This window comes from Propionicimonas sp. (assembly GCF_034927565.1).
GTDB lineage: Bacteria > Actinomycetota > Actinomycetes > Propionibacteriales > Propionibacteriaceae > Propionicimonas.
In genome coordinates, this window is sequence record NZ_JAYFPT010000042.1 from 1 (window position 1) to 57671 (window position 57671).

The 57671-nt window shown below is 69.1% G+C and carries 56 protein-coding genes, 1 tRNA gene and 1 pseudogene (1 of these 58 running past the window's edge); 28 read left to right on the plus strand and 30 right to left on the minus strand.

All coding sequences use genetic code 11. The annotated features are described in order from the left end of the window. The 4 genes from VB080_RS08310 to VB080_RS08325 form a co-directional block, all read right to left on the minus strand. A partial coding sequence (locus VB080_RS08310) for a transporter substrate-binding domain-containing protein (RefSeq protein WP_323417975.1) occupies positions 1-860 on the minus strand: 860 nt, incomplete at its 3' end. A gap of 435 nt (positions 861-1295) precedes the next feature. Then, the gene (locus tag VB080_RS08315; protein ID WP_323417976.1) at positions 1296-2036 is read right to left on the minus strand and encodes a YdcF family protein; all 741 of its coding nucleotides are present in this window, start codon (positions 2034-2036) and stop codon (positions 1296-1298) included. A 63-nt stretch (positions 2037-2099) separates the two neighbouring features. Further along, complete coding sequence (locus VB080_RS08320; RefSeq protein WP_323417977.1) at positions 2100-2828, minus strand: SDR family NAD(P)-dependent oxidoreductase; 729 nt, start codon at positions 2826-2828, stop codon at positions 2100-2102. Continuing rightward, positions 2738-3463 (minus strand): TetR/AcrR family transcriptional regulator, encoded by a 726-nt coding sequence (locus VB080_RS08325; RefSeq protein ID WP_323417978.1) that lies wholly within the window; start codon positions 3461-3463, stop codon positions 2738-2740. The genes VB080_RS08320 and VB080_RS08325 overlap by 91 nt, the downstream gene beginning before the upstream one ends. A gap of 137 nt (positions 3464-3600) precedes the next feature. Between VB080_RS08325 and VB080_RS08330 the strand changes: the two genes are divergently transcribed. Next, positions 3601-4638 (plus strand): LLM class flavin-dependent oxidoreductase, encoded by a 1038-nt coding sequence (locus VB080_RS08330; protein ID WP_323417979.1) that lies wholly within the window; start codon positions 3601-3603, stop codon positions 4636-4638. Between the two features lie 91 nt (positions 4639-4729). Then, a complete protein-coding gene (locus VB080_RS08335; RefSeq protein ID WP_323417980.1) occupies positions 4730-5152 on the plus strand; it encodes a hypothetical protein in 423 nt (140 codons plus the stop codon). Positions 5153-5262: 110 nt separating this feature from the next. Here VB080_RS08335 and VB080_RS08340 read toward each other — a convergent pair whose 3' ends face one another. From VB080_RS08340 to dnaA, 11 genes and pseudogenes are all read right to left on the minus strand, one after another. Beyond that, positions 5263-5646, minus strand: coding sequence for a holo-ACP synthase (locus tag VB080_RS08340; protein ID WP_323417981.1), 384 nt, complete (start codon positions 5644-5646; stop codon positions 5263-5265). Between the two features lie 155 nt (positions 5647-5801). Then, entirely contained in the window at positions 5802-7184 is a 1383-nt protein-coding gene (locus VB080_RS08345) for an MATE family efflux transporter (RefSeq protein WP_323417982.1), read from the minus strand. A gap of 170 nt (positions 7185-7354) precedes the next feature. Continuing rightward, positions 7355-7428, minus strand: a tRNA-Ile gene (locus tag VB080_RS08350). Positions 7429-7629: 201 nt separating this feature from the next. Next, positions 7630-8319 (minus strand): DUF3566 domain-containing protein, encoded by a 690-nt coding sequence (locus VB080_RS08355; RefSeq protein WP_323417983.1) that lies wholly within the window; start codon positions 8317-8319, stop codon positions 7630-7632. 156 nt (positions 8320-8475) lie between these two features. Further along, positions 8476-11014: pseudogene (gene gyrA / locus VB080_RS08360) on the minus strand (DNA gyrase subunit A); the annotation flags it as partial. Between the two features lie 68 nt (positions 11015-11082). Further along, positions 11083-13095, minus strand: coding sequence for a DNA topoisomerase (ATP-hydrolyzing) subunit B (gyrB, locus tag VB080_RS08365; RefSeq protein WP_323417984.1), 2013 nt, complete (start codon positions 13093-13095; stop codon positions 11083-11085). A gap of 267 nt (positions 13096-13362) precedes the next feature. Next, positions 13363-13899 carry a gluconokinase gene (locus VB080_RS08370; RefSeq protein WP_323417985.1) on the minus strand — a complete coding sequence of 179 codons (537 nt, stop codon included), beginning with the start codon at positions 13897-13899 and terminating at the stop codon, positions 13363-13365. Between the two features lie 6 nt (positions 13900-13905). Next, complete coding sequence (locus tag VB080_RS08375; protein WP_323417986.1) at positions 13906-14373, minus strand: DUF721 domain-containing protein; 468 nt, start codon at positions 14371-14373, stop codon at positions 13906-13908. Beyond that, positions 14370-15560, minus strand: coding sequence for a DNA replication/repair protein RecF (recF, locus tag VB080_RS08380; protein WP_323417987.1), 1191 nt, complete (start codon positions 15558-15560; stop codon positions 14370-14372). The genes VB080_RS08375 and recF overlap by 4 nt, the downstream gene beginning before the upstream one ends. 87 nt (positions 15561-15647) lie before the next feature. Next, positions 15648-16808 carry a DNA polymerase III subunit beta gene (dnaN, locus tag VB080_RS08385; RefSeq protein WP_323417988.1) on the minus strand — a complete coding sequence of 387 codons (1161 nt, stop codon included), beginning with the start codon at positions 16806-16808 and terminating at the stop codon, positions 15648-15650. A 549-nt stretch (positions 16809-17357) separates the two neighbouring features. Continuing rightward, a complete protein-coding gene (gene dnaA, locus VB080_RS08390; RefSeq protein WP_323417989.1) occupies positions 17358-18767 on the minus strand; it encodes a chromosomal replication initiator protein DnaA in 1410 nt (469 codons plus the stop codon). 315 nt (positions 18768-19082) lie between these two features. Here dnaA and rpmH point away from each other — a divergent pair, with 315 nt between their 5' ends. From rpmH to VB080_RS08430, 8 genes are all read left to right on the plus strand, one after another. Then, complete coding sequence (gene rpmH / locus VB080_RS08395) at positions 19083-19220, plus strand: 50S ribosomal protein L34 (RefSeq protein WP_323417990.1); 138 nt, start codon at positions 19083-19085, stop codon at positions 19218-19220. Between the two features lie 7 nt (positions 19221-19227). Continuing rightward, complete coding sequence (gene rnpA / locus VB080_RS08400) at positions 19228-19563, plus strand: ribonuclease P protein component (protein ID WP_323417991.1); 336 nt, start codon at positions 19228-19230, stop codon at positions 19561-19563. Further along, positions 19560-19847, plus strand: coding sequence for a membrane protein insertion efficiency factor YidD (gene yidD / locus VB080_RS08405; protein WP_323417992.1), 288 nt, complete (start codon positions 19560-19562; stop codon positions 19845-19847). The genes rnpA and yidD overlap by 4 nt, the downstream gene beginning before the upstream one ends. A gap of 24 nt (positions 19848-19871) precedes the next feature. Beyond that, positions 19872-21017, plus strand: a complete 1146-nt coding sequence (gene yidC / locus VB080_RS08410; RefSeq protein ID WP_323418033.1) for a membrane protein insertase YidC — start codon at positions 19872-19874, stop codon at positions 21015-21017. A 168-nt stretch (positions 21018-21185) separates the two neighbouring features. Then, on the plus strand, positions 21186-21632 hold the full coding sequence (locus VB080_RS08415; protein WP_323418034.1) for a protein jag: 447 nt from the start codon (positions 21186-21188) through the stop codon (positions 21630-21632). A 2-nt stretch (positions 21633-21634) separates the two neighbouring features. Continuing rightward, complete coding sequence (gene rsmG, locus VB080_RS08420; protein ID WP_323417993.1) at positions 21635-22294, plus strand: 16S rRNA (guanine(527)-N(7))-methyltransferase RsmG; 660 nt, start codon at positions 21635-21637, stop codon at positions 22292-22294. A gap of 1009 nt (positions 22295-23303) precedes the next feature. Beyond that, positions 23304-24239, plus strand: coding sequence for an AAA family ATPase (locus VB080_RS08425; RefSeq protein ID WP_323417994.1), 936 nt, complete (start codon positions 23304-23306; stop codon positions 24237-24239). Beyond that, complete coding sequence (locus VB080_RS08430; protein ID WP_323417995.1) at positions 24236-25141, plus strand: ParB/RepB/Spo0J family partition protein; 906 nt, start codon at positions 24236-24238, stop codon at positions 25139-25141. Before VB080_RS08425 ends, VB080_RS08430 begins: the two co-directional genes overlap by 4 nt. Before the next feature lie 94 nt (positions 25142-25235). On the opposite strand, the gene dacB is transcribed toward VB080_RS08430, so the two are convergent. The 5 genes from dacB to VB080_RS08455 all read right to left on the minus strand — a co-directional run bounded on the left by dacB (position 25236) and on the right by VB080_RS08455 (position 30011). Further along, entirely contained in the window at positions 25236-26423 is a 1188-nt protein-coding gene (gene dacB, locus VB080_RS08435; protein WP_323417996.1) for a D-alanyl-D-alanine carboxypeptidase/D-alanyl-D-alanine-endopeptidase, read from the minus strand. 155 nt (positions 26424-26578) lie between these two features. Then, on the minus strand, positions 26579-26986 hold the full coding sequence (locus tag VB080_RS08440) for a DUF3817 domain-containing protein (protein WP_416339621.1): 408 nt from the start codon (positions 26984-26986) through the stop codon (positions 26579-26581). Continuing rightward, complete coding sequence (locus VB080_RS08445) at positions 26983-27684, minus strand: SURF1 family protein (protein WP_323417997.1); 702 nt, start codon at positions 27682-27684, stop codon at positions 26983-26985. The genes VB080_RS08440 and VB080_RS08445 overlap by 4 nt, the downstream gene beginning before the upstream one ends. A gap of 2 nt (positions 27685-27686) precedes the next feature. Further along, the gene (locus VB080_RS08450; protein WP_323417998.1) at positions 27687-28652 is read right to left on the minus strand and encodes a D-alanine--D-alanine ligase; all 966 of its coding nucleotides are present in this window, start codon (positions 28650-28652) and stop codon (positions 27687-27689) included. A gap of 24 nt (positions 28653-28676) precedes the next feature. Continuing rightward, the gene (locus tag VB080_RS08455) at positions 28677-30011 is read right to left on the minus strand and encodes a PLP-dependent aminotransferase family protein (protein WP_416339622.1); all 1335 of its coding nucleotides are present in this window, start codon (positions 30009-30011) and stop codon (positions 28677-28679) included. 128 nt (positions 30012-30139) lie between these two features. On the opposite strand from VB080_RS08455, the gene VB080_RS08460 reads away from it, so the two are divergent. Beyond that, complete coding sequence (locus VB080_RS08460) at positions 30140-30748, plus strand: hypothetical protein (RefSeq protein WP_323418000.1); 609 nt, start codon at positions 30140-30142, stop codon at positions 30746-30748. 42 nt (positions 30749-30790) lie between these two features. Here the strand turns inward: VB080_RS08460 and trxA are convergent, their stop codons facing one another. After that, positions 30791-31111, minus strand: a complete 321-nt coding sequence (gene trxA, locus VB080_RS08465) for a thioredoxin (protein ID WP_323418001.1) — start codon at positions 31109-31111, stop codon at positions 30791-30793. A gap of 333 nt (positions 31112-31444) precedes the next feature. Next, positions 31445-32407, minus strand: coding sequence for a thioredoxin-disulfide reductase (trxB, locus tag VB080_RS08470; protein ID WP_323418002.1), 963 nt, complete (start codon positions 32405-32407; stop codon positions 31445-31447). A 305-nt stretch (positions 32408-32712) separates the two neighbouring features. Here trxB and yaaA point away from each other — a divergent pair, with 305 nt between their 5' ends. Then, on the plus strand, positions 32713-33501 hold the full coding sequence (gene yaaA, locus VB080_RS08475) for a peroxide stress protein YaaA (RefSeq protein WP_323418003.1): 789 nt from the start codon (positions 32713-32715) through the stop codon (positions 33499-33501). A gap of 328 nt (positions 33502-33829) precedes the next feature. Here the strand turns inward: yaaA and VB080_RS08480 are convergent, their stop codons facing one another. From VB080_RS08480 to VB080_RS08495, 4 genes are all read right to left on the minus strand, one after another. Beyond that, positions 33830-35056: an anaerobic glycerol-3-phosphate dehydrogenase subunit C gene (locus VB080_RS08480; protein WP_416339623.1), complete on the minus strand. Its 1227-nt coding sequence runs from the start codon at positions 35054-35056 to the stop codon at positions 33830-33832. After that, positions 35053-36351, minus strand: a complete 1299-nt coding sequence (gene glpB / locus VB080_RS08485) for a glycerol-3-phosphate dehydrogenase subunit GlpB (protein WP_323418005.1) — start codon at positions 36349-36351, stop codon at positions 35053-35055. Before glpB ends, VB080_RS08480 begins: the two co-directional genes overlap by 4 nt. Next, a complete protein-coding gene (glpA, locus tag VB080_RS08490; protein WP_323418006.1) occupies positions 36348-37925 on the minus strand; it encodes an anaerobic glycerol-3-phosphate dehydrogenase subunit GlpA in 1578 nt (525 codons plus the stop codon). Before glpA ends, glpB begins: the two co-directional genes overlap by 4 nt. 442 nt (positions 37926-38367) lie before the next feature. Further along, positions 38368-39324: a sugar-binding transcriptional regulator gene (locus VB080_RS08495; RefSeq protein ID WP_323418007.1), complete on the minus strand. Its 957-nt coding sequence runs from the start codon at positions 39322-39324 to the stop codon at positions 38368-38370. 500 nt (positions 39325-39824) lie between these two features. On the opposite strand from VB080_RS08495, the gene VB080_RS08500 reads away from it, so the two are divergent. Continuing rightward, positions 39825-40604 (plus strand): MIP/aquaporin family protein, encoded by a 780-nt coding sequence (locus tag VB080_RS08500; RefSeq protein WP_416339626.1) that lies wholly within the window; start codon positions 39825-39827, stop codon positions 40602-40604. A gap of 205 nt (positions 40605-40809) precedes the next feature. After that, entirely contained in the window at positions 40810-42327 is a 1518-nt protein-coding gene (glpK, locus tag VB080_RS08505; RefSeq protein WP_323418009.1) for a glycerol kinase GlpK, read from the plus strand. A 100-nt stretch (positions 42328-42427) separates the two neighbouring features. Here the strand turns inward: glpK and VB080_RS08510 are convergent, their stop codons facing one another. From VB080_RS08510 to VB080_RS08520, 3 genes are all read right to left on the minus strand, one after another. Next, positions 42428-42856 carry a DUF1801 domain-containing protein gene (locus VB080_RS08510; RefSeq protein WP_323418010.1) on the minus strand — a complete coding sequence of 143 codons (429 nt, stop codon included), beginning with the start codon at positions 42854-42856 and terminating at the stop codon, positions 42428-42430. Positions 42857-43061: 205 nt separating this feature from the next. Further along, a complete protein-coding gene (locus tag VB080_RS08515) occupies positions 43062-43235 on the minus strand; it encodes a hypothetical protein (RefSeq protein WP_323418011.1) in 174 nt (57 codons plus the stop codon). Continuing rightward, complete coding sequence (locus tag VB080_RS08520; RefSeq protein WP_323418012.1) at positions 43235-43972, minus strand: class E sortase; 738 nt, start codon at positions 43970-43972, stop codon at positions 43235-43237. The genes VB080_RS08515 and VB080_RS08520 overlap by 1 nt, the downstream gene beginning before the upstream one ends. A 445-nt stretch (positions 43973-44417) precedes the next feature. Here VB080_RS08520 and VB080_RS08525 point away from each other — a divergent pair, with 445 nt between their 5' ends. From VB080_RS08525 to VB080_RS08590, 14 genes are all read left to right on the plus strand, one after another. Continuing rightward, a complete protein-coding gene (locus tag VB080_RS08525) occupies positions 44418-45044 on the plus strand; it encodes an SAF domain-containing protein (protein WP_323418013.1) in 627 nt (208 codons plus the stop codon). Continuing rightward, positions 45041-45808: a hypothetical protein gene (locus VB080_RS08530; protein WP_323418014.1), complete on the plus strand. Its 768-nt coding sequence runs from the start codon at positions 45041-45043 to the stop codon at positions 45806-45808. The genes VB080_RS08525 and VB080_RS08530 overlap by 4 nt, the downstream gene beginning before the upstream one ends. Then, positions 45805-47217, plus strand: a complete 1413-nt coding sequence (locus tag VB080_RS08535) for a CpaF/VirB11 family protein (protein ID WP_323418015.1) — start codon at positions 45805-45807, stop codon at positions 47215-47217. The genes VB080_RS08530 and VB080_RS08535 overlap by 4 nt, the downstream gene beginning before the upstream one ends. Further along, on the plus strand, positions 47217-48065 hold the full coding sequence (locus tag VB080_RS08540; protein ID WP_416339624.1) for a type II secretion system F family protein: 849 nt from the start codon (positions 47217-47219) through the stop codon (positions 48063-48065). Before VB080_RS08535 ends, VB080_RS08540 begins: the two co-directional genes overlap by 1 nt. Beyond that, positions 48062-48934, plus strand: a complete 873-nt coding sequence (locus VB080_RS08545; protein ID WP_323418016.1) for a hypothetical protein — start codon at positions 48062-48064, stop codon at positions 48932-48934. The genes VB080_RS08540 and VB080_RS08545 overlap by 4 nt, the downstream gene beginning before the upstream one ends. Before the next feature lie 74 nt (positions 48935-49008). Further along, a complete protein-coding gene (locus tag VB080_RS08550) occupies positions 49009-49188 on the plus strand; it encodes a hypothetical protein (RefSeq protein WP_323418017.1) in 180 nt (59 codons plus the stop codon). Next, positions 49185-49547, plus strand: coding sequence for a TadE/TadG family type IV pilus assembly protein (locus tag VB080_RS08555; RefSeq protein WP_323418018.1), 363 nt, complete (start codon positions 49185-49187; stop codon positions 49545-49547). Before VB080_RS08550 ends, VB080_RS08555 begins: the two co-directional genes overlap by 4 nt. A gap of 38 nt (positions 49548-49585) precedes the next feature. Then, entirely contained in the window at positions 49586-49978 is a 393-nt protein-coding gene (locus VB080_RS08560; protein WP_323418019.1) for a TadE/TadG family type IV pilus assembly protein, read from the plus strand. Continuing rightward, positions 49978-52983 carry a LysM peptidoglycan-binding domain-containing protein gene (locus tag VB080_RS08565; RefSeq protein WP_323418020.1) on the plus strand — a complete coding sequence of 1002 codons (3006 nt, stop codon included), beginning with the start codon at positions 49978-49980 and terminating at the stop codon, positions 52981-52983. The genes VB080_RS08560 and VB080_RS08565 overlap by 1 nt, the downstream gene beginning before the upstream one ends. 134 nt (positions 52984-53117) lie before the next feature. Further along, on the plus strand, positions 53118-53408 hold the full coding sequence (locus tag VB080_RS08570; RefSeq protein ID WP_323418021.1) for a hypothetical protein: 291 nt from the start codon (positions 53118-53120) through the stop codon (positions 53406-53408). 66 nt (positions 53409-53474) lie between these two features. Further along, entirely contained in the window at positions 53475-54929 is a 1455-nt protein-coding gene (locus tag VB080_RS08575) for a CCA tRNA nucleotidyltransferase (RefSeq protein WP_416339625.1), read from the plus strand. Then, positions 54926-55645, plus strand: a complete 720-nt coding sequence (locus VB080_RS08580; RefSeq protein ID WP_323418022.1) for an HAD family phosphatase — start codon at positions 54926-54928, stop codon at positions 55643-55645. The genes VB080_RS08575 and VB080_RS08580 overlap by 4 nt, the downstream gene beginning before the upstream one ends. A gap of 123 nt (positions 55646-55768) precedes the next feature. Beyond that, positions 55769-56191: a MarR family transcriptional regulator gene (locus VB080_RS08585; RefSeq protein ID WP_323418023.1), complete on the plus strand. Its 423-nt coding sequence runs from the start codon at positions 55769-55771 to the stop codon at positions 56189-56191. Further along, positions 56188-57477: an MFS transporter gene (locus tag VB080_RS08590; RefSeq protein ID WP_323418024.1), complete on the plus strand. Its 1290-nt coding sequence runs from the start codon at positions 56188-56190 to the stop codon at positions 57475-57477. The genes VB080_RS08585 and VB080_RS08590 overlap by 4 nt, the downstream gene beginning before the upstream one ends. Positions 57478-57534: 57 nt before the next feature. On the opposite strand, the gene VB080_RS08595 is transcribed toward VB080_RS08590, so the two are convergent. Next, positions 57535-57671, minus strand: partial view of a long-chain-fatty-acid--CoA ligase gene (locus VB080_RS08595; protein WP_323418025.1) — the final stretch only. It continues 1573 nt past the right edge of the window; the window shows 137 of its 1710 coding nt (coding positions 1574-1710); its start codon lies off the right edge, out of view; it ends in the stop codon at positions 57535-57537.

Consider the following 57671-nt stretch of genomic DNA (forward strand, 5'->3'; position numbering starts at 1 on the left):
AGCCAGGCGTCGATGAACGCCTTGGCGTCGCTGTCGGCGTTCACGCCGATGCCGTAGGCGTCGACCGGGCCGAACGGCTCGCCGACGATCTTGACGTCATCATTGGACACCAGCGCGTTCAGCAGCAGCGCCTGGTCGATCACGTAGGCGTCGGCCCGTCCCTGCTGGACGGCGGTGAGCGCCTGGGTGTGGTCGGGCAGGGCGATGATCTCGGCCTGCGGCGCCTCCTTCTCCAGCAATTTGACGCCGGTCGAACTCGCCTGGGTAGCCACCTTCTTGCCGGCCAGGTCGGCCACCGAGTTGATCGTCGTGTTGTCCTTCTTCACCAGGATCGCCGCCTGCGACTGGTAGTAGGGGCCGGCGAAGTTGATCCGCTTCAGGCGATCCTCGGTAATCGAGTAAGTGGCGAAGACCACGTCCACCTGTTTGTTGACCAGCAGGTCCTCACGAGTGTCGACGGTCACCTGGGTGAGTTCGGTCTTCGCGTCACCGAGGATGTAGCGCGCCAGCAACTGGGACAGCCCGGCGTCGAAGCCGACCGCCACCCCCGAGGTGGGGTTGAGCAGCGAGAACAGGTCGGAGGTCTCGGTGCCGCCGACCTTGAGCACACCGGCGGCCTTGACCGCCTTGGCCCATTCGTTGCCCTGGACGGTGGCGTCGTCGGCCACCGGGCCGGCGTTGATGATGGCGTCGTAGTCGGCGTTGCCGGAGTTGAAGGTGCCGGTAGCCGGAGCCGTGCCGCCGGAGGTGGTGCCGTCCGGGGCGCTGGACGAGGGGGTCTGCGTCCCCGCGCAGCCGGCCAGCACCAGGGCGAGCGCGGACGCGGCGGCGACAAGTCGCCAGGGACTACGGATTCTCATGATTCTCCTTGTGAGGACGGGTGCCGAATGGCACGAACGCCACGATCAGCCATGACGCAATTGGGGGTGAGGACAGCCGGACGGGGCCGACGTGGGTGGTTCAGCTCAGCGAACGCAACAACAACACCGGCGATCGCCGGCCATCGGGGAGTCGCAGGACGAGGCTGTGGACCGGCGGGCCCCAACAGTCGTCAGCACGGCGAACTCCTCGACATTCAAGCGCCGGACCAAGGCGTGGCCCGTGCGCGGCTTTCTTCGAAACTAGCACAGCTGGTCACCGCGGTTCCGCGGTCTGGGACGCGAACGGCCAGTCGACACACGGGCAGCGTCCCACCGAACCGACCTGCTCGATCACGCCCGGCCCGCGTCCGACACCGTCCGGTCGACCAGCCTCCGGGTGTCGGGGTCGGTGATCTCTACCAGTCGATTGGCGGGTCAGTCGCGGGTCAGCACGAACTGGACGACAGCCACGGACTCGCGCAGATAACTGGGCGGCTGGGCATACCACAGGGTGTCGGCATGCAGGTGGGTGGCGTTCAGCCCGGCCTGCCAGGCCAGTTGCTGCGCTCGCCAGACATGGAACTCGTTGGTGACGAAGGCAACCTTCAACTCCGGCCGCCAGTACGGGGCCAGCACCGCCTGGCCGAACCGGAAGTTCTCCTCGGTTGAGGTCGAGCGGTCCTCGACCAGGATGCGGTCGTCCGCCACCCCGCGGGCCAGCAGGTAGTCCCGGCCGGCCACCGCCTCGGGCACGTCCTCCTGCGGGCCCTGGCCGCCGGTGACGACGATGAACGCCTCCGGGTTGCGGGCGTGGAAGTCGACGGCCACGTCGAGCCGCCGGCCCAGCGCCGGGGACACCTCACGTCCGTGGACGGCGGCACCCAGCACGATCAGCGCGTCCTCCTGACCGGTGGCGGTGTCATGCAGGCCGGTGTTGGCCAGCCACGAGACCATGCCGGCGATCGTCCCGACCAGGACCAGGCCGATCAGGTTCACCGACCAGAGTTTCGACAGCTTGCCGACAACGGCATAGACCAGGCAGGCGACCGCTACCGCTCCTGCCAAGACGATGCCGAGGTTGAGGTTCGTGGTCAACGCCATCCAGACGGTGTCGGCCGCCAGGAACAGGCCGGCGAACAACGCCAGGAGCCGTACGGCACCACGTGCCACTGTCACGATCGAACGATAGCCCTGACCCACCGCCGCCGCAGGGAAAACCGGACGCTTGCCCGCCCGTCGCTACCTGACGAACGGATTGGCCTCGGGCACGACCTCCTCATTCGGGCCGGACGCGGCCCGCATGGACCACAGCCGATCGGCGAGTTCACCGGCGGGCGTCACGGCGGACGGCGGGATCGCGACGCCGGCGGCTCGGGCCGCCTGCATCCGCTGGTCGATCGCGCTGCCGCCGATGATCGACGAGATGTAGAGCCGGCCGACGAAGACCCCCTGCCCGCCGACTTCGGCGGCCAGTGACTGCAGGTAGTTGCGCTGCGCCGCGGCGGCCGGGCCGGGGCCGCTCATCCCGGGGAGCCCAGCCAACGCACTGGCGCCCTGTGCGGTGAGGATCGCACCGCCGCCGGCAGCGAGCATGTGCGGCAGGAACTCCTGCACCACCGCCACCAGCGAGAAGTAGAGCAGGTTCGTGATCTGCTGCGCGGTCTCAGCACTCTGCTGGGCGGCCGGGACGAACGCGACCTCGGACGATACCGGCGCGTAGTAGATGACGTCCGGCTCGCCGGCAGCGGCACGCACCCGAGCGGCGAGTTCACCGACGCCGGCGGGATCGGACAGGTCCCCGGTGACGGCGTGGGCGGTGACGCCCTGGCCGGTCAGTTCTGCGGCGAGCGCCTGGAGCGGTTCCGGGCGCCGTCCGATCAGGACGATGTCGTAGCCCTCACGGGCGTACCGGCGGGCGACGGCGCTGCCGAGTCCCGGTCCGGCTCCGAAGACGGCGATGACGGGCATGGTTGGGTTCCTTTCGATGAAGTGCTGGGTCGAGCGCAGGTGTCGCGGCGTCCGCTCGGGCAGGCCGTCTGGTTCGGGTCCATGCCGAGGACGGCGAAGATCCCGCTGAGATCGGCCTGCCCGAGCGGACGCCCGGACGCGGCCTCGGTCAGGCTCAGCCCGAGCAGCAGGGACAGCACGCTGCGTGCCGGATCGGGTGCGGGCGTCCAGGCGAGGAAGAAGGAGTTGAGCGCGTCCAACAGCCGGGTGGCGCTGGGCCGCAATTGCGGCCGCCGGATCGCGGCGACGAGAAGTTCGTAGCTGCCGACGACCTCGTCCCGGGTGCGATCGTCCTCGCCGCGGACAACCTCGGCCCACGCCTGGGCGAGGGTCGTGCGGCCGGCCAGGGCGGACTGGCGGAGCCGGTCCAGCCTGGCTACGGAGTCGTCGATGATCCGGTCGAAGGCGGCGTCGAACAGGTCCTCCAGGCTGGCGAAGTGGTAGGTGACGGCAGCAAGGGAAACACCCGCACGGGTCGCCACCTTGCGCTGGGTGGTTCCGGCCAGGCCCTGCTGGGCGATCAACGACACCGCCGCGGCCGTGATGGCCGAACGCGTGCGATCGCCGTCGACTCGGCGTGCGCGCGTCCGTGCCATGCATCCCGCTGCTTGGTCGTGGGCCATGGAGGCTTCCTTTTTGCCAGTGTCTGTACGATCGTACAGAGTCTAGTTCGCGACGACAACCAGGAGAATCAGATGTCACAGATCAGCGGTACTCACGCCGAGGCAGTGCGATGAATGACGCGGGCCAACTGCAGCTGGGTCTGAGCACCTTCGGCGACATCACCCGGCGACCCGACGGCACCGACTTCACCCACGCCGAGATCATCCGGCAGGTGGTTGACCAGGCCGCGCTGGCCGACCAGGTGGGCGTCTCGGCGTTCACCCTCGGCGAGCACCACCGGCCTGACTTCGCGGTCTCCAGCCCCGACATGGTGCTGGCCGCGATCGCTTCGCGTACCTCGCAGATCAGCCTGGGCACGAGCGTGACGGTGCTCTCCTCCGACGATCCGGTGCGGGTCTACGAGAGTTTCGCCACCCTCGACGCAATCTCTGGCGGACGGGCCGAGATCACGCTGGGACGCGGCTCCTTCACCGAGTCGTTTCCACTGTTCGGCTATGACCTGCGCGACTACGAGGTGCTCTTCGAGGAGAAACTCGACCTGTTCTCCAAGCTGCTCGCCGAGAAGCCGGTCAGGTGGAGCGGCACTACCCGTCCGCCGCTGGTCGACGTCGACGTGTTCCCCAAGACTCCCCGACCGATCCCCGCCTGGGTCGGCGTCGGCGGAACCCCGGCCTCGGTCGTGCGCACCGCCAAGCACGGGTTGAACCTGATGCTCGCGATCATCGGCGGCTCCCCCAGCCGCTTCCACCCCCTGGTGGCGGAGTACCACCGCCAACTCGTGCTCAACGGCCACAGTGCCGGCTCAGTGGGCGCCTACTCCTCCGGTCACATCGCCGACACCGACGAGCAAGCGCTCGAGGAGGCCTACCAAGGGTTCGCGAAGTCAGCCCGCCGGATCGGCGGCGAGCGCGGCTGGCGGGAGTTCACCCGCGAGCAGTTCCTGCACGCGATCGGGCCGGACGGCTCCACCTACGTCGGCTCGCCCCAGACCGTCGCCCGCAAGATCGCGGCCACGGTACGGACGCTGCGGCTGTCCCGCTTCGACCTGAACTACGCGACCGGTCCGTCCTCCCCCGACCAACTGCTGCACTCGATCGAGCTTTTCGGGACGAAGGTCATCCCGCTGGTGCGTGAGTTGGTCGCCTGACCTGGACCGAACGCCCGCGCCGCCCGTTGGTCGCTCTCCGTGGGCTGCCGTATTGCCTTTTGATCTCACCCGGGACGTCAAGGCTGTCCCGTTGACTGTGGATACCCCGTCCACCGACGAGTTTCAGCCACTGGCGCGCATCTCCGGCCTCAAGGGAATCGAACGCGTTTCGTGCTTTCAGGCACTGAACCAGAAGGCGATGGCGAGGTTCTATGCCCGCAGCATCGGCCGCGACTACCGTGACCTGAACCTCGTGGTCGCCATGCTGGGCGGAGGCATCAGCGTTGTTGCGCACGAGAAGGGCCTCATGATCGATGGACCTGACGCGCTCGAAGGCGAAGGACCGTTCTCGAACAACCGAAGCGGGACCCTCCCCCCGGGCCCCCTGATCAAGTTGTGCTTCGAAGGCTCCCGCGACCTGCCGGCGATGATGCGACAGATCAACGGTGAGGGCGGCCTGGTTTCCTACCTGGGGACCACCGACATTCGCGGCATTGAGGCGCGCATCAGCTAGGGTGACGACTGTGCCGCGGAGATCCTCGAAGCCATGTGCTATCAGACCGCAAAGGACATTGGCGCCTATGCATCGCACCTTCCCGCCGACTATGTGATCACTCGGCCTGGCTAGGTATCGGTCGCAATCACGAAGGCAAGAGCACGATCCTGCTCACGGCTGACCGTGAGGTGGAGACTGCCAACGGCTGCCAAGGCGAGTTGCTCCTGCAGGCTCTGGGAGACATTGACATAGGGCGTTCCGTCCTGCCGAAGGAGGGTCTCGACAATCCGCAGATCAAAGTGCTTGTCCGGCGTGAGATGTGCCACTGCCTTGTACACGGCCTCTTTGACGGCGAACCGCACGGCGAAATGATCCTCGGGCCGTGCGGTGTCCTTGCCCGCACGAACCTCAGCCTCCGTGAAGGTGTAGTTCGTGAAGGTGTCCCCAAGCTCGCGCAGCAGACGTCCGGTCTCGGAGATGCTCACGCAGTCCACACCGATCCCGCGGATCATCCTCGCCCCTCTCTCAGGTGGCCCCATGATGGCATGGGCCACAGCCGCGTCGTGAAGAGTGGGCCAACGTCAACCTCGAACTGGTCATCGGACTGGTGCTCGGCGACCTGGTCAGCTCCGGCGCCCGGTGCCGCGGAGTCGCGGCCACGGATCGGTCAGGCAGCCGCGAGGGCGGGCAACTCCTGCTCGATCCGGTCATCGGTCAGGCGGCCGTCGACCAGTTCGCGGCGCTTGCGGAACCAGGCGATCGCCACCGGCGCCAACCCGCCGAGCCAGGCCAGTGGCCCGGCCAGGCAGACCCCGACAAACCCGAAGTGAGCAACCAGCACCAGGCCGGCGACGGCCCGGAGCACGAGTTCCATCGCGCCGGCGATCGTCGGGACCGATGTCGAGCCCAGACCCTGGATGGTGTTCCGCAGCACGAACAGGCTGGCGAGGATCACATAGAGCGAGCCGCTGATCATCAGGTACTGGTGGGCCAGAGCAACCACGTGGTCGTCGCCGTCCCCGATGAACAACCGGACCAGCGGCGTCCCGCCAAGGATGACGCCCACACCGAGCAGCAGCGCCACTCCCCAGGTGACCAGGCTGATCCGGAACACACCGGTGCGGATCCGCAGCCACTGTCCGGCGCCCCGGTTCTGCGCCACGAAGGTGGCCATCGCCAGGCCGAAGGAGGCCAGCGGCTGGGTCGCGAACTGATCGACCCGCATCGCTGCCGTGGCGGCGGCGACCCCCTCGGTGCCGAGCCCGTTGATCGCGTACTGCAGTACCAGCGCGCCGACCGCGATCACCGACATCTGGAAGCCCATGGTGAGGCCCATCCGGGCCACCTCGGCGAACTCTCCGTCGCGCAGCTGGAAGTCAGCCCGGCGCAGCCGCAGGGCGGGCATCCTCTTCACGATCAGCACCAGGCAGGCGATCACCGAGACGGCCTGGGCGACAACCGTCGCCAGCGCGGCGCCACCAACCCCGAGGTGGAAGGCCCCGATGAACAGCACCACCAGCCCGGCGTTCAGCACACAGGCGATGATCAGGAAGATCAGCGGGGTGCGACTGTCGCCCAGGGCGCGGATCGTGGCGGCCAGGAAGTTGTAGGCCATCGTCACCGCCGCGCCACTGAAGGTGATCGCGAGGAAGGCGGTCGAGTTCCCGATCAGGGTGTGGGGAGTGTCCAGCAGTTGCAGCAGCGGACGGGCGAAAAACACCCCGATCATGGTGACCATGACGGCGATGCCGCCGGCGATCATCACCCCCGCGGCGACATAGCGGCGCATGCCGGACAGGTCCCCCGCGCCGAAGGCCCGGGCCACCGGGATGGCCATACCGCCGGAGGCGCCGAAGGTGAAGCCGAGCAGCAGGAACTGCAGGCTGCCGGCAGCCCCGACAGAGGCGAGGGCGTCGACGCCGAGCATGCGTCCGACGACCGCAGCGTCGGTGAAGGCATAGAGCTGCTGAAAGACGTTGCCGATCAGCAGGGGCAACGCGAACAGGACGATGAGACGAGTGGGTGGGCCGACCGTGAGGTTTTTGATCATTGAGTTTTTCTCGGGCGCGCAAAAGCGGGGAAGTAGTGGCTGGTCAGGGAGCGCGGGTCGTCACACTGCGGTCGAATGACCGGCTGCAGGGGCGGCTCGCTGAAAGGTTACCGCCGCAACGCGACGGTATCGAGCTGATCTCAGGCACGCAGACCTGGGAAGATTCTCGGTGGGCCTAAGTGGACTTGAACCACTGACCTCCGCCTTATCAGGGCGGCGCTCTAACCGACTGAGCTATAGGCCCGCTGGTGCACAGCACCGAGCGAGTACGTTACCCTGCGCGGTGCCGCTGGCTCAAATCCGAGGACGAGGGACGACGAGAGCGTCAGCTCTTGATCGGACTGAGGACGAGGACCGTCGAGCAAAGCTCGACAGCAATCCGAAACAACGGCGGTTCGACGCATCCGTCCCGTCGAACCACGAGCTGAGTCGGTGACGGAGCGGGTCAGTCCTCGGACAGGGTGACCTCAAGGCCGCCGAGCACATTGGCGGAGAGGTTGTAGAGGAAGGCGAAGATCGTGCCGAGGGCGGTGATGATCACCACATTGGCCACCGCCAGAATCGCACTGATCCCGAGCACCCGGTTGCGGCTCACGACGTCCTCGATCCGCCACGGATTGGTGTCGTTCGGGTTCGCGATCAGGTTGACCACGAACTCGTTGATCGCACCGAACAACCCCGAGGTCTCGATGACCGACCACAGCAGGTAGATCGCGACGAAGAACATGATCCCGAAGGCGATCGAGAACAGGAAGGTGGTCTTCATCACCGACCACGGGTCCAGCCGGGAGATCCGCAGCCGCGCCTTGCGGTTGCGGCGCAGCTTCCGCTTCGTCCTCGGCTCGGGCACCGGGGCCACCGTGATCGCCGGCTGCGGTGGGGCCGGTTGCGGTCCCACCACCGGCGGTGCCGGCAACGCGGTGGTCGCCTCGTAGTCCGGGCCGACCGCCGGGGGCAGAGCTGGCGGCTTGGGCAGCGTCGGTGCACTGGACCCGTTCGCCGGGATCGGGTCGATCCGCACGACGGTGTCGTCGAGGCCGCGTTCGTCCTCGCTGCTGCCGCCGCCCTCAACCCGCCACTGGCGGGTCTCGTCGACCTCCAGCGGCATGCCTGTCAGGGTTGGCTTGTCAGTCACCGGCTTCCTCCTCCACCGAGACTGACGTCACCGCCCCGGCTTCCGTGGGCTCCACGGTACCTGCTGCTGACGCCTGCGGGCCATTGTCAGCAGGATTTGCCGTCTCCGGCGGCTCGTCCGGGGACGCGGGCGATTCCGCGCTGGCCACCTCGTCGCCGTTGGACTCCGGGTTGAGTGCGATCACCACCACCGCGTCGTCATCGGCCACCCCGACGAACTTCACGCCCATGGTGTCGCGCCCCTTGGCGGGCACGTCGGCCACTGCCGAACGGATGATCTGGCCGCTGACCTTGATCGCGATCACCTCGTCCGACTCCTGCACCACCAGACCGCCAACCAGCGAACCACGGTCCTCGTTCAGCTTCATCGCCTTGATGCCCAGGCCGCCCCGGCCCTGCTGGCGGTACTCGCTGACCGCGGTCCGCTTGGCGAAGCCGCCGTCGGTGACGGTGAACACGTACCGATCGTCCTCGGGCATGTCCGCGTCGATCACCGACATCGACAACAAGGCGTCGCCGTAACGGAACTTCATGCCGGTCACCCCGGAGGTCGCCCGCCCCATCGGACGCAGTTGCTCGTCGTCCGCGGCGAACCGGATCGCCTGGCCCTTGCGCGAGACCAGCAGGACGTCATCGGCGGCCGAGCACAACGCGGCTCCGATCAGCTCGTCGCCTTCCTCACGGAAGTTGATCGCGATCACGCCCGCCTGCCGCGGTGAGTCGTAGGAGCGCAGCTCGGTCTTCTTCACCAGGCCGTTCTTCGTCGCCAGCAACAGGTAGGGCGCGTCGTCGTAGGAGCGCAGCGTCATCACCTGGGCGATCCGCTCGTCCGGCAGGAAGCTGAGCAGGCCGGCGACGTGGCCGCCCTTGGCATCCCGGCCGGCCTCCGGCAACTGCCACACCTTGGCCCGGTAGACCCGGCCGAGGTTGGTGAAGAACAGGATCCAGTGGTGGTTGGTGGTGGCGAACAAGTGCTCCACCTCGTCGTCGGCCCGCAGTGAGGCTCCCCGCACCCCCTTCCCGCCGCGCTTCTGCGTCCGGTAGAGCGCGGACGAGGTGCGCTTGGCGTAGCCGCCGTGGGTGATCGTGACGATCATGTCGTCATCGGGGATCAGGTCCTCGTCCGACAGGTCGCCGTCGGCCGCGACGATCCGGGTGCGGCGCTCGTCGCCGTACTTCTCCACGATCTCGGCCAGCTCGTCGGAGACGATCTGCCGCTGCCGCTGTGGCCTGGCCAGGATGTCCTTCAGGTCGGCGATCAGCGCCTCGATCTCGGCCAACCGGTCGACGATGGTCTGGATCTCCATCGCGGCCAGCCGCCGCAGCTGGGTGTCCAGGATGTAGCGCGCCTGGTCGTCGTCGATGTCGAGCAGGTCCTTCAACCCCAGCAGGGCGGCCTCGGCCGTCCGGGAGGCGCGGATCAGTGCCAGCACCTCGTCCAGCCGGTCCAACGCCTTCACCAGGCCGCGGTCCAGGTGGGCGCGCTTCTCGGCCTGCTCCAGCCGGTAGGCGGTCCGGCGCTGGATGACCTGCACCTGGTGACGCACCCAGTGGCTGATGAACTGGTCGAGCCGCAACGTCCGCGGGACGTCGTCCACCAGGGCCAGCATGTTGCAGCCGAAGGTGTCCTGCAGCTGGGTGTGCTTGTAGAGGTTGTTCATCACCACCCGCGGCTGGGCGTCGCGCTTCAGCACGATCACCAGCCGCTGGCCGGTGCGGCCCGACGAGTCGTCGCGAATGTCGGCGATCCCGGTGAGCTTGCCCGACTTCACCAGCTCGGCGATCTTCATCGCCAGGTTGTCCGGGTTGCACATGTACGGCAACTCGGTGACCACCAGGTTGGTGCGGCCGGCCTTGTCCTCCTCGATGCTGATCACCGCGCGCATGATCACCGAGCCGCGGCCAGTGCGGTAGGCGTCCTCAATGCCCTTGTGGCCCACGATCAGGGCGCCGCCGGGGAAGTCCGGGCCCTTGATCCGCTCGAGCGCGGCTTCGAGCAGTTCCTCCCTGGTGGCCTCGGGATGCTCCAGGTACCACTGGACGGCGTCGGCCACCTCGCGCAGGTTGTGGGTGGGGATGTTGGTCGCCATGCCGACCGCGATGCCGGTGGAGCCGTTGACCAGCAGGTTCGGGAACCGCGCCGGCAGGACGGTGGGCTCCAACTCCTTGTTGTCGTAGTTCGGCTTGAAGTCGACGGTGTCCTCGTTGATGTCGCGGACCATCTCCATCGCCAGCGGCGCCATCCGGCACTCGGTGTACCGCATCGCCGCGGCCGGGTCGTTGCCCGGGGAGCCGAAGTTGCCCTGGCCGGCGACCAGCGGTGCCCGCATCACCCAGGGCTGCGCCAGCCGGACCAGGGTGTCGTAGATCGCCGAGTCGCCGTGCGGGTGGTAGAGGCCCATCACGTCCCCGACGATCCGGGAGCACTTGTTCCAGCCCCGGTCGGGACGGTAGCCGCGGTCGTACATCGCGTAGATCACCCGGCGATGGACGGGCTTGAGGCCGTCGCGGACGTCGGGCAGCGCCCGTCCGACGATCACGCTCATCGCATAGTCGAGGTAGGAGCGCTGGATCTCGACCTGCAGGTCGATCTCCTCGGTCCGGCCCACGGTGGGCGCGAGCTCGGTGTTGTCCTCGACCACCTCGACGTCGCCGTCGCCCGGGCCGTCGATCGGTTCGTCGGGGCCGTCAGTCATGCTGGATTCTCCTCAGTTCGGAAGTTCCGTGGGTGAGCTGGTCCAGGAGCGCTCGACCAGCAGAAGGGTCAAACATCGAGGAAGCGGACGTCCTTGGCGTTGCGCTGGATGAATGTCCGGCGCTGCTCGACGTCCTCGCCCATCAGCACCGAGAACATCTCGTCGGCGGCCGCGGCGTCCTCGATGGTGACCTGCAGCAGGGTGCGCTTGTCCGGGTCCATGGTGGTGTCCCACAGGTCCTCGGCGTTCATCTCCCCCAGGCCCTTGTAGCGCTGGATCGGGTTCTCCTTGGGCAGCTTCTTGCCGGCGGCGAAGCCCTGGTCACGCAACTGGTCACGCTCGGCATCGGTGTAGGCCAGTTCGTGCGGGGCGTTCGTCCAACGCAGCCGGAACAGCGGCGGCTGGGCCAGATAGACGTAGCCGCCGTGGATCAGCGGCTTCATGAACCGGAACAGCAGGGTGAGCAGCAGGGTGCGGATATGCGCCCCGTCCACGTCGGCATCGGCCATCAGCACGATCTTGTGGTAGCGCAGTTTGTCGATGTCGAAGTCGTCGGTGACGCCGGTGCCCATCACGTTGAAGATCGCCGAGACCTCGCGGTTCTGCAGGATCTTGTCCAGCCGGGCCTTCTCGACGTTCAGGATCTTGCCGCGGATCGGCAGGATCGCCTGGGTGCGCGGGTCGCGTCCGCCCTTGGCCGAACCGCCGGCGGAGTCACCCTCGACGATGAAGACCTCACACTCCTTGGGCTCGGTGGAGGAGCAGTCGGCCAGCTTGCCGTACTCCCCCGCCCCGTTCAGCAGGCCCTTGCGGGAGCGGGCCAGGTCGCGGGCCTTGCGGGCGGCGATCCGGGCCTGGGCGGCGGCCTGGGACTTGCGGACGATGTCCTTGCCCTCGGCCGGGTTCTTCTCCAGCCAGTCGCTGAGCAGTTCGTTGACCACCCGCTGCACGAAGGAGCGCGCCTCGGTGTTGCCCAGCTTGGTCTTGGTCTGGCCCTCGAACTGCGGCTCGGAGAGCTTCACCGAGATGATCGCGGTCAGGCCCTCGCGGATGTCGTCGCCGGAGACCCGGTCCTCGCGCTTCTTGATCATCCCCCAGGCTTCGCCCCACTTGTTCACCGTGTTGGTGAGCGCGGCGCGGAAGCCCTCCTCGTGGGTGCCGCCCTCGTGGGTGTTGATGGTGTTGGCGAAGGTGTGGACGCTCTCGTTGTAGGAGGTGTTCCACTGCATCGCCACCTCAAGGCTCATCTCGTCGTCCACCGCGTCGATCGCGATCACGGACGGATGGATGACCTCACGGCTGCCGGTGAGGTATTTGACGTAGTCGATCAGGCCGTCGGAGTACTGGAAGGTCTGCTCCCGGACGGTCTCGATCTCGTCGGTGTCGGGATTGTCGGCATGCTCGGGACGCCGATCGACCAGGGTGATCGACAGGCCCTTGTTCAGGAAGGCCATCTCGCGGAACCGGGTGGCCAGGGTGTCCCAGGAGTACACCGTGGTCTCGAAGATGTCTGCGCTGGCGTAGAAGGTGATCACCGTGCCGGTGCCGTCGGCGGGTTCGAGCCGCTCCAGCGGAGCGTCCGGGACGCCGAGGCTGAAGGTCTGTCGCCAGTGGTAGCCGTCCCGCCAGACGTCGGCGGTCAGGCTGGTGCTGAGTGCGTTCACCACCGAGACGCCCACGCCGTGCAGTCCGCCGGACACCTTGTAGCCGCCGGTGCCGAACTTGCCGCCGGCGTGCAGCATGGTGAGCGCGACGGTGAGCGCCGACACCTTCTCGACGGGGTGCTCGGCGACCGGAATGCCGCGGCCGTTGTCGGTCACCCGGATGCCGCCGCCCTCCAGCAGTTCGACGGTGATGGTGTCGCAGTAGCCGGCCAGGGCTTCGTCCACCGAGTTGTCGACGACCTCGTAGACCAGGTGGTGCAGGCCGCGTTCGCCGGTGGACCCGATGTACATGCCGGGACGCTTGCGGACGGCCTCCAGGCCTTCCAGGACGGTGATCGCCGACGCGTCGTAGCTGCCTTCGGCAACATGCGCAGCCTCCGCAGCGGACAGCGCAGGCACGATGGGCTCTTGTGTCACTGAGGTTTACCCTTCGGACGTGAGAACGGCCACCGGCTGGCAGGCAGCGGCGGCTCGGTCAGGAACAGAGCAAGTTTAGCCGATCCGGCCCACAGAAACGGGCAGCGCCGCTCGGGAACCGGTTCTGAGCGGCCGAATTTGGCGGTGCGCAGGCACTGGCAGGGGCTCGTCCATGGACGCCTACCCGACCGGGGGCGCTCGGCGGCCAGATCGCCGCGCCGGTCCGGTCCGCCAGCACCAGAAATCCGACGGTGGGGACCGTTCAGCTCAGCTGTCCCGGAGCCTGGCCACCGCCAGGTCGACCAACTCGGTGCGCGGCCGGTCGATGTCGAGGCTGAAGCCGGCCTCGTCCGCGGCCAGCGGTTCGAGGGTGGTCAGTTGGGAGGGTAGCAGCGACGCCGGCATGAAGTGGCCGGGGCGGTCGACCATCCGCCGCGCCAGCACCGCCGGGCTGCCGGTCAGGTGGAGGAAGACCGTCCGTCCCGGGGCGGCCCGCAGCCGGTCCCGGTAGACCCGGCGCAACGCCGAACAGGTGACGACGGTGGAGCGGCCGCAGGCGTCCTGGCCGGCAGTCCAGGCCGCGATCCGGTCCAGCCACGGCCAGCGCTCCTGGTCGGTGAGCGGGACGCCGGCGTGCATCCGGGCGACGGCGGCGGTGGAGTGGAAGTCGTCGCCCTCGGCGAAGGTCCAGCCGAGCCTGTCGGCCAGGGCGCGGGCGAGCGTGGACTTGCCCGAACCGGCCACGCCCATCACCACCAGGTGGGTGGCTGGCGGTGTGTCTGCTGACTGGCTGCTGCTGTCCATGTCGGTTCAGCCGTAGGTGTCGCGCGGGCCGCGGCCCGGAACGGACCGGCGTCCCTTCTTCCAGCTGGGAGCAGTCGGCCCGATCACCAGGACACGTTCCACGGTGCCCTGGCCGAGGGCGTCGTTCAGCCGGGCAACCAGTTGGGGTGCGATCTGGCGCAACGAACTGGCCCAGGTGGTGGATTCGGCGCGGACGGTGAACACCTTGTCGGCGAAGGCTTCCGGCGCCGAGTGCGCAGCGTTCACCTCGCCGACCAGCGCGGGCCAGCGTCCGAGCAGGTGGTGCAGGTTGACCTCGGTCGACCAGCCCTGTTCGGCGATCAGCCCCTGCAGGAGCTCACCGAGCGGCTCCGGTTCCTCCGCGCGGCGCTCGGCCGGACGCGAGCGCTTCCGGCGGGGGGCTGTCCCACCGCGCGCCGCGGCCCTGGCGATCTGCCGGGCGACATCCAGGCCTTCGGGATCGTGCTCGGTCATCCCTGATGATCTCCCACACCGGACGCTGCCGCCACGTCGGCCCCGGTTTCGGCCTGCCGGAGCGGGCTCTCGCCGATCGCCACCGCGAAGTGCCTGCCGTCCAGGCCGGCCGGGACGTCGGCCGCCACCGCCGCGGTGATCAGCACCTGCTGGGCGGTCACCGCCGTTGCCGCGAGGCGTTCGCGCCGCACCTCGTCCAACTCGGCAAAGACATCGTCCAGCACCAGGACCGGCTCGACCCCGTCGGCACGGAGCAGGCCGAAGGAGGCCAGCCGCAGCGCCAGCGCCAGCGACCAGGACTCGCCGTGGGAGGCGTAGCCGCGGGCCGGCAGTTCGCCGATGCCGAGGGTGATGTCGTCCCGGTGGGGTCCGACCAGGGACACCCCGCGAGCGATCTCCTCGCCGCGGCGCTCCCGCATCCGGGCGGCCAGCAGTCCAGCGAGCTGGTCGCGCGCCAGGCCGGGTTCCACGGCGACAGCCGACTTGTAGACCGCGGTGGCGTGGTTCCGGGTCGGGGCAATCTCGGCATAGGACCGCTCCAGCAGTGGCTGCAGGTCGGCGAGGGTGGCCAGCCTGGCCTCAACCAGTTCGGCACCCAGCCCGGCCAGCGACTCGTCCCAGACGTCGAGGGTGCTGGCGGTCTCGGCCGGAACCTGCCGCGCACTGCGGCCGGACAACGACTTCAGCAGGGTCGAGCGCTGCCGCAGGACGCGATCGTAGTCGGCTCGGACACCGGCCAACCGCGGCCAGCGGGCGGTGACCAGGTCGTCGATGAACCGGCGTCGTTCGGACGGGTCGTCCTTCACGATCGCCAGGTCGTCGGGGGCGAACACCACCACGCGCAGGGCTCCCAGCAGGTCGCGGGGACGTTTCAGTGGCGAGCGGTTGAGGCTGGCCTTGTTGGCCCGTCCCGGGGTGATCTCGATTTCCAGCAACAGTTGGCGAGGGTCGTCCGGCCCGGCCTGCACCCGGGCCCGGACCAGCGCCCGGTCGGCGCCGAACCGCACCAGCGGCGCATCCCCGGCGACCCGGTGCGATCCCAACGTCGCGAGATATTCCACCGCTTCGACCAGATTGGTCTTGCCCTGCCCGTTCGGGCCGGTGAACACCGTGACACCGGCCTCCAGCGGCACCTCCGCCAGCGGGTAGGACCGGAAGTCAGCCAGGCTCAGCTGGGTGACGAACACGAGGTCACCCCCGTCCGTCCGGGCCGCCGGGCTGTAGCGGCGGGCCGGCCAACCGGGAGCTGAACCGGCTCGGACGGCAGCGGCACGTCACACCGGGAGGCGCATGAGCATGATCACGTGCCGGTAGTCCTCGCGCGGATCGCCGTCGATCTCGTCCAGGCCCATCAGCAGACAGGGCTTGCCGGGAGCGGTGAACGAGAACTGCACGTACGGGGCGTCGAGCGCCGCGAGCGCCTCGGAGATGTAGTGCGGGTTGAATCCGGCCGCCGTCATGGTCAGGCCCTCGCCGGTGGTGTCGACCACCACTGCCTCGAGTGCCTCGACGGCCTGCGCCTGGTCGCCGGTGGCAGCCTCCAGGGTGATCGACCCGTCACCGATCAGCATCCGCAGCGAGGTGTTGCGTTCGGCGACCAGGGCGACCCGCTTGACCGCGGCCTCGACCTCGGCGGTGTTGGCCCGGACGGTGACCGTGGCCTGGACGTTCATCAGGTGCCGGACCTTCGGGAACTCACCGTCCAGCAGCCGGGTGGTGATCTCCCGGACGCCTGCGGCACCGGTGCCCTCGAAGCCGATCAGGCCGTCGCCGGTGGCAGCCGCCGACAGGCTGAGCACCACGTCGGTGCCGGCGGTCATCGACCGCGCGGTCTCGGCCAGCACCTTCGCCGGTACCAGTGCGGCACCCTCGGCGCGGGTGCTGCGGGGGTTCCAGGCCACTTCTTTCAGTGCCATCCGGTAGCGGTCGGTGGCCAGCAGCGACAGGGTCTCGCCCTCGATCTCCATCCGGACGCCGGTGAAGACCGGCAGCAGTTCGTCGCGACCGGCTGCCACCACGACCTGGCTGACAGCCTTCGAGAAGTCTTCGCTGGCGATCGAGCCGGTGGCCTCCGGCATGGTCGGCAGCGCCGGGTAGTCGCCGACCGGCAGGGTCTGCAGCGTGAACCGTGCCGTGCCGCAGACCACCTCGACCTTGGTGGCGTCGGCGGTGAGCTCGACCGGCTTGTTCGGCAGCGAGCGCGCGATGTCGGCGAGCAACCGGCCGGAGACCAGCACCACGCCCTCCTCGGCGACCTCGGCCTTCACCGTGATCAGGGCAGAGGTTTCGTAGTCGAAACTCGACAGCACCACCTCGCCACCGGCGGCCTTGATCATCAGGCCGGCGAGGATCGGAACACTCGGACGGGTGGGCAGGCTGCGCGCGGCCCACTGCACTGCTTCGGCCAGGACATCGCGTTCGAGTCGGATCCTCACCTTTGCTCCTCACTCGGTTGGTGACCCGATCATATCGGCGCGGGCCGACGGGCGTGGGGGCAACTGGACCGGGCACGGACCGTTCGTCCCCGGATCGAACTGGCTTGCCCTCACCAGAGCGTGGGCTGCTGTCCCCAGCTTGTGCAGGACGTGACTTTGAAGATCATGGGGAGTCTTTCAATTCGTCATCGTCATAGCGGTTGTGGATCTGGTGGACAACTCCCATCCACGCTGGTCAGGCAGCATGCAGCCTGTGGACAACGGGTGTGGAGAAGGAAAAATCACACGGGGAGGATTTGGGGACGGCGGCCGGGTCGAGGCGCTGTGTCCACAGCCTGTGGTGATTGTCCACAGTCGGCTGGGACGAACTGTGGACGGTTCGGGGAGATCCGGGCGGCGGTGGCTCAAGCGGCACGAGGCTGGCGGCATCGCCAGATTCCAGACGTTCCCGGATCTGGAAAACGACCTCGGCCTGTCCGTGAGTGGGTCGGTGGTCGCTTGTTTCCGGATCCAGGCGGGCGTGTTGTGCCTCGGCGGCGGGCACCGCGGTCAGCGGGCGGCTTCCTGACGGATCCGGTTGGTCAGTTCGGTGATCTGGTTGAAGACGCTGCGGCGTTCGGCGAGCAACTGGCTCATCTTGCGCACACCGTGCATCACCGTGGTGTGGTCGCGGCCGCCGAAGGCCTTGCCGATCTGTGGCAGGGAGAGGTCGGTCAGCTCGCGGCACAGGTACATCGCCATCTGCCGGGCGGTCACCAGCACGTGGGTGCGGCTCTGGCCGGACAGGTCGTCGACGCTGACGTCGAAATAGGAGGCGACCGCGTTCATGATCATGGTTGCGGTGATCGTGGCCTCAGCACCCTCGGGGATCAGATCCTTCAGGACGAACTCGGCCAGGGCGAGGTCGACCGGCTGGCGCTGCAGGCTGGCGAAGGCCGTCACCCGGATCAGGGCGCCCTCGAGTTCGCGGATATTGGTCTGGATCCGGCTGGCGATGAACTCCAGCACGTCCGGGCTGGCCGACAGACCCTCGGCAGCGGCCTTCTTGCGGAGGATCGCGATCCGGGTCTCCAGGCTGGGCGGCTGGATATCGGTCATTAACCCCCACTCGAACCGGCTGCGCAACCGCGGCTCGAGTGCGGTGAGCGAGCGCGGCGGACGGTCGCAGGTCAGCACGATCTGCTTCTCGGCGGTGTGCAGGGTGTTGAAGGTGTGGAAGAACTCCTCCTGGGTCTGGATCTTCGCCTCCAGGAACTGGATGTCGTCCACCAGCAGCACGTCCACCTCGCGGTAGGCGCGGCGGAACTCGGCGGTGCGGTTCTCGGAGATGGCGTTGATGAAGTCGTTGGTGAGTTCCTCGGTGGAGACGTACTTGACCCGCACCCGGTCGTAGTAGCTGCGGATGTAGTGCCCCACGGCGTGCAGCAGGTGGGTCTTGCCCAGACCGGAGTCGCCGTAGATCATCAGCGGGTTGTAGGCCTTGCCGGGCGCCTCGGCGACAGCTGCGGCCGCCGCATGGGCGAACCGGTTGGAGTCGCCGATCACGAAGGTCTCGAAGGAGTACTTCGGGTTCAGCCGGTCCGATCCGCCACGGCCGACCGTCCGGGTTCCGGTGGCAGCTGCGGCCGGGACGGACTCGACGGCCGGCTCGGTGACCGGAAGGGCAGGCTGGGCGGGCGTGTTCGCCGAGGGATCGATGGTGATGGCCAGCTGGATCGGCCGGGAGAAGTACTCGGTGAGCTGGGCTTCCAGGGTGACCCGCAGCCGGGTCTCCACCCAGTCACGGGTGAACTCGTTGGCGACGGCCAGGATCAGCAGCGACTCGTGCAGGGCCACCGGACGGGTGCTCGACAGCCAGCCACGGGCTGACGGCTCGGAGTGCTCCCAGACATGCTCCCACGCCTGTTCGAGGGTTTCGTTGCCGGTGGGTGGAACCGAAGGTTCGCCTGGCTGCGACATGTCTCCCCTCACAAAAGGCCTGCGGATCCGCAGATGCTGTCCACAGCGTTGTCCACAGACTGTGCACGGGCCGAGGCGCGGGCGGGCCGATCCTCCGATTGACCTGAGCAACGTAGCGAGGGTGACAGCGGGTTGCAAACCCCTGTCAGGAATTCTGCCCGTTTCCCCGGCGTGTCGTCTCGACATCGACACACAAGGCACTTCGGTTTGCTGGAGACCGGGGCGGGCGCGTATCGTTGGGAAGTCGCTGTCGCGACAGCCGTGCGTCCACGTGGGCGCATCTGTCCATGAAATTGTCTACGAGGGAGCACTCGCGTGAGCAAGCGCACTTTCCAGCCGAGCAATCGGCGTCGCAGCCGCACCCATGGCTTCCGTCTCCGGATGCGCACCCGGGCCGGGCGTGCCATTATCTCTGCCCGCCGCCGTCAGGGGCGGGTCCGCCTCGCGGGCTGACTCCACGGTGTTGCCAGCCGCGTCGCGGATCCGGACGCCCGAGGACTTCCGTGGCACGATGCGCCAGGGGGTCAGAAGCGGTCGCCGATGCCTGGTGCTGCATGCCCGTCGCCGGACGGAACTTCCGTCCAGGGCGGGCTTTGTTGTATCAAAGGTTGTTGGCGGCGCGGTGCAGCGCAACCGGGTGAAGCGGCGGTTGCGGCACCTGGCCGCCGGTGAGTTCGGTTCCCTGGCGTTCCCGGTCGACATCGTGGTGCGGGCGCTGCCGCCGGCCGCGGACGGCGACCTAGCCGGCGATTTCCACTCCGCGCTGGAAGCCTGCGTCCGGAAGTTGGCGGCATGAAGTACCTCCTGATCGGCTTGCTGAAGGTCTACCGGGCAGTGATCAGTCCGCTGTACGGCAATGTCTGCAAGTACTACCCGTCCTGTTCGGCCTACGCGCTGGAGGCGGTCACCGTCCACGGCGCGGTGAAGGGCTCCGCGCTCGCGGCGCGGCGGCTGGCGCACTGCCATCCCTGGTCGCTCGGCGGCTATGACCCGGTGCCGGGAACCCCGGCTGCCGTGGCCTGGGAAGCAGAGAAGGCGGCCAAGGCGGCCCTGAAGAAGCCCGGCGTGCAGCCGGCCTAGTGAAGTGAGATCTGTGTGAGCCATCTGCCGCTGCTGTTGCCGCTGGACCTGTGGGGTGACATCGGCAATTTCTTCAACACCATCATGCAGCCGCTCTACTGGGCGGTGTCGGGGATCCTGATCGGCTTCCACTGGCTGTTCAGCCAGTTCATGGCCGCCGACTCGGGCTGGACCTGGGCGCTGTCGATCATCCTGCTGACCGCGCTGATCCGGACGGCGCTGATCCCGCTGTTCGTCAAGCAGATCAACTCCTCGCGCAACATGCAGTTGCTGGCGCCGAAGCAGAAGGAACTGCAGGACAAGTACGGCCACGACCGGGAGCGGCTCGGCCAGGAGACGATGAAGCTCTACCAGGAGGAGGGCGTCAACCCGATGGCCTCCTGCCTGCCCCTGCTGCTGCAGATGCCGATCTTCATGTCGCTGTTCTGGGTGCTGAACAACGCCGCTCGCGGCCAGGCGATGGGCATGTTCGTCGATCACCCCGAACTGATGGACTCGTTGCGCAACGCGACCATCTTCGGTGCGCGGATCTCGGGCACATTCTGGCCGATCCCGGACACCGGCTGGTCGATGACCCAGACCCTGGCAACGATCCTGGTGCTCGCCATGACGGCGGTGCTCTACGTCACCCAGCTGCAGTTGATGCGGAAGAACATGCCGCCGGCCGCCCTCACCGGGCCGATGGCGCAGCAGCAGAAGATGATGCTGTACGTCTTCCCGCTGATGTACCTGTTCACCGGCGTGAACATCCCGATCGGCGTGCTGATCTACTGGCTGACCACCAACACCTGGAACATGGTGCAGCAGTACCTGCTGATCCACAACAACCCGTCGCCAGGAACTCCGGCCTACCTCGACTGGGAGGATCGGATGCGCGCCAGGGGCAAGGATCCGGATGAGATCGTCGCCCAGCGCCGCGGCAAGCAACGCAAGCGTCCAGCGGCCACCGCCGACTACGACCCGACCAAGGTCACCCGGCAGAACACCACCACCAGGCCGGTTTCATCCGGCCAGGCTTCGAACCGTTCCACGCCGCGGCCGACGAACTCCCCGGCCACGGCGGCGGCCGGGAACGACAAGCCCACGTCCACCGGTTCGCCCGACGGCCAGCGCACCGTGGTGCAGCGGCAGCAGCCGAAGCGGAACCCGCGTGCGCAGCGCAAGTCCTGAGACCCTTCAAGACCGCGGCCGGATGGCCGCCAAGGAGTGACAATCGTGAGTGAGAACACCGTGACCGAGGTCGAGGAAACCGTCGTCGCCGAGGTCGCCGAGCCCGAGGTCGGCGCGGAAGCAGCGGAGCAGGCGGGGGAACCGGGCCGGTCGAAGCGCGACTCCGCCCTGGACACCGAGGGCGAGATCGCTGCCGACTACCTGGAGGAGCTTCTCGACATCGCCGACCTGGACGGCGACATCGACACCTACACCGAGGGTGGCCGGGCGCACGTGTCGGTGATCACCGACACCAACCTGCTGGTCGGCAAGGACGGTGAGGTGCTGGACGCGCTGCAGGAACTTGCCCGGCTGGCGGTGATGACCGAGACCGGCCACCGCAGCCGGCTGATGCTGGACGTCGCGGGCCATCGCGACAAGCGCCGGAAGGTGTTGCAGGAGTTGGCGGCAACGGCGATCGCCGAGGCCAAGGAGACCGGTGAGGCGGTGCGTCTGGCGCCGATGAATCCGTTTGAACGGAAGATCGTGCACGACGCGGTGGCGACGGCGGGGCTGGTCAGCGAGTCGGAGGGCGAGGAGCCGCACCGCCGCGTGGTGATCCTGCCGAAGGCCTGAGCATGACGGACGCCCGGGATCCGGGCGTGGACCGGTCCGGCGGCGTGGACGCGGGGCTTCCCGAGGTTGCGCGCGCGGTCGACTGGCCGGATGCAGAGGCGATCAAGAGATATGTCGACATACTGATAGATCGAGGTATCTCATGGGGGCTGTTGGGTCCGCGGGAGGCTCCGCGAATCTGGGAACGGCACATCCTGAACTCGGTGGCGTTGGCGCCGCTGTTGCCCTTCGGCTCGACGATGGTCGACGTGGGCAGTGGCGCGGGCCTTCCGGGGTTACCGCTGGCGCTGTTGCGCCCGGATCTACGGGTGAGCTTGCTGGAGCCGTTGCTGCGGCGGTTCGACTTTCTTGAGTTGGCGGTCTCGGAGCTCGATCTCGGTTCGCGGGTGACCGTCGTCAGGGGCCGGGCCGAGGACCATCGCGGGCGGTACGACATCGTGACCTGCCGCGCGGTGGCGCTGCTGCCCCGGTTGCTGGCGTGGTGCCTGCCACTGGTTGGATCCGGGGGACGGTTGGTGGCGCTGAAGGGGTCTTCTGCACCGGAGGAGATTGAGGCGGCGTCGGACGCGTTGCGGAGGGCGGGCGCGGTGGCGACGGTGGCGCGGCTTGCTGTGCCGGGGGTCGAGGAGGAGACCCGGGCGATCGTGGTGGAGCGGTCGTAGCTACTCCGCGGCTGCGCTCACCATCGGGCCGTGCGGGTTTCGGGCTCCTGGGTCTACGGCCGGGAGGCGTCGCTGGCAACTCTGTGGTGCGGTCCGCTACCGCTGTGCTCGGCTTCTACTACTCGCTGTACTCGGCTTCTGCTACTCGCCTTCTGCTGTGCGGCGGAGTAGGGACGGCGATCGGACAACCTTGTGGTCGTTCTTGGCGGTGGTCGGGGGGCTGGTGGCTGGGTGTGCCGGTGGTTGGCGTTTTCTTTACGTTGTCCGATCGCCGTCCCTACTCCGCCTGGGGGAGGGTCGGCGCCGAGCGCCCGGAAGCGCCCTACTTCGCCTGGGTGAGGGTGGGCGCCGAGCGCCCGGATCACAGCGGCGGGACCAGCGTCCTACTTTGCCAGGGCGAGGGTCGGCGGCGATCTTGTGGTTGTCTTTGGGGTGGATGGAGGGCCGGGGTTTGTGGGACGGTACTCGACAGGTTCCAGGGCGGTCTCCGGGCAGGACCAGGTGCCGGTTGTCAACTCGGCGTTCTGACGGCGCGGCCGCCTCACAGTGAGGGATTCCTCGTTGCTCGCGCCAGGCGCGCTGGTTGGCCGGTGTTGGCCTGGTGTGTTGACGGGCGTGCCGTCTCGCTGCGGTGACGCCCAGTAGCTCAGTGACGCAGCTGATTGACGTCGGGTCTTTGTCGTACGTCGGGTCCTTTTCTACCGCGGACAGATCTCGGCAGGCGTCGGACCGGCCCAGCTTCAACTCAGCGAGAGGACTTTCCGGTCGTTTCTGGCGCGACTCGGACCTTCCCAAGGTGTGGAGTCTGGGTCCTTCCGGGCGGCTTGAGGGTGGTGGTTGCGCGACTTGGGCCTGGTGCGGCGGTGTGCGGGCGTGGCGGGGTGGCTGGGCCGCTGGTGGCGGCGTCCGCGGGGCTGGGCGGGCGTGGGTTCGGGGTGGGCGGCACGGATGGTCGGGAGTGGGCGATATCCTCGTGTTTCACGTGAAACGTCGTCGCTAGGAGCCATCTGTGTCGATCACTCCCCCGGCCGGACCACGCAGGGTGGTCTTTGATGAGCCGGAGTTCGGAGCACCCGAGGCCGTCGAACCCGATGATCTCGACGCCGATGTTTCACGTGAAACGCCGCGACTCCCCCGTCCGTCCCATCCCCGGACGTTGGTGGTGGCGAACCAGAAAGGTGGCGTCGGCAAGACCACCACGGTGGTCAATCTCGCTACCTGTCTGGCACTTGGCGGCCTCCGCGTCCTGGTCATCGACCTCGACCCGCAAGGCAATGCCTCAACAGCCCTGGGGATCGACCACTTTGAAGGCGTACCTGGAACCTATGAAGCGCTGACCGACCAGACGCCGATCGCACAGTTGGTGCAGCGATCGCCGGAGTCCCCCGGGCTCTGGGTACTTCCTGCCACCATCGACCTCGCTGGAGCCGAGATCGGGCTTGCGGCCGTGATGGCGCGGGAGAGCAGGCTGTTGCACGTGCTGCGCGACTTCACCGCGCGTCACAGCTTCGACTATGTCTTCATCGACTGCCCACCGTCCCTCGGGCTGCTGACGCTCAACGCCCTGGTGGCCGCCGACGAGATCCTGATTCCGATCCAGTGCGAGTACTACGCCCTGGAAGGTGTCACCCAACTGCTCCGCACAATCAATCTCGTCAAGGGCCAGATGAACGACGGTCTGCGCCTCAGCACCGTCGTCCTCACCATGTTCGACGCCCGCACCAGACTGTCGACGCAGGTGGCCGACCAGGTGCGTGAGTACTTCCCCCAGGAAACCCTCGCGACAGTCATCCCGCGGTCAGTCCGTGTGTCCGAGGCTCCCAGTTACGGCCAGTCGGTCATCACCTACCACGCCGCGTCCGCCGGCGCTCAGGCCTATCTGGCGGCAGCCGAGGAGATTGCGCATCGTGGCGCTGCCCACGTCGAGGAGGAATCCGTCCGATGAACGCCCCGAAGAACCGCAGCGGCCTGGGCCGCGGCCTCGGCGACCTGCTGCAGCGTACCGATCCCGACCTCGCCCCGCGCGCCGGTGTACCGGAGGTCCCCGCGGGCTCTCGGTACGAGGAGATTCCGGTCAGCGCGGTCCGGCCCAACCCCAAGCAGCCGCGGACGGTCTTTGACGAGGACGCCCTGGCTGAACTGGCTGCGTCCATCGCCGAGATCGGCCTGTTGCAGCCGATCGTGGTGCGTCCACTGGGAGACGGGCAGCAGTACGAGCTGGTCATGGGGGAGCGACGCCTGAGGGCCACCCAACTGGCGGGCGAAACCACGATCCCGGCCATCGTTCGGCGCACCGAGGACGCCGATCTGCTGCGGGACGCCCTCCTGGAGAACCTGCATCGAGCCCAGCTCAATCCACTGGAGGAAGCTGCCGCCTACCAGCAGCTGCTGAACGACTTCGGGTGCACGCAGGAAGAGCTCTCCCAGCGGATCAAGCGCTCCCGTCCACAAATCTCGAACACGATCCGGCTGCTGCAGTTGCCGACCGCCGTCCAGCGCAAGGTGGCCGCCGGGGTGATCAGCGCCGGACACGCCCGCGCGCTGCTGATGCTGGCCACACCCGAGGCCATGGACCAGGTCGCCCAGCGTGTGGTCGCCGAGAACCTGTCAGTGCGTGCGGTCGAGGAACTGGTGGCCGTCGGAGAGCCCCAGGCGGCCAGACGTGCGCCACGCCGTACTCGGTCCCGTGAACTCCCGGCCGCGGCCGCCGAGGCGCAGGAGGCCTTGGTCGAAGCCCTCGACACCCGGGTGACGGTGGCAACGAGCGGCAAGCGGGGGAAGATTGTCATCGAGTTCGCTGACCTGGACGACCTCCAGCGAATCGCCGATCTCGTGATAAAGCGCTAGAACTCTTTATCGACAAACATACTTATATCTAAAATGCGGATGGCCCGGTGCGGCCCGCCGACAAGCGAGGGCAGACCGCGTGCCGGTCGGAGACTCAGCTGGCGGGTCGCGCGAGCTGGCAGCCACAGCCCGCCAGGACGGCGGCCGAACGGTCGAGCCAGTTGGCCGCCGCGGCGGAGTGGGTGCCGTTGTGCGTGGCCAGGAAGGCGAAGGTCAGCACGGCTCCATCCGCGGTGGTCACGTAGCCGGCCAGCGCCGACACCTTCCTCAGGGTTCCGGTCTTGGCGTGGACGACCACCCGTCCCGCCTTCTCGACCGCGTCATCGAAACGGTGCTCCAGGGTGCCGTTGACCCCGGCGGTGGGCAGCCCCTTCACCACGTCGACAAAGGCCGGATCGGCCAGAGCGAAGCCAACCGCTCTCGCGAGCACCGAGGGGTAGACCTTGGTGAGCGAGGAGAGCCCACTGCCGCCGTCGATCTTCATGCCCTTCTTCCACAGCCGGTGACCCTTCAGCCAGTCGGTGATCGCTGCCGAGCCACCGGAGAAGCTACCCGGCCGGCCCACGGCGCGGGCGACGTGCCGGGCCAGCATCTCGGCAGCGACGTTGTCACTGACCCGCAGCATCCGCCGGACTATCGAGCCCACGGGAGCAGAACTGACCGAGGCGACCAGGGTCGCGCCCTTGGCGGCCTTGGCGGCGCCGCCGTAGTTCACCGTGAACCCCTTGGCCCGCAACAAGCTGGCAAACAACCGGGTTGTCGAGGCGGCAGGGTTGGTGTACGCGCGTCCGCCGGACTTTCCTCCGCTCACGGTCAGCGCCATGATCCGCGGGGTGTAGGAGGCCCACGACTTCTTCCAGCTGGCGGAGTAGCTCGCTCCGCTGAACAGCCGGGCATCGTAGGTAAGCGTGACCCGCTTCACCTGCTGCGCCTTGAGGGAGCGGGCCGTGGCGCGCACCAGGGCATCCAGGTTGGCCGGCTTGGCCGAGCTCTTCGACTTGTGGACGGTCAGGAAGGGATCGCCACCCGCCACCAGGGTCAACCGCCCCTTCCGGGCGCTGACCACCTTGGTGGTGAAGCGGCGGTCAGCGCCAAGCACGTCAACGGCGGCCAGGGCGGTGAAGAGCTTCATGGTGGACGCCGGCACCATCGCCCGGTCACGGACCAGCAGCGGGGTTCCGTCCGGGCCGAGCACGGCCGAGGCGGTGGCGGTGAGCTTCTTCGTCGAGACCGCGCCGAGCCGGGACGACAGCACTCCGGGGTCCGGCAGCGCGACTTCCACAGCCAAGGTCGAGACCGGCTGGGCTCGCGCCGGAAGCGGGATTGAACCGCCGGCGACGAGGGCGAATACGGTCAGAAGGCCAGCGAGTCTGCGCCACGTCATGGGGCACGGTAGCCCGGGTCAGGGCACAACGGCCAGCCCTGGCCAGCCGGGTCTCAACCCGGCCTTACATCCTCATCCCCGCCGGCCGGCGCAGGCTCGACGGCGGCGAGCCGCTGGTTCACGTCCTTGCGGGCGTAGTACTCGGCGACGAAGGACAGGAACGGCACCGTCCCGGCCAGCGCGATCAGGACCAGCCGCAGCCAGGGCCAGTGCACCCGCCGTCCGAGATCGTAGGCGGTGACGATCAGCACCATGTACAGCCAGCCGTGCGGCACACCGATCCAGGTCACCACCGCACCGTTGCCGCCGAGGTATTTCAGCGGCATGCCGACGCAGACCAGCACGATCAGCAGGGTGCCGACCAGATAGGCCATGAACCGGTAGCGGAACAGGGCTGAGCGGATCCCGGGCACCTGCTCGGCAAGGATCGGTGGGGCGCTGGATGCGGTCTGGTCGGTCACTGTTCCTCCTGGTGGACCACCGTACCGGTCCTGCCGAGAACCCGGACGAAGTGGATCGTCATGAACACGGCGAAGCCGGCGAACGCCCACCACTGCAGGGCGTAGCCGGCGTTCTGCCAGGAACCCTCACCTTCCGGCAATTGCAGGGGGGCAGCCGGGATCCCCTCGGCTGCGGCCTGCTCGGGGCTGAGGGTGAGATAGCCCGGCAGCAGCTGCACCTCGGGCCACAGCTGCGCCAGCGCGGCGAGCCGGACCGAGCCGAGACCGGACGGCGGGTTCTGTTCTGCGGCAGGCTCGGACGGCAGGAACACCCCGGACAGCTCGACCGTCCCGGACGGCGCCGGCACGACCTGGCCACCCTCGACCAGCCCGCGCACCACCGGGAGCACCCGTCCGTCGGAGGTCTCAAAACCCGTCACCGCCCGGACGCTGTCCGAGCCCTCGACGAGCTCGGTCAGAGCGGGCAGATAGTGGCCGGAGACCAGCACCTGCCGGCCGTAGACGTAGCCGGTGAGCATGCCGTCGGGGTCGATGTTCTCCAGCAGCGGCAGTGGCGGGAGTGCCAGCTGTTCCCGGGCCGCGTCGGCCTCGGAGTTCTCGAAGGCCCGCATCTGCCACAATCCGAGGCCGAGCATCACGATCGTCGCCGCAATCCCGATGGTGGCGACGGCGGCCTGCTTGAGCCTGATGGACGGCATGGTCAGCCGGCGTGCCGGGCCCAGGCGTTGTCAACCAGTTGAGCCATCAGCAGACCGAAGTGATAGCCGGCGGCCTCGACGGCCAGCGGCACCAGCGAGGTCTCGGTCATGCCGGGGGCGGAGTTGGTCTCCAGCAGCACCGGCTGCCCGTCCGGCCGGACGATGATGTCGGCCCGCGAGAGGTCGCGCAACCCGAGCACCCGGTGGGCGGTCACCGCCATCTCCGCGCAGCCGCTGGCCACCTCCTCACTGACCGCGGCGGGGGCGAGGAAGCGGGTCTCGCCGGCGGTGTAGCGGGCGGTGTAGTCGTAGATGCCGGAATTGGGACGGATCTCCACCGCCGGCAGCGGCACCTGCTCACCGTCCAGTTCGACCACGGTGACGGCCACCTCGGTGCCGTCGATGAACTCCTCGACCACCGCCACGTCCCCATAGGCGTAGGCGGCGACCATGGCGGCCGGCAACTCGTCCGCCGAGGTCACCCGGGAGGTGCCCAGCGCCGAGCCGCTGCGGGCGGGCTTGACGACCATCGGGAAGCCGAGGCGGGCGGCCAGCGCCTCGATCAGCCGGGCGGCGCCCAGTTCGCGGAACATGTCGTGCGGCAGCGCGGCGGCCTTCGGGGTGACCAATCCGGCCTGAGCGGCCAGCGGCCCGCCGATCGCCTTGTTGAACGAGCGCCGGCAGGCGGCCGGGGACGACCCGACGTAGGGAACCTCGAGCAACGTCAGCACCTGCTGCAGTCCGCCGTCCTCGCCGATGCCACCGTGCAGCAGCGGGAAGGCCACCGGGTTCTCCAGGCTGGCGAGCAGGTCGATCAGGCCGGAGTCGACGTCGGCCTCGACCACCTCGCGTCCCTGGTCACGCAGGGCCTGGGCCACCCGCCGTCCGGACCGCAGCGAGACCTCCCGCTCGTGGGAGAGTCCGCCGGCGAGGACGACGATCGGGCCATGGGCTGGGAGTTGTGTCATGACGGTGCCTAACTGAAATCGGGCCTAACTGATGTCGGGGGCCGGGCCGGTGGACAGGTCGAGGTGGCGGGTGGAGTCGAGGTTGAGCCCGAAGGTGCGCAGCATGTCGAGTTCGCCGGCCAGGACGGCACCGAGCCGGCGAGTGCCCTCGATGATGCGTTCGGGGGTCGGGAAGCAGAACGACAGCCGCATGTTCCGGCTGCCGAGGCCGTCGGCATAGAACGCCGTGCCAGGGGTGTAGGCCACCCGGGCGGACACTGCACGGGGCAGCATCGCCTGGGAGTCCAGCCCTTCGGGCAGGGTCACCCAGACGAAGAAGCCGCCGCGGGGGTGCGTCCAGGTCGTCCCCTCCGGCATGTTCTCGACCAGCCCGGTGAACATCGCGTCCCGGCGGGCCCGGTACATGGCGCGGAAGACCTCGATCTGCCCGCGCCAGTCGAAGTGCTCCAGGTAGGCAGAGATGACGAACTGGGAGAAGACCGGCGGCGCCAGGGTGGCGGCTTCCTGGGTGAGCACCAGCTTTTCTCGGACGGCGTGTGGTGCCAGCACCCAGCCGATCCGGAAGCCGGGGGCGAAGGTCTTGGAGAACGAGCCCAGGTAGATCACCCGGTCGGCGTCCAGGGAGCGCAGCGCGGGCAGCGGGCTGCCCTCCAGGGTGAGCAGGCCGTAGGGATTGTCCTCGACGATCAGCAGGTCGTGCTCCCGGGCCACCTCGATCAACTGCCGGCGGCGCTCGACCGACTGGGTGACCCCGGTCGGGTTCTGGAAGTTCGGGATGGTGTAGAGGAACTTCACCCGCCTCCCGGCCGCCCGCAGACTGACCACCGACTGCGCCAGCGCCACCGGATCGATGCCCTGCTCGTCCATGGCGACGTGGACGATGTCGCACTGGTAGGCGCGGAAGGTGCCCAGGGCGCCGACATAGCTGGGCGCCTCAGCCAGCACGACGTCGCCCGGGTCGCAGAACACCCGGGTGACCAGGTCAAGGGCTTGCTGGGAGCCGCAACTCACCACGATGTCGTCGGCGTGGGCCTGGATGTTCTCCTCCGCCATCACCTGCACGATCCACTCGCGCATGAACGGCTCGCCCTGCCCGGAGCCGTACTGCATGGCCTGAATTCCCTTGTCACGAACGAGTCGGGCGACCACTTCGCTGAGTTCGTCGCGGGGCAGGTCGGCGATATTCGGCATCCCGCCGGCGAGCGAGACCACCTCGGGCCGGTTGGCCACCGAGAACAGGGCGCGGACGGCGGAGACGGTGAGCCCGTGGGTTCGCTCGGCATAGTCGAAGACGTAGGGGTCCAGCCGCGTGTCGCGGCGGGCCGGTTCAGGAAGGCTCACCGCACCAGACTGCCTCACTTCGCGCCTAGGATGAAACCAAAGGACGCGGACGGACAGCGCACCCGCGCGAACTCCGGACGGGCCCGGCAGGCTGTGGTGGCCGGCGGGCAACGGCCGGAGACCGGGTGCCCGAGGGCGGAGGTGTCGTGACGTCAGCAACCTGGATCACCCGGGGCGACCTGGCAGGACTGGCCTGCCCGTACTGCGGCCGGACCGTCCGGCCCGATGCCGACTGGGCGGTCGCCGCCCAGCACGCCTGGGGACGGGTCGGGGTCGCGTTGTCGTCCGGCAGTCGAACCTCCGGGTTGATGCTGCTCGCCCCGTCCCCTCAGGAGCAGGCGGCCATGGTGATGTGCCTGTGGGTCGCGCCCGGCAGCGTCCGCCGGGGCTACGGGCGCCGACTCGTCCAGGCCGGTGCCGCCGGCATGCTGGCCCGCGACGTCCACGCCATCGTTGCCCGCGGCTCGCGGGTGAAGAAGCACTGCAGCACGCCGCCCACCGAGTTCCTGAAGGCCGTGGGCTTCACCAAGCCGCTGGACGGGCAACTGGGTTCTGCGCTGCGGCCATCACCAACGCTGAATCGCCCCGGCCATGCCAGCGACGTCGATGACACGCGCCTCAACCGGCTGTGGCGGCTCGACCTGGACGCGACGATCGTGGAGCGCCCCGGGTTGTTCGAGATGCTGCAGCAGTGGGTGGGTTCGATCCGCCCGATCGGCCCGGCGCCTGCCGGACGGGTCTCCCGCGAGGGCTGAGCGGCCACCCGGCTGGCTGGGCGTCCACCCGGGCCGGTCAGTTCAGAGGTACTCCTCGATCGCCTTCAGCAGCGCCGACTTGGTCTTGCCGCCCTGGAGCTGCTTGACCAGCTCACCACCGACGAAGATCTGGATGGTGGGCAGGCCCAGGATGCCGTAGTTGGTGGCGGTCTGCGGGTTCTCGTCCGCGTTGAGCTTCAGGAAGGTCACCTTGTCGCCGTGGGCGACGGCGAGTTCGTCGATGATCGGCGACAGTTGCCGGCAGGGGGCGCACCAGTCCGCCCAGTAGTCGATCAGCACCGGCTTGGGTGACTTCAGCACCTGGTCGGTGAAGGTGGCGTCGGTGACGGCGACTACTGCCATGGGTACTCCTGGATCATCAAGTCGGGGACGGGCCAAGTTTACGGCCTCTCCTCGCCGGCCGGTCGCCACCTCGCCAGCAGGCTGTGAGTGAAGTTCCGTCTTCGGACGTTTGGTCACAGCGTGGGTGGAGGGGGCGTCGCCCTTCCTCCGGGCTCTGCGCAAGCTGTGACTGAAGCTCCGTCTTCGGACGTTTGATCACAGCGTGGTTGGAGGGGTGTGTGCTTTAGCTCCGGGCTCTGCGAAGCTGTGAGTGAAGTTCCGTCCTCGGGAGTTTGGTCACGGCGTGACGGCGGGAGCTTCCAACGCCGGGCGAGGGACGAACGGTGCTGCGGCTCAGGCCACGGTGACGGCGGCTAGCGGTGCGTGGTCCTGGGCCGCCAGATAGCGCTCTGCGTCCAGCGCTGCCGCGCAGCCGGTACCGGCTGCGGTGATCGCCTGGCGGTAGCTGTGGTCGACCAGATCACCGGCGGCGAAGACGCCGGCGAGGTTCGTCCGGGTGGACGGGGAGTCGACCACGACATAGCCCGCGGCGTCGGTCTCGACCTGGCCACGGACCAGTTCGGAGCGCGGGTCGTGGCCGATCGCGACGAACAGGCCCCGCACGGGCAGTTCGTTGCTCTCGCCGGTGAGGGTGTCCTGCAGGGTGATCGACTCGACCGCGTTCTCGCCGTTGATCGCGGTGATCACGCTGTTCCAGGCAAAGGAGATCTTCGGATCGGCCTCGGCCCGGTCGATCATCGCCTTCGACGCCCGCAACTGGTCGCGGCGATGGATGATCGTGACCGAGGTGCCGAACCGGGACAAGAAGGTGGCCTCCTCCAGCGCGGAGTCGCCGCCGCCGACCACGGCGATCGGCTTGTCGCGGAAGAAGAAGCCGTCGCAGGTGGCGCACCAGGAGACGCCCCGACCGGACAGCCGATCCTCGTCGGGCAGGCCGAGCCGGCGGTAGCCCGAGCCCATGGCGAGGATGACCGCCCTGGCGGAGTAGCTGGTGCCGCCGGAGTCGGTGACAGTCTTGACCGGCCCGGTCAGCTCGGCGCTCTCGACGTCGTCGGTGATGATCTCCGCACCGAAGCGCTCGGCCTGGGCGCGCATCGCCATCATCAGGTCAGGACCCATAACGCCCTCGGGAAAGCCGGGGAAGTTCTCCACCTCGGTGGTGTTCATCAGGGCACCGCCGGCGGCCAGGGCGCCCTCGAAGACGAGTGGTTTCAGCCCGGCGCGAGCGGCGTAGATCGCCGCCGTGTAACCGGTCGGGCCGGAGCCAATGATGATGAGATCGCGGAGATCGGACATGGAGCATCCTCACGGTGGAACGGGCCTCCACTCTACCGAGCCGGCCCGGGCTTCACTGTGTCGAAACCAGCACTCACCCGCCGGCATTCCCACGGTGCGACGTCGCGCCCACCATCCCGCCACCCACCCGCGCCGCCGCGGTTCCCGGAGTTGTCCCGGCCGGCGAACCCGGTACCCCCGGCTGGCCTGCGGCGCCGTCCCCACGGGCCTCGCCCACCAGCCCCGTCCCCTGCTCCATCCGGGCTCCCGGCGTGGACCCGGACGCCGCGGGCCCCGGACCCCGTCCTGCCGGTACGCTCACCAGCGTGCTGATCCTGCTCTCCCCGGCCAAGGCCCTGGACGTCACCTCACCGCTGCCGAAGGTCGCTGTCACCCAGCCCCGGTTGCTGGCACAGGCCGAAGAGTTGGCGGCGGTGATGCGCACCCGGTCGGTGGCCGACCTGGCCGCGCTGTCGGGGATCTCGGACGAACTGGCCGCGCTCAACGCCGGACGCTGGGCCGACTTCCACACCCCGTTCACCCGCCGGAACGCCCGCCCCGCCGTCCTGGCCTTCAACGGCGACGTCTACCAGGGGCTGGACGCCCGGCACCGCTTCGACACCCGGGACTACACCGAGGCGCAGAAGACCGTCCGGATCCTGTCCGGGTTGTACGGCGTGCTGCGGCCGCTCGACCTGATCCAGCCCTACCGGCTGGAGATGGGCACGCGGCTGGAGACCGACCGGGGTCGGTCGCTCTACGAGTGGTGGGGGACGACGATCACCGACCTGCTGGGCGCGGACCTGGCGTCCTCGCCGGGCGCGGACGTGGTGGTGAACCTGGCTTCGGCGGAGTACTCCGGCGCGGTGGACGCCGCCCGGCTGGGCGCCCCGGTGGTCTCGCCGCGGTTCGAGGACACCGATGCCCGTGGCCGCCGCACGGTGATCTCCTTCTACGCCAAACGGGCGCGTGGCGAACTGGCGGCCTGGCTGGTGGCTCGCCGGGCCCGGACGGCGTCGGTGCTCAAGCGCTTCGACGGCGCCGGCTACCGTTACGACAAGACGGCCTCCACCGCCCAGGTGCCGGTCTTCGTCCGCGCCTTCGCCAACCGGTAGGGGCGACACCTCCACCCCGGCGCGGGTATGCAGTTCCCGCGGTGGCCGGTGGTGGCTGCCACTCCGTTCCAGCAGCCGCTGGTGCTCGACCCCGCGGGACCGCTCCCGGCGCCAAGCTGTGACCGAAACCCCGAGTTCGGAGCGTCCGCCACACCTTGTGCCCAGAGGCTGGGCGAGTAGCCGTCCCCGACGGCAAGCTGTGGCGCAGCTACCGTTGTCGGGGTTTGGGTCACAGCTTGCCGCGATCCGGCGAGGTTGGAGCCGGGGCTGCGGACCGGCTTGCGGTGATTGCCGTCGCCGGGTTCGTCGGGGTAGTCGGCGACGGGCCTCAGCTCAGCCCGTAGGCGCGGTGGATCAGGAAGATCGGGTGTTCGGTGCGGACGCCGGAACCCTTGCGGATCTGCCAGCGGCAGGTCTCGGTGTCGCACAGCGCCAGGTCGGTGTTGGTCTCGCGCACCATGTCGAACAGCGGCTTGCCGACCGCCTGGGCGATCTCGTACTTCTCCTTCTTCAGCCCGTAGGTGCCGGCGATGCCGCAGCAGGTGGCGCCCGATTCGACGACCTCCAGGCCGGGGATCAGCCGCAGCACCTCCAGCGCCGGCATCCCCATGCCCTGGCTCTTCAGCTGGCAGGGGGCGTGGTAGGGCACCGTCATGTCGATCGGGGAGAACTGTGGCAACTCACCGGCATCGTGCAGTTCGAGCAGGAATTCCATCATGTCGCGGATCCGGGTGGAGACATCCTTCAGCCGGGTGTCGTCCACGCCCATGATCTCGTGCGCCTCGTGTTTGAGCATGCCGGTGCACGAACCCGAGGACGACACGATGGTCAGCTCGCCGCCAGCCGCGCGCAGGTCGTCGCACAGCTTCAGGACGGCCGCACTGGCCTGGTCGAACAGTCCGTTCGACTGTTGCGCGAGCCCGCAGCAACCCTGTTTGGGGACGATCACCTCGTAGCCCAGGTGTTCCAGCACCTCGATCGACCGCTTCGAGGTTTCCACCTCGAAGTAGCCACCCGCGCAGCCGTGGAAGAACACGATCGGGCCCTTGGTGGCTGGCGTGGTGCGCGGTGGGCGCTTCTTCAGCCAGCCCTTGATGGTCTGGGTCTGGGCCGGCGGCATCGGGGCGTCCCGGTGGATGCCGACCACCTTCTCGACGATCGTCCGGATCGGCTTGTTGCCCAGCGCCGCGTTTGCGATCGGCGCCACTGGCGTCATCATCGTCCCCATCAGGGTGGTCTGGGAGACCAGCCGGTCCCGGACGGGCATGTGGTCGGCCTTCATCACCGCGCGGGCCTGCGAGTTCAACTCGGCGATCTGGACGCCCTGCGGGCAGTGCAGGGTGCAGGCGCCGCAGCTGGAGCAGTAGTCCAGCGAGTGATCGACGGATTCGCCGTTGCGGAACCGCTCGGCCTGCGGGCCGACGAACTTCGGCCCGCTGAACAGTGGCGTCACCGCCGCGACCGGGCAGACGGTTTCGCAGATCGTGCACTTCACGCAGTGGTCGAGGCTCGCCCGGGCGAACTCGTGCCCGGCGAAATCGAGGCTGTCACTCATGCCCATTCCTCCACGATCGCGTCCGCGGCCTTCACCGCGCTGCCCACGGCGATGCCCTCACCCGACTTCTCCTGCCACCGGACGGCCCCGGCCAGAATGCCGCCCGCCGCCCACAGGTTGCTGGGACAACAGGAACCGTCCCCTGGCCCGCCGCCCGGAGGGACGACCCGCATCGACTCGTCGACCGCCACACCGACCTGGAACAGCGGTTGCTCGGCACCCCAGTAGTCGCCGTGGACCAGCGGTGCGACGTCCGTCCCGGCCAGCGGCAGGTTCAGCACCCGCTCGGTGACCCGGCCGTGGGAGTCCAGCGTCAGGGCACCGGACTCGAAACCGCCGGTGGCCAGCACGAAGGCGTCGCCGGTGAAGGCCCGCGGGCCGCCGGCGACCTCGACGCTCAGGCTGACCAGCCGTCCGTCCTGCACCACCGGGGTGTCGACGAAGGAGCCGTTCACCACCCGTACTCCGGCCGCCCGGACGGCTGCCATCAGCGCGTTGTTCAGCCGCATGCCGGGCACCGACGGTGGCGGCAGCGGGATCTCGAAGACGGGATGGCCCAGGCGCTCGGCCAGGTCCTGCCAGGCGGTCGGATCCTTCAGGCCCAGGACGGCGGGCAGGCCGACGGTCTCGCCGGGTTGCAGCAGCGGCGCCACCTCGGCGGCGAACCGGCCACGGAACCCGGGATCGTCGAAGGCCCGGGCGAAGGCCAGCCCGGAGGAGTCGCTCTCCCCGGCTCGTGCCAGCACGTCGACCATCACCGGACGGGCGGTCAGCCGGCCGCCGTCCGGCAGTGTGGTGCGCGCCAGGTTCTGGGCGATCAGCGCGGGGTGGAAGTCCTTCAACCGCCGCAGTCCGACGATCGCGAACTGGGCGCCGGCCACGCACTCCCCGGCCAGCATGGACGGCTGCACCAGGCAGGTGGGACGGACGGCACCGACCGCCGTCGGGAACAGCCGGTTGGCGGCCAGGTCACCGACCAGCAACTCGCCGAGTTCGGCCTGCAGGAAGGCAACCCCGGCGCGGACCGCGTCCGTCCCGATCCGGGCGTAGGGATGTTTCGGGTCAGAACCCACCAACGCGGCAATCGCCGTCAACGGGTCGGTGACCCGCTGGGCGGCTGCGCGGGAGGAGGCCTGTGCGGTGGGCAGGTATCCCAGCACGTCCACCGTTCCCTGGGAGAGTTGCAGACCGCCGATCCCTTTGGTGAGCAGGGTGACACCCACCCCGGCGCGGGCCAGGCGGAGGGACGCGGTGAGGCCGGCGACGCCGGCTCCGATCACGATGACGCGGCTCACAGCACGACCTCCTCGTCCGGGGCGGGCAGGTGCTCGACGTCGAGGGTGCCGTTGAAGATCCAGTTGTCCAGCGCGGTCTGGCGGACCTGGTCGCCGTAGAGGATCGGCCACAGCCCGATCCAGCGGTTCTTCAGGAAGAGCCGCAGCAGCCCGGTGGCCCGTTCGATGTCGATGTGGCCGGTCTCCAGCGCCACCCCGGTCGCCCGCATCGAGCAGAAGCCGCCCTGGCACGGGCCCATGCCGAGCCGCAGTTGCCGGCGCAGGTCGTCGAAGGTGCCCTTCGGCTGGGTCTGGAGCGCGTGGACGAACATCGAGCGGCTCATCAGTTCGCACTCGCAGAGGATCTGGTCCTCAAGCCGGTCCTCCTCGCGTTCGTGCAACCGGTGGGTGACCAGGTAATTCTTGCCGGACTTCTCGTCCGGGATGAGCTCGTCGGCGGTGCGGCAGGCCCGGGTCTCGCCGAGCTTGCGGCACATCTCGTCCACGATGTGCTCGGCCATCAGGCGGTAGGTGGTGAGCTTGCCGCCGCCGATGGTGAGCATGCCTTCCAGGCCGTCCCGCTCGGCATGGTCGATCACCGCCATGCCGCGGCTCATGTGCCGGGTGTCGGAGGCGGAGACCCGCTTGTCCTTGATCAGTGGACGGGCGCCCGCCCAGGCGTGCAGCGCGCGCGACTGCCGGAAGCCGGGGATGATCACCTCGCCAGCGTCCAGCATCTGCTGCACCTCGCCCGGTTCGATCGCCAGGTGGTCGGGATCCTCCACCTTCACGTCGGTGGTGCCGATGATGCACACGGTGTGCACTGGTACCAGGATGTCGCCGTCGGCGGGGTAGATGCAGCGGTTGATCACCCGGTTCACCAGGCGGTGGTTCATTGCGATCATGATGCCGCGGCCGGGGACGACGTCCACCGGCTCGCAGTCGGCCATGGCGGCGATCTGCCCGGCCCACGGGCCGGCGCAGTTGAGCACGAAGGTGCAGTCGATCCGCACTTCTTCGCCGTCCTTCAGGTCGGTGCAGTAGACCGCGGCGACCTGGCCGCCGTCCCGCTCGATCTTGGTCACCTGGTGGTAGGTGAGCACCTGGGCGCCGTAGGCCTGGGCGGAGCGGGCGGCTCCCCAGACCAGCTGCCAGCCGTCCACCGAGCCGTCCTGGACCTCGATCGCCCGCTTGATCCGCGGGTTGAGCCGGGGCTCGGTCCGCAGCGCCTGGCCGACACTGATCTCGGTGGCGGGGACGCCGGTGGCGGCGGCCCCGGCGAGGAACTGGTCGGCGAAATCGGGGTCGTCGTCCGGGCCGGTGACGAAGTAGCCGCCGGTGGTCTCGATCGCGGAGGGCTGGATCCGGGTGAGGATCGCGTTCTCCTGGGCGCACTCGGTGGCCGACAGCGGGTCGCTGACGACGTACCGTCCGCCGGAGTGCAGCAGGCCGTGGAATCGCCCGGAGGTGCCCTGGGCCAGGTCGGCGCGTTCCAGCAGCACGGCAGAGTAGCCACGCATTGCCACGTCGCGCACCACGCCTACGCCGGTGGAACCACCACCGATGACCACGACATCGACAGCCAGTTTGCGCACGAATCCTCCGATCCGGCATCAGCCGGGCACCACTGCCCGAACCTCCTGCCTGGGACGCTCTCACTGTCAGGCTAGGCGAGATGCCGGGCGCCTTCCTACTGGTCGGGGGAGGTTGATGCATCCGTGCACATATGACCAAGCCGCTGAGCAAAAGTTGCAGCTGAGACACAGGAGAGTTTGGTGACTCACTTTCCACGCGTTGTGCGGTGCCTCGGCTGCCTCACGAACTCGCCCGGGCCGCATCGCCTGCAAGCTGTGGCTGAGATTCCGTCAGTGGGGCTTTCGTCACAGTGTGGCGGATTGTTCCCGATCTGGTTCGACGGTGCGGTTTGTTGAGTCTGAGTTGGCTTCGGGTGGCTCCGCCTGCAAGCTGTGGCTGGGATTCCGTCAGCGGGGCTTTCGTCACAGCATGGCTGGCCGTCCGGGTGTGAAGGGTGGGGGGCTACAGGCGGGCGCGGTCGGCGATCGCGCGGGCAGTGCTCTCGTCAACCACCAGGTCGGTGGCGGTGCGGGCGCGCAGGGCGCCGACCACGGCGGGGGCCCGGGACGGGTCGGCGACAACGCAGATCCGGCGCGGGATGGTCTGCAGCTCGGCGGGAGTCAGGCCGGTGGCGCGCTGGTTGTAGTCGATGTCGATGTAGGTGCCGTCCTCACGCAGCAGGACGGTGCAGACATCGCCCACCACGCCGTCGGCGACCAATTTCTCCATGTCGCGGGAGTCCATGTAGCCCGCCGAGTAGACATGGGACGGCACCACTCCCTGCAGCGACCCGACACCGAAGACCGCCAGATCGAGCTTGGCGTGCAGGCGCAGGACGTTCTGCACCGACCGCTCCCGCCACATCGCCTGCTTGGTGGCGGGGTAGTCGAAGAAGGCCGGGACGGGGAACAGCACCACCTTGGCGTCGAAGGCGTCGCCGATCGACTGCAGAATCTCCCCGATATAAGGAATGCCCGAACTGCGCTGATTCGCGCCGCCGTTCATCTGCACCACCGTCGAGCCGACCAGAGGCCGCCGGCCGAGATGCCGGACGACGTGCGAGAGCGTGACCCCCCACGCCACCCCAATCAACTGGTGGTCGTCCACCGCCTCGGTGAACAGCCGGCCGGCCAGCCGGGCGACCTGGTCGAAGCGCAGGTTCTCGTTGGCGCTCTCCCGAACCGGTACCAGATGGACGCGGACCCCGAACGCGCTGGCGAGGGTGGCCGCCAGCGGCGACTGCGAACCGGTGTGATCGGCCAGGCTGATCCGCACCAGCCCGGATTCCCTGGCCTCTTTCAGCAGCCGCGAGACCGAGGAACGGGAGAGCCGCAACTGGTGTGCGATCGACTCCATGGTCTCGCCCTGGATGTAGTACCGGGTGGCGGCCTGGTACATGTCCTCGTATCGGTCGTTCATGGAATCCCCTCCCGCCTGCACGTTCGTGCACAGGTCTAGCGCAATCGTTCAGGGGTAAGCAAGATGGTGCCGATGGGAGGGGTCGTGTTTGCGCCCTTTCTAGGTGGTTCAGCGTACGAAGGAGTCAGATGAACCTCTCAGCGGTGCTGGCGCGAGTCAACGCCGGGGGCTTCTTCGTGTCGGGCATCAACGACGAGATCGAATCGTCTGAACCCCATCCTCGCCACTCCCGCCGTCCGGACCTCGGCGGAGTGGGTTGTCTGCGCAGGTCCGGACAGCGAGTTCGCCGTCCACAAGTCCACGGGGCGGCACAGCCGCTGCCCTGTCGGTCGCACCAGCACGCCGGTTATGACCCGGAGACGTGAAGCCGGGCGCTTCGCTCCGGGACTGCCGAACCGGCGTCTGTCCTGAGATTCCTTCGAGCTGTTGACTCAGACAACAAAACCTGCGCCCTGCGCGGCGCCCTAGCTGACACCAGGTCAGGTGTCGGAAAGTGAGCAATCGTGACTCTCGGAACCATCTTCCTGGCCGAGACAGTAGGCACCATGCTGCTGCTGCTTCTTGGTGGTGGTGTGGTTGCCAACAACATCCTCAACGGCACCAAGGGCAAAGGCACCGGCTTCCTGATGGTGAACTGGGGCTGGGGTCTCGCGGTCTTCACCGGCGTTGTCGCCGCGTGGAAGTCCGGCGGCCACCTGAACCCTGCTGTCACCATCGGCCTGGCGGTCAACAAGCTGCTGACCGCTGCACCGGGCAAGCCCGCGGAGTTCGTGCCGGGCATCCCGGTCGACGCCGCTTCGATCTCGGTCTACATCCTCGCCCAGATGCTCGGTGCCTTCCTCGGTGCCGTGCTGGTGTGGCTGGCCTACAAGAAGCAGTTCGATGCCGATCAGCCCGAGGGCTTCAAGCTCGGCGTGTTCTCCACCGGCCCCGAGATCCGCAGCTACGCCTGGAACGTCGTGACCGAGGCCATCGGCACCTTCGTGCTGGTCTTCTTCGTGATCGCACTGGGCTACTTCGCCGGTGATATCGGCTGGCTCGCCGCCTTGCCGGTCGCCCTGCTGATCGTCGGTATCGGCGCCTCCCTCGGTGGCCCGACCGGGTACGCCATCAACCCGGCTCGTGACCTCGGCCCCCGCATCGCGCACGCGCTGCTGCCGATCCCGAACAAGGGTTCCTCCGACTGGTCCTACTCCTGGGTTCCGGTCGTCGGCCCGATCATCGGCGGTGTCGTGGCCGGCCTGCTCGGCCCGGTCTTGCTCCCGCTGCTGGGTGCCTGATCCCACAAACCAGGCGCGGGGTCGGGGTGTCGGTCTGCTGTCCGGCGTCCTGACCCCGCACCTGACACCCGACCTCGGAGGTGGGTCGCGTCGCTACCCATCCCCGGTCCCGACCCGCCCCCACCAAACCGGACGGGACGGTGCCCGCCGTCCCGCCTGACAGACAAACATCATTCGTTCGACAATGAAGTGGAAGGAACTTTTCATGGCGGACAAGTACATCCTCGCGATTGACCAGGGGACGACCTCCTCTCGCGCCATCGTCTTCAACCACTCCGGCCAGATCGTCGCGGTGGGCCAGAAGGAACACGAGCAGATCTTCCCGAGGGCCGGCTGGGTTGAGCATGACCCGCTCGAGGTCTGGGACGCAGTCCGCGAGGTGGTTGCCGAGGCTCTCGCCAAGGCCAGCCTGAACAAGGACAACATCCACGCGGTGGGCGTCACCAATCAGCGCGAGACCGCGGTGGTGTGGAACAAGGAGACCGGCAAGCCGGTCTACAACGCGATCGTCTGGCAGGACACCCGCACCGGCAAGATCATCGAGGAGCTCGGTGGCGGCGACCAGGACAAGTACAAGGCACGCGTCGGTCTGCCGCTGGCCACCTACTTCTCCGGCCCGAAGGTCAAGTGGATCCTGGACAACGTCGAGGGCGCCCGTGCAGATGCCGAGGCCGGCAAGCTGCTGTTCGGCAACATGGACACCTGGGTGATCTGGAACCTGACCGGCGGGGTCAACGGCGGCGTGCACGTCACCGAGGTGACCAACGCCTCGCGCACCATGCTGATGGATCTGCGCACCCTGCAGTGGGATCCCGAGATCGCTGCCGACATGACCATCCCGATGAGCATGCTGCCGGAGATCAAGTCGTCGGCCGAGGTCTACGGCTACGGCCGTCCCGAAGGTCTGCTGGGCGGCATCCCGATCGCCGGTGACCTGGGCGACCAGCAGGCGGCCACTTTCGGCCAGGCCTGCTTCGAGCCCGGCATGGCGAAGAACACCTACGGCACCGGCTGCTTCATGATCATGAACACCGGCGAGGAGATCGTTCCGTCCAAGAACGGCCTGCTCACCACCGTGTGCTACAAGATCGGCGACAGCAAGCCGATCTACGCCCTGGAGGGTTCGATCGCGGTCACCGGCTCGCTGGTGCAGTGGCTGCGCGACAACCTGAAGATGTTCTCCTCCGCGCCCGAGATCGAAGAGCTCGCCGCGTCGGTGGAGGACAACGGTGGGGCGTACTTCGTCCCGGCGTTCTCCGGCCTGTTCGCTCCGTACTGGCGTGCTGACGCCCGCGGCGCGATCGTCGGCCTCACCCGCTACGTCAACCGTGGCCACATCGCCCGCGCCGTCCTGGAGGCCACCGCCTACCAGACCCGCGAGGTGCTGGACGCCATGGAAGCCGACTCCGGTGTGAAGCTGGCCGAACTCAAGGTCGACGGCGGCATGACCGCCAACGACATCCTGATGCAGTTCCAGGCCGATCAGGTCGGCGTGCCGGTGGTCCGTCCGGTGGTGGCCGAGACCACCGCGCTGGGCGCTGCCTACGCAGCCGGCATCGCGACCGGTTACTGGAACGGCGAGCAGGACGTCATCGACAACTGGGCCGAGGACAAGCGCTGGGAGCCCTCCGACGAGCAGGAGGAGCGCGGTCGCCTGTACCGCAACTGGAAGAAGGCCGTCACCAAGACCTTCGACTGGGTCGACGACGACGTCAAGGAGTAGTCACAACCTGCTGGTCGAGTTCGTCGAGACCTGAACTCGGCAAGACCAGGGGTGCAGCGGTGCCGTCGGGAGAGATCCCGGCGGCACCGCCGTTTTGTGATCAGGAAGCCGCGCCGCCCGTCCCGGAGGTCAGTGCGGCGAACGACCGCGCCAGAATCTCCTCCAGCACGGCGAGGTCGACCTTGGCGAGATCCTTCAGGTAGAGGCAGCCGACGCCGGTGGTGTGCGGACCCAGCCGGGCCAGGTCGGCGTCGTCCAGGACGCCGCCGTTGAGATAGACGACGGTCGCGGCCTTCCGCGGGGAGAAACCCGCCGCCGGGGCGTGCCCCTCGCGCCCGGAGGCGTACCGGTAGTGGTACTCGCCGAAGCCCACGATGGAGGCGCCATACATGCGTGGCGCCAGCCCGGTGATCCTGCCGAGCAGGGTCAGCAGGGTCTCGGCATCACGTCGCCGTACTGGATGCCCGACCGCCGCGACGAAGGCGTGCGGGTCGGCATCGGTCCAGGTGGTGGTCTGAGTGGTGGCCATGACCCAGTATGCGGGTCGAGCGCCTGGTCGTCACCCCTTCCGGCCCGGCCAATGCCTGCGCGGCCGCCGGCTGAGCCGGTCGGTGCTGGCCAGGGCTGTCGCGATCCTGCCGGTCGATCGCCCGCAACGGCCTTTTGGGGCACTCCTGGCGCATCGAGACGCAGAATCACGACAACCCGCGGCCGGATGCGGGGACTGACCCGGCTCACTCCTCCCCGACGGTGATGTCGTTGAACGGCATCAGCGGGGCCAGTTCGGGGAAGACCCAGGTGAACAGCGCCCAGAGCACGGCGGCGAACAGGACGAGGGCGAGCAGGGCCTTCACCGCGACGGGCCCGGGCAGCAGTCGCCACAGCCAGCCATAGAACGACAGCCTCATCAGGTGCTCACTTCCATGTACTCGGCCGGCAGACCGTCGGTGCGCGGGAAGGTCGTCTCCAGGATGCCGTGCTGGACGTAGCGCTGCCGGGAGCTGAACTCGGGATGGCAACTGGTCATGGTCATCAGCGCCTCACTCGGCTTCACGCCCGGCTCGTTCGGCACCGGCAGCACCACCTGCACCGCCGTCGGCAGGACGATCTCGTGGTCGGTGATCCGATAGACGAAGAAGGTGTCGGCGGTCTCGATGATCACCCGGTCGCCCGGCTTGAGTTCGGCGATCCGGTTGAACGGCTTGCCGTAGGTGGTGCGGTGGCCGGCCATCGAGAAGTTGCCGATCTCGCCGGGTTGCACGGTCTTGTCGTAGTGCCCGACGCCGCGCTGCAGAATGGTCCGGGTGGTGCCCTGGTACAGCGGACGGGCGTAGTCGGCGCCGAAGCGCGGGATCCGCACCACCGCGTAGGCGTCGCCGAGCTTGATCTGGCGCAGGTCGGCGTTGCCGCCCGCTTCGCTGCCCTGGGGGACGAGCGAGTCGTTGAACGAGGCTTCCATGGCCGCCACGGTGTCGGCAGCGTCGGCATCGGAGACCACGTCCGTCCACCACAGCTGCCACACCACGAACGCCAGGCAGAACACCCCGGCGGTGATCAGGAGTTCGCCCAGCAGCCCGGCGAGGCCGCGCAGGATGCCGCCGCCTCGGCGGGGCGGGGCCGCCGGGTCGGGATCGAAGCGGGTCACCGCACCATCTTCCCGCATGTCTCCAAAGGTCCAGGCCCGGTGCCACCGTGACTCACCTGGGGACGGCTCCGATTCGAGTCGCGATGCCGTTCCGACCCCTCGCCCAGTGCCTTGGCGGTCGATCCCGCGCCGTCTCCGGACGGACGCGCGACCGTCGGTTCCGATAGCGGCGGCGGCAGGTCGAGGCAGGGGACCATCGTGATGCCGGCACCGCACCACCTCCTCCTAAAGGGGGAGAAGAAATCGCGATGGGCGCCACTCGACACGCCGATACTCGGCTCAGCAATTTGGCGTACCTGCTCGTGTCCACAGGCGGGAAGTTATCCACAGGACGCGGCATCTCCCCTAGCTCACCGTGCTGCCAAGCGCCTACATTTCCCTGCAAGCCGCCCCCGGCCGTGCCGTTTCCGGCCTGTTCGGGGAGGGCCGAGGGGAGAGCGGACCGATGAGCGAGACTGCGCAGGCAGCCCAGCCGCCGCGGTTGCGTCCACGGCGCAACCTCCGGCTGGTGGCGATTGGCGTGCTGGCAGTCGTCCTCGGTGGGCTGGGTGCTGCCGTGCTCTACAGCAGTGTCGCCGACAACCATTCGGTGGTGACGATCAAGCGGACGGTTTACCGTGACCAGCCGATCACCGCCGACGACCTCGGGCTGGTCTCGCTGTCCACCAGTCCCGGTCTGGAGACCGTCCCGGCCGAGCACCTGTCGGAGGTGGTGGGCCAGACGGCGCTGGTCGACCTGGTCGAGGGCTCGCTGCTGTCGCCGCGCGGCTTCGGTACGGCAGCCGTCGAGCCCGGTTCGGTCCGGCTCGGGCTGCGCCTGGCTCCCGGACGCCTGCCGGTGAGCGAACTCCCGCCCGGCACCGCAGTGCTGCTGGTCGCCGTCACCCCGGACGGTGGCACACCCGACAACGCCGCGAGCTACCAGGGCCGGATCGCCTCGGCAGCCACGCAGCTCGCCGACGGCGCCACCGTGGTCGATGTCGCCGTGGTCGAGACCAACGCCGAACAGGTCGCCCGGCTGGCCGCCAGCGACCAACTGGTGGTGGTGCGGCAGGCGGAGGGTGAACGATGAGCCTGATCGTCCTCACCGCCGCCGGGCACGCCCCCGGTGTCACCACGACTGCTCTCGGCCTGGCGCTGACCTGGCCCCGTCCCGTTCTGCTGGTGGACGCCGATCGGCTCCCCACCCAGGCCGTGCTGGCCGGCTTCCTGCAGGGGGAGGATCCGTTCGGCAGCGGTCTGTGGGCGGTGCTGGCCGCCCACCGCGAGCACCGTCCGCTGGGTCCGGCCGTTGACCACGCCAGCCTGGAACTGCCCTCGGCCGACGGCCTGTCCCGGCGCTTCCTGCCCGGCTTCGCCAACCCCGGCATGGTTGACCTCTTCGGCACCGCGTGGGCCGAGTTCGCCACAGCCCTGGCCGCCCGCGAGGACGACGTCCTGGTCGACGCGGGGACGATCGGTGCGCACGGCCTGCCGCCCGCGCTGCTCGCACCGGCCGACCAGGTGGTGGTGTTGACCAGATCGAGCCTGGTCGACCTGGCTGCACTCCGGCTCTACCTGCCGGGGCTGACCGAGGCGGTTGTCGCCGACCGGCTGAGCCTGCTGATCGTCGGGCCGGGCCGGCCCTACTCGGCGGCCGAGATCGGGGCGCAGTTCAAGGTCGCCGCCTGCGAGACGATCGAGTGGGCGCCTGCGGACGCTGCCGTGTGGTCGCACGGGACGCCACCGCGACGCGGTTTTGCGTCCGGCGGGTATGTCCGCAGCGTCCGGCGGGCGTCCACCGCCCTGCTCGGGCAACTCGACCGGCTGACCGCCAGGATCGGGGCACCGCGATGAGACGGCTGGCCGAGATCTCCCTGCTGAGCGCACCGGAGTTGGGTGCGACGTTCAGCCATGAACACCTCACCGCTGTCGCGCCGGCGCTGAGCCTGCCCGAACCCAGCGTCGACTGGGGGCTGGTCGTCGTGCTGCGGCGCCGGGCCTCGGAGGAGATCACCCGCCGCGCCACCGCGCTGGGCCACGCCCAGGGGCAGCCGTTGACGCCGGTCGACCGGCTGCTGATGGGACGGGCGGTGATCGCCTCGGTGGTCAGCGACCACGCCGCCCAGCTGGGCGTCAACGGCGAGGCGCTGTGGCCGGTGGAAACCGAACGGGCCTATGGCACGGCGGTGGAGAACGCGATCTTCGGGTACGGCCGGCTGCAACCGCTGTTCGAACTGCCGGAGGCGGAGAACATCGAGATCCACGGCTGTGACTCCGTCGTGGTGCAGTACGGGGACGGACGGCGGGTCGAGCACCCGCCGGTCGCCGACAGTGACGAGGAACTTGTCGAGGCGATCCGGTTCCTCGGCGAGTCGGTGAGCCCGGCCAGACCCTTCGACGACGTCCACCCCACGATGACCCTGGCGCTGGGTGACCGGTTCCGGCTGCACGCCGTCGGCTTCGGGCTGAGCTACCGTCCCTCGATCACCATCCGGCAGCACACCCTGGCGTCGATCACCCTCGCCGAACTGGCGGCGGGCGGCATGCTCCCGGACGAACTCGCCCGGCTGCTGCACGCGGCCGTGCTGGCGCGCAAGTCGATCGTGATCTCCGGCGACCAGGGTGCCGGCAAGACCACCCTGCTGCGCGCGCTGATCGCCGCCATCCCGGCCAACGAACGCTTCGGCACGCTGGAGACCGACTACGAACTGCTCACCCACCTGCAGCCCGGCCGGCGCAACATCCTCGCCCTGCAGGCGCGGGTGGGGATGGGGGAGACCCAGGACGGCCGCCGGCTCGGCGAGTACACCGTCGCCGACCTGATCCCGGAGGCGCTGCGGCAGAACCTGTCACGGCTGGTGGTCGGCGAGGTGCGGGGAGGTGAGGCCGGCGCGATGTTCGAGGCGATGACGGCCGGCGCCGGCACCCTCTCGACCACCCACTCGCACTCGGCGGTGTCCACCATCGACCGGCTGGCCTCCCGGGTCGCTCAGGGCAGGGTGCTGTCGATCGAGGAGGCCTACCGCCAGATCGCCCACCACCTACACCTGCTGGTCCACGTCCGGCTGGTCGACGACACCTGGCGGGGTGGGCTCCGCAGCCGATTCGTGGCCGAGGTGCGGCAGCTGACCGGTGGGCTGGAGGCCGGCCGTCCAGTGACCCATGTGGTCTACCGGGCGGACGCCGAGGGCGCCACACAGTTCACTCCCGACCCCGGCTTCGTCGCTGAGCTGGAGCCCTTCCTGGCTGGCTGGGAGGCGTGATGGGAACCCTCCTGGCCGCTGTGTGCGGGCTCCTGGTCGCCGGTGGACTGGTGGCGACCGTGGTCGGTTGGCGGTCGCCGCCGGTCGAGTCGGGTCCCCGGCGGCGCTGGAACGACTTCACGCTCAGCCGGCGCTTCGGCGGGCGCCGGCTGGCTGCCGCGGCCGGCTGGGTGGCTGCCGGGGTGGTGGCCGCCAGCGTCACGGGCTGGCCGGTGCTGGCGGTACTCGCCCCCGTCCTGGGGATCGGGCTGCCGCTGCTGCTCGGCGAACCGGCGCAACGTGACCTCGATCTATTGCAGGCGCTGGACCGCTGGGTCCGGACGCTTGCTGCCATCCTGCCCACCGGACGGTCGATCCCCGACGCAATCCGGTTCTCGTTGCGGCAGGCACCCGAGGTTCTCGCGGCACCGCTGGCCCTGCTGGTCGAGCGGCTGGACGATCGCTGGACGGTTCAGCAGGCGCTCACCGGGCTGGCCGACGATCTGGACAGCGCCGACGCGGACGCGGTGATCGCAGCGCTCGCCTTGGCCGCCGAACGGGGCGGGACAGGTGCCCACGCCACCCTGCTGGCGCTGGCTGATTCGATCCAGGAGAGGCTGAAGGCGCTCCGCGAAATCGAGACCGAACGCGCCCGGCCCCGGATCGTCGTCCGCCAGGTCAGCATGATCTCACTGGTCGTGCTGGCCGGCGCCCTGCTGTTCGGCGGCGGCTTCTTCGAGCCCTACGGCACCGGCATCGGCCAGGTGATCCTCGCGGTGCTGGTGGCGGCCTACCTCGCCTCCTTGCTGGCCCTGCGCCGGATCGCCACCGCCCGTCCCCGGCAGCGCATCCTCCGGGGTCCGTCATGAGTCTGATCATCGCAACCCTGTCCGGCTGCCTGCTGGCGGCCGGAGTGGTCGCCTTCTTCCTGGTCGGTGTCCAGCCGGCGCCGCGGCTCGGCGATGCCTTCGACCTGCTCGACGGACGCCGGCCGGAACCCCCCAGTGCCGATCCCGGGCTGGGCAGGCTGGGCGCGTGGGTGCGGCAACGAACCGGTCTGGTGGTCTCCGAGCGCACCCGCCGCCGGCTGCGCATGGTGGGCACCAGCGTTGACCGCCATCTTGCCCGCAAGGTGATCTGTGCCCTGGCCGGGCTGGCGCTGCCCGCGGCAGTGGGCGGTTGGCTCGCCTGGCTGGGCGGTGAACCGTCCGCGGTGCCGGTGGTGGTCGGACTGGGCGGGGCAGCGGTGGGCTTCTTCCTGCCCGACCTGGTGCTGCGGCAGCGGGACCGGGCGGTCACCGAGGACGCCACCGAGGCGCTGCTGACCTTCCTCGATCTGGTCACCCTCGAACGCCTGGCCAACCGGTCGGGCAGCCAGGCCCTGCGGGCGGCAGCAGCGGTGTCGGACGTGATGGTCTTCCGGGTGATCGCGGAGGCGCTGGAACGCGCCCGGCTCGAACAGCGGGCACCCTACGGCGAACTCCAGCGCCTCGGCAACGAACTCGAACTGCCGGCACTGGTCGATGTCGCCGACGTGATGCGGCTGGACGAGTCCGGCGCAGCCCTGTCGGGCGCCCTGCGCGCCCGGGTCAAGGAACTCCGCGACGGTCATCTCACCGCGATGAAGCTCGAGGCCTCGGCGGCCTCGGAACGACTGGGCGTCCTGATGGTCGTCCCCACCCTGCTGTTCGGCCTGCTCTTCCTGGTGCCGCCGCTGCTCCGGCTGGTGTCCGGCTGAGGGTGCGACCTGTGACCAGACCGACCGCTGACCGCTGATGAACTGCTGACCGCTGATGAAGAGGAGAACCCGAGATGATGCGCATGGTGTACCTGGTGGTGGCCGCCCTGGTCAGCCCGTCGCCGCGACGCGACGAGCGCGGGCTGTCGCAGTCGACCGAGAACGCGATCCTGCTCGCCGGCGCGGTCACCATCGCGCTCGGGGTGGTGGCGGCGATCAAGCTCTTCGTTGACGCCAACCTGCCCCGTCCGTGACCGAGCGGGGGCTCGTCGAGTCCACCCAGTGGGCGCTGGTACTGCCCGCCCTGCTCGCGCTGGTGCTGGGGCTGGTGCAGACCGGGGTCTGGTTGCACGGCCGCTCGGTCGCCACCCAGGCGGCGGCTGCGGCGGCGGACCTGCGTGCCCAGGTCGGTGGCCGGACGGCCCAGGCCGAGGAGGTTGCGCGCAGCCTCGCCGAGCGAGGCGGCCTGCAGCAGGTGGAGGTCAGGACCTCTGTCCGGGCAGGCGTGGTGACGGTGACGGTGGCCGGACGGGCACCGGTGTTCTTCGACATCGGCCAGTCACAGGTGGTCGAGCACGCGGTGCTCCCGGTTGAGCGGGTGACCGTGCCGTGACCAGGGCCGGATGGGGAGGGGACAGGGGCGCTGCCGCTGTGGAGTTCACGTTGCTCGTCCCGCTGCTGGTGCTGTTGTTCGGGATCGTCGTCGGTGGCGCCCGCGTCTGGCTGGCCCGGACAACCGTGGACGCCGCCGCTGCCGCTGGCGCGCGGGCGGCATCGCTGGCCCGGGCGCCGGCGACCGCCGTCGCCGATGCGGAGCGGCTGGTCAGAGTCCAGTTGACCGTCGACGGCCTGCGCTGCGTCCGGCTGTCGGTCGACGTGTCGGCGCGCGGTCTGGCGGCAGCCCCCGGCGCCCCGGCACAGGTGAGCGCGAGCGTCCGTTGCGTGGTGCCGCTGGCGGATGTGCTGGTACCCGGCTGGCCGGGCGAGCTGACCGTGGCGGCGACCGCATCGTCGGCGGTCGACAGCTATCGAGGGAGAGCATGATGCGGTGGGTACGCGGAATCGGAGCGCTGCTGACCATGCTGGTGGTGCTGCTCGGCGCCCCGGTGCTGCTGGCCAGGTGGGGGAGGCTGGGGGTCACCGACTGGTGGGCCCGCGCCGACGACGGTTCGCTGCTGCTGGCCGTGCTGACGATCGCCGGCTGGCTGGCCTGGGCGGTCTTCGTCCTGGCCGTGGTCCTGGAGCTGGCCAGGCTCCTCAGCGGGCACCGCTACCAGGTGGAGCTGCCCCTGCTGGGTGGCCTGCAGGCGATCTGTGCGACGCTCATCCTGGCGGTGCTGGCGCTTGCCGCCGGCAGCGGGGTGCCGCACCAGGTGAGCGGGGGTGAGCCGGAGCGGGCGGCGGTTGACAGTAGTACCACGAGCCGGACGGCGCCCGACCGGACGGCGCCGGATCGGGCCGCGAGCCGGGTGGAGGCGCCGTCAGTGGCCGCTCCGGCCGCGCGTGTGCCCTCGTCCGGCCCGGCCGGGCCCACGCCGGTCGTCCCCGAGACGTCCGGCCGCGCGGGGAACGACTACCTGGTCGCTCCCGGTGACGACCTGTGGAGTCTCGCTGACCGGCTGCTCGGGGACGGGACGCGCTGGCGCGACCTGGTCGCGGTCAACCCCGACATCCTCAGCGATCCCACCCAGGCCCTCACTCCCGGCAGCCGGCTGCGGCTGCCGGCCAGCGCCCTGGCGCAGGTCGAGCCGGAACCGCCCCAGCCCGCGGACGCCCGCCCGGAACGGATCACGGTGGTGAAGGGCGACACCCTCAGCGAACTCGCCGAGGAGCATCTCGGCAGGGCATCCCGCTGGCCCGAACTGGCCAGGGCGAACGCGGCGCTGATCAGCAATCCCGATCACATCGAGGTCGGCTGGGAGCTCGTCCTTCCGGCGAGGGCCAGGGCCACCGTGCACCGTGAGCATGCCGCCCGGCCGCAGGATGCCCCCGAGCCGGCTTCGGAGATCCAGGTCGCCCCCGGGCCGACTGCGCAGTCTGGCGTCGATCGGGAGCCGGCTGCGCGGGCCGACATCGATCCGGAGCCGGCCGGGTCGTCTGGCCCGGACACCGGGGGAACCGCCGGCGTCGTCCCCTCGCCGGAGTCGGCGGACTCGGCGCCGGCCGACCAGGCCGACCCGGGTTCGCCCGATGTCGCCCTGGTGGGCAGCATGGGGATCCTGGCAGCGGCCGGCCTGGTCGGTGGCTGGGAGGCCCGCCGCCTGCTGCAGAACCGCACCCGGGCGCCCGGCCGCCGGGTGCTGCATCCCGACCCCGAACTGGCCCGCTTCCAGGCCGCGCTCGGCCGGCGCGGCGACCGCGACCGCAGTGCTGCGCTCACTGCGGCGCTGCGAGCCGTCGGCCGGTACTGCCGCGAGCAGGAACTGCCGTTGCCCGTCCTCGCTGAGCTGGTGATGACCGGCGACTGGCTTGAGTTCCGCTGGGCCGAGCCCGCCGCGAAACCACCGCTGGGCTTCGCCGGCGACATCCATCACTGGCACCTCGACTTCGGCGAGGACGAGATGCCGGCCGGGGAGGACGGCCCGTGCCCGTTCCCGGCGCTGGTGAGCCTCGGGACCGATGACACCGGTGCGACCGTGATGATGGACGTGGAGCGGGTCCGCGTCCTCGGCGTCGCTGCCCAGACCCGGGAACTCCAGCTGGCCGGGCTGGCGTCCATGACGGTCGAACTGGCCTGTGCTCCCTGGGCTGCGGAGGTCGCGCTCACCGTGGTGGGGACGGACGCCGGGTTCGCGGCCGCCGCGGGCGGCGACGCGGTCACCCGCCTGCCCGACGTCACCACCGGCCTGGCCGCGCTCCGGCGGCGGCAGGCGGCCCGCTCCCGCGCCCTCGCCGGGCAGGAGCTGTACCGGTTGCGAATCGATCCGGACCGGACCGATTCGGTGACCCCGGAGGTGTTCGTCTTCCATGCCCCGCTCGAGCCGGAAGCACAGGCCGAACTCGACCAACTGCTCGGCGCACAGCCGGCCGGGATCGCAGCGATCGTCGCCGCACCGTCGGAGTCGCCAGCCACCTGGGAGCTCTTCGGCGACCCGCTGCAACCGTCCGGACGGTTCACCGACGGCCGGGAGTTCCTCGCCCACGCGATTCCGGGCGCCACCCGTGATGCCGTGGAGTCGCTCTACCGGATCGCCGACAGCGACCAGACCGAACCTGCACCGTGGTGGGCCGACGCTTCGTCGAACGTCCACCCGCTGCATCCCCGCGACACCCCGAACGAGGATCCTGTGGAGATCGTCCAGCTCCGCCGCGTGGTGCGGCCCCATCCCGTCCTGCTGCTGCTCGGCCCGATCGACCTCACCGGCGCAGCCGGACCGGAGCCGGCCCGTTCCCGGGGGCAGCTGATCGAGATGGGCAGCTGGATCATGGAGTATCCCGGCCGCACCGCCACCCAGATGGCAGCCGGACTCGGCATCGCCGAGAGCACCCGCCGCTCGAATATGAGCCGGCTGCGCGGCTGGCTGGGCTCGGACTCCGACGGCGAGCCCTACCTGCCGGATGCCTACTCGGGACGGATCAGGCTGCACCCCGAGGTGGGTTCCGACGTCCAGCAACTGCGGCTGCTCACCGGCCCGGGGGTGAACCGGCTGGCGGAGAGCACCCTGCTCGCCGCCCTCGACCTGGTGCGGGGCGGCATCCTCGCCGACGCCGCTCCCGGACAGTGGTTCTGGGCCGAGGAACTGCGCAGCGACCTGACCGCCACACTGCGCGACACCGGGCTGGTACTGGTCGACCACGCGCTGAACCGTGGCGACCTCGACCTGGCTCGCTGGGCGGCCGAGCGAGCGCTCGTGGTGACACCGGAGGACGAGTTGTTGTGCTGCGCCCGGATCCGCACCGAGCATGCTGCCGGCAACCGGGCACTGGTGCAGCGGCTGGTTGCCCGGCTCTCCCAGCAGGCCAGGGAACTCGGGGTCGATCTGCTGCCCGAGACGGTGATGCTCTGCCAACAGGTGATCGAGGGACGTGGACGGCTGCGCCGCGCGTAGCCATCGCACAGCACCAAGGACTTTGACTACCGCTCGGGTTGTGGTAGTGCTACCCTCTGTCTCACATCAGCGTCTGATACGCCGCTCGCGGCGTCACAGGGGGAAACGCAGACGCGGTGTGGGGGGATAATTTCATGAGCACGGTGAATGTGCTGCCGGCATATGCCGGCTTCCGGGCCGTTTCGGCCCGTCTTGTCGAGGACATCGTCGAACCGGCCGCGCCCACGCGTGGACGAGCCGATGCCGAGCCGGGCTACAGCCCGCGGCGCGGGGCTCCGGTCGCGATGGTTCAGCCAGCCATGCCTCGGCCGGTGGCCGTCCGTCGTCCGGCGGAGTTCTACAGCCTGCGGTCGCAGGGTGGGCTGTTCGCGGTGCGCCGTGCCCAGCAGCAGGAGTTGCTGCCGCCGACGCCGGCTTTCCGCTAGGCAGCGCCGCCCGTCCGCTGCCTCCGGCCTGCCCGGCCTGGGCTGGTCACGGTAGACTCACCGCCCGTGCCCGACCTGACCGCCGCGCAGCGAACCGCCCTGGACGCCGTCCGGGAGATCAGCCCTGCCGTCCGGGAATTGGCGGACGAGTTCGCCAGCGCCGGCCACGAGTTCTACCTGGTCGGTGGCCCGGTCCGCGACGCCCTGCTGGGCAGACGGTCGTCCGACCTCGACTTCACCACCTCCGCCCGTCCGGATGCGATCGAGGCCATCCTGCGGCAGCTCACCCCGGCGATCTGGGACGTCGGCCGCGCCTTCGGCACCATTGCCGCCCAGCTGCGCGAGCCGGACGGCGCCATCTGGCAGGTCGAGGTGACCACCTTCCGGGCCGACACCTACGTCGACCACTCCCGCAAGCCCGAGGTGGTCTTCGGCGAGCACCTCGGCGGCGACCTCGTCCGGCGCGACTTCACGGTGAACGCCATGGCTCTCGACATGGCCACCGGGGAACTGCTCGACCCCTTCGGCGGCCTGATCGACCTGGAGGACCAGCTGATCCGCACCCCCGCGGCCCCCGAGTTGTCGTTCTCTGACGACCCGCTGCGGATCATGCGCGCGGCCCGGTTCACCTCCCAGCTCGGCTTCGTCCCGGTGCCCGAGGTGGTCGCGGCGATGCGTCAGATGGCGCCGCGGCTGGAGATCGTCTCGGCCGAGCGGATCCGTGACGAGCTCAGCAAGTTGCTGCTCACCGACAACCCGCGTCCGGGGCTCAACCTGCTGGTGGAGACCGGGGTGGCCGCGCTGGTGCTGCCCGAACTACCCGCCCTCAAGATGGAGCGCGACGAGCACAACCACCACAAGGACGTCTACGAGCACTCCCTGACCGTGCTCGACCAGGCGATCGCGCTGGAGAAGGCCCGCGGGCACGCCCCCGACATCGTCAACCGGCTGGCCGCCCTGCTGCACGACATCGGCAAGCCGAAGACGAGGCGGTTCGAGGCCGGCGGCAAGGTCAGCTTCTACAACCACGACGTCGTCGGGGCGAAGCTGGCCCGCAAGCGGTTGGCAGCGCTGAAGTTCTCCAACGACCAGATCGCCGCGGTGGCCAAGCTGATCGAGCTGCACCTGCGGTTCCACGGCTACGGCGAGAGCCAGTGGACCGACGCTGCCGTTCGGCGCTACGTCCGCGACGCCGGCGACCAGCTGGAACGGCTGCACATCCTGACCCGGTCGGACTGCACCACCCGCAACCTCGCCAAGGCGCGCCGGCTCGCCCGCGCCTACGAGGAACTCGAGTGGCGGATCGACCAACTGGCCGAACAGGAGGAGCTGGACGCCCTGCGTCCCGACCTGGACGGCCAGCAGATCATGGCCCTGCTCGACCTCAAGCCGGGGCCGGTGGTCGGCGAGGCCTACCGCTTCCTGCTCGAGAAGCGGATCGAGGAGGGGCCGCTCGGCGAGGAGAAGGCACGCGAGGTGCTGCTCGCGTGGTGGCGCGAACGAACAGGAGAGCTGTCGTGACACAGCAGGAGGCAGTGGTTCCCACGGCGAACGCGGAGCCCGAGGGCCCGGTGTCCGGCTCGCGGCTGGACGGGCGCCCGTCCGCGGTGGTCTTCGACTGCGACGGCGTGCTGGTCGATACCGAACCGCTGTGGGGACAGGCCGAGCGGCTGCTGTTCGCCCGCCGCCAGCAGCCCTACACCCCGGCCGACCGGGCGCTGTTCGCGGGGCTGAGCGTCTGGAACACCGCCGCCAAGATGGCGGCCCGGTTCGACGAGCCCGGCGCCGGCGACCGGATCGCCGAGGAGATGCTGGATGCCGTGATCGGCCTGCTGCGCGAGCGGGCGGTGCCGATGGCCGGTGTGCTGGACCTGCTCGATCGGCTCGCCGTGGCGGGCATCCCGACGGCGGTCGCCAGCAACTCCCCCGACCGGGCGGTCGAGGCCTCGCTGGGATCCACCGGCCTGCTCGACCGGTTCGACGTGGTCGTCACCGCCGACGGGGTCGACCGTCCCAAGCCCGATCCGGAGCCCTACCTCAAGGCCTGCGCCCTGCTCGGCGTCGACGCCACCCGGGCGGTCGCCATCGAGGACTCCCGTACCGGCCTGGATTCGGCTCGCGCCGCCGGCATGGCCACGATCGGCGTCCCGGTGAACCCCACCGACTTCCCGGCCGACCTGGTGGTCCCCGACCTCTCCCACGCCTCGATCGAGCGCTGGATCTCCTCCTGGTCGTGATCGCGCGGGTGCCCGACTGCTGCTGATCTCGTCTGGTCCCGTTCCCACCGTCAGCGTTCCACCCGTCAGGTGGGTTACGCCCGCCATTTGGTTAGCGCAACTAATGAGCTAAGCTAACTATCTGTGACCAGTAGTTCCCTCGCCCAGCTTGCCTCCGATCTGCGGCTCACCTGCCAGCAGGTCAGCCGCCGGGTGCGCTTCGAGCCGGCCGCCGAGGTCGCGCCGCACGAGGTGAGCGTGCTCGCGAAACTGAGCAAGGGGCCCAGGACCCCCGGTGAGCTGGCCGAACTGGAGAAGATCTCCGCCCCGAGCCTCACCCGCACGGCCAACTGCCTGGTCGACAAGGGCCTGATCGCGCGTTCCGACCATCCCACCGATGGCCGCAGCAAGCTGCTCAGCATCACCGACGAGGGACGGTCGGTGCTCGCGCGGGTGGTCCGCGCCCGCGACGACTGGATGTTCCGCAAGGTGAAAGGGCTCACTCCCGACGAGCAGGAGACCCTGCGCCAGGCCATCGAGGTGCTGAGGAACCGGGTGCTGGCGTGAGCGCGATCGCCGCCCGCGAGCGGGTGCCGCTGTTCGCCTCGCTGGGGGTCCCCAACTACCGGACCTACTGGATCGGTGGGTTCGTCTCCAATGTGGGCACCTGGATGGCCCGGGTCGCCCAGGACTGGCTGGTGCTCACCGTCCTGACCGACAACTCCGCGACCGCCCTGGGCACGATCACCGCCCTGCAGTTCCTGCCCGCCCTGCTGCTGGCCCCCTGGACGGGATCGGTCGCCGACAGGTTCCCCAAGCGCCGGGTGCTGATGGTCACCCAGACCGCGATGCTGCTCACCGGGCTGGCGCTGGCCGGAGTCGTGCTGGGCGGCGTGGCTGCGCTGTGGCAGGTCTACCTGCTGGCCACCCTGCAGGGTGTGGCGCAGGCTTTCGACGGCCCGTCGCGGCAGGCATTCGCTCCCGAGATGGTGCCGTCCCACCTGATCCCGAACGCCGTCGGGCTGAACAGCACCTCGTTCAACGCCGCCCGGCTGATCGGACCGGGTGTGGCCGGCCTGGTGATCGCGGCCTGGGGCATCGGCCCCGCGCTGCTGGTCAACGCGCTGAGCTTCGTCGCGGTGATCGTCGCCCTGCTGCTGATGAACTCCGACGGACTCCATCCGGCCCCGGTCACCCGGTCGGAGCATGCGATCCGCGAAGGGTTGCGGTATGTCCGCACCCGTCCGGAGATCATCCTGATCATGTTCCTGGTCTTCATCCACGGAACCTTCGGCATGAACTTCCAGCTCACCAACGCGCTGATGGCGACCGCCGTCTTCAAGGTGGGGCCGGAGCAGTACGGGCTGATGGGCACGATCATGGCGATCGGCTCGCTCGCCGCGGCCCTGGCCGCCGCTCGCCGCACGCACATCCGGTTGCGGTTGATCGTCGGTGCGCTGGCCGGCTTCTCGGTGTCGGTCACTCTGCTGGCAGTTGCGCCGAGCTACCTGTGGTACCTCATCGTCCTGGTGCCCACCGGGTTGCTGGCGCTGACCGTGATGACTGCCGCGAACGCCTCGGTGCAACTGGCCACCGAGCCGAAGATGCGCGGCCGGGTGATGGCGCTCTACCTGGCCATCTTCCAGGGCGGTACGCCGATCGGCGCACCGCTGATCGGCTGGGTCGGTGACGCCTGGGGGCCGCGCTGGACGTTGGCCATCGGTGCGATCGCCACCGGCCTGGCAGTGGTGGTGGCGGGCATCTACTTCGTGCGCTCGACGCACTGGTCCTTCCCCTGGCGCCGGCTCGACACCGAGGAAGGCATCGTGGACGTTCCCGAGGTGCCGCGGTAGGACGGCCGTCCCTACCGCAGCCCTACCGTCGATCCCGCCGGCGGGGAGTCTGCGGCCTCAGGCCAGCGGTGTGATCCCGCCCAACTGGTCCTTGACCTGCTTGCGCATCACCTTGCCGATCATCGACTTCGGGAATTCCGCCATCGGGTAGAACTCCCGCGGCACCTTGTAGCCGGCCAGCCGCTCCTTGCAGA

Excerpts from the sequence above, each read along its gene's own strand:
- VB080_RS08320 (WP_323417977.1), bottom strand. The coding sequence starts at position 2,828 with ATGCCCGTCATCGCCGTCTTCGGAGCCGGACCGGGACTCGGCAGCGCC.
- VB080_RS08325 (WP_323417978.1), bottom strand. The coding sequence starts at position 3,463 with ATGGCACGGACGCGCGCACGCCGAGTCGACGGCGATCGCACGCGTTCG.
- VB080_RS08330 (WP_323417979.1), top strand. The coding sequence starts at position 3,601 with ATGAATGACGCGGGCCAACTGCAGCTGGGTCTGAGCACCTTCGGCGAC.
- VB080_RS08340 (WP_323417981.1), bottom strand. The coding sequence starts at position 5,646 with ATGATCCGCGGGATCGGTGTGGACTGCGTGAGCATCTCCGAGACCGGA.
- VB080_RS08345 (WP_323417982.1), bottom strand. The coding sequence starts at position 7,184 with ATGATCAAAAACCTCACGGTCGGCCCACCCACTCGTCTCATCGTCCTG.
- VB080_RS08370 (WP_323417985.1), bottom strand. The coding sequence starts at position 13,899 with ATGGACAGCAGCAGCCAGTCAGCAGACACACCGCCAGCCACCCACCTG.
- VB080_RS08375 (WP_323417986.1), bottom strand. The coding sequence starts at position 14,373 with ATGACCGAGCACGATCCCGAAGGCCTGGATGTCGCCCGGCAGATCGCC.
- dnaA (WP_323417989.1), bottom strand. The coding sequence starts at position 18,767 with ATGTCGCAGCCAGGCGAACCTTCGGTTCCACCCACCGGCAACGAAACC.
- yidD (WP_323417992.1), top strand. The coding sequence starts at position 19,560 with ATGAAGTACCTCCTGATCGGCTTGCTGAAGGTCTACCGGGCAGTGATC.
- rsmG (WP_323417993.1), top strand. The coding sequence starts at position 21,635 with ATGACGGACGCCCGGGATCCGGGCGTGGACCGGTCCGGCGGCGTGGAC.
- VB080_RS08430 (WP_323417995.1), top strand. The coding sequence starts at position 24,236 with ATGAACGCCCCGAAGAACCGCAGCGGCCTGGGCCGCGGCCTCGGCGAC.
- VB080_RS08445 (WP_323417997.1), bottom strand. The coding sequence starts at position 27,684 with ATGCCGTCCATCAGGCTCAAGCAGGCCGCCGTCGCCACCATCGGGATT.
- VB080_RS08450 (WP_323417998.1), bottom strand. The coding sequence starts at position 28,652 with ATGACACAACTCCCAGCCCATGGCCCGATCGTCGTCCTCGCCGGCGGA.
- trxA (WP_323418001.1), bottom strand. The coding sequence starts at position 31,111 with ATGGCAGTAGTCGCCGTCACCGACGCCACCTTCACCGACCAGGTGCTG.
- trxB (WP_323418002.1), bottom strand. The coding sequence starts at position 32,407 with ATGTCCGATCTCCGCGATCTCATCATCATTGGCTCCGGCCCGACCGGT.
- VB080_RS08480 (WP_416339623.1), bottom strand. The coding sequence starts at position 35,056 with ATGAGTGACAGCCTCGATTTCGCCGGGCACGAGTTCGCCCGGGCGAGC.
- VB080_RS08495 (WP_323418007.1), bottom strand. The coding sequence starts at position 39,324 with ATGAACGACCGATACGAGGACATGTACCAGGCCGCCACCCGGTACTAC.
- glpK (WP_323418009.1), top strand. The coding sequence starts at position 40,810 with ATGGCGGACAAGTACATCCTCGCGATTGACCAGGGGACGACCTCCTCT.
- VB080_RS08510 (WP_323418010.1), bottom strand. The coding sequence starts at position 42,856 with ATGGCCACCACTCAGACCACCACCTGGACCGATGCCGACCCGCACGCC.
- VB080_RS08515 (WP_323418011.1), bottom strand. The coding sequence starts at position 43,235 with ATGAGGCTGTCGTTCTATGGCTGGCTGTGGCGACTGCTGCCCGGGCCC.
- VB080_RS08525 (WP_323418013.1), top strand. The coding sequence starts at position 44,418 with ATGAGCGAGACTGCGCAGGCAGCCCAGCCGCCGCGGTTGCGTCCACGG.
- VB080_RS08530 (WP_323418014.1), top strand. The coding sequence starts at position 45,041 with ATGAGCCTGATCGTCCTCACCGCCGCCGGGCACGCCCCCGGTGTCACC.
- VB080_RS08535 (WP_323418015.1), top strand. The coding sequence starts at position 45,805 with ATGAGACGGCTGGCCGAGATCTCCCTGCTGAGCGCACCGGAGTTGGGT.
- VB080_RS08540 (WP_416339624.1), top strand. The coding sequence starts at position 47,217 with ATGGGAACCCTCCTGGCCGCTGTGTGCGGGCTCCTGGTCGCCGGTGGA.
- VB080_RS08545 (WP_323418016.1), top strand. The coding sequence starts at position 48,062 with ATGAGTCTGATCATCGCAACCCTGTCCGGCTGCCTGCTGGCGGCCGGA.
- VB080_RS08550 (WP_323418017.1), top strand. The coding sequence starts at position 49,009 with ATGATGCGCATGGTGTACCTGGTGGTGGCCGCCCTGGTCAGCCCGTCG.
- VB080_RS08565 (WP_323418020.1), top strand. The coding sequence starts at position 49,978 with ATGCGGTGGGTACGCGGAATCGGAGCGCTGCTGACCATGCTGGTGGTG.
- VB080_RS08570 (WP_323418021.1), top strand. The coding sequence starts at position 53,118 with ATGAGCACGGTGAATGTGCTGCCGGCATATGCCGGCTTCCGGGCCGTT.